Below are 54,546 nucleotides of genomic sequence, written 5' to 3'. Positions count from 1 at the left end.
CCGCCGATCAGTCCGGCGCGCGCGAGGAGGAGCCGGTCACCGACCGCCGACACGGACGCCAGCTCGCAGGCGACCTTGGCCTCGCCGTACTCTTCGCGGTCGACCTCGTCCCGCTCGGCCGCCGGAAGCAGCGGCGTCGACTCGTCCGCGTCGGGACGCGCGTGCGTGGCGTAGGCGCTGACCGAGGAGACGTACGACCAGTGCGCCGCCCGGTGACCGAGCGCCGCCAAGGCCTCGCGGACGAACCCGGGCTGCCACGACACCTCGACCACGGCGTCCCAGTCCCGGTCCGCGATCCCCTCGTACGCGGACGGGTCGCGCCGGTCGGCGACGGCGAGCGCCGCACCCTCCGCCACGTCGCCGCTCTCCCCGCGGGCCAGGCAGGTCACCCGGTGCCCGCGCGCCAGTGCCTGCCGTGCGATCTCGCGGCCCACCCACGCTGTTCCGCCCAGAACCAGAATCTCCATCGGGCGACCCAAGCACGGGGTCCGCGCCCGTGGACGATCGCTTCGCCGTGGGCGTAGCGGAGTTGACGCGCCGTGCTCGCCCGGTTCGGCCGGGCAGCGAAGGGCGATGGGACATTTGTCCGGTCGTGCGCACGACACCTGTCCCGCGTATGACGGGACTCGTCGCTCTGCCGCGCGGGCAGCCGCCCTTCGTAGACTCGCTCCATGGTCACATCGCACAAACCAGGACGAGGCGACGCCTGGGAGGGTGTCGTCGAGGACAAGTCGCGGGGCATGCTCGACGGTTCGAACATGTACCACTTCGTCGAGGTTCGCCGGACCGATGGCGAGTCTTCCAGAATTCGCGTCGACCGGCGGCTCTGGAAGTCGCTCGCCGTCGGCGACCGACTGGTGAAGGAGGCGGGCAGCGATCCGGTGAAGGGCTGAACGCGTATGGCACCGACGGCGCATCACGAGCCTGCGGGGACGTCGATGACGCCGGAGCGTGCAGGCGTCCCGGCGCCACCGACAGCGGTGGAGGCAGCGAGCAGGGGCAGGGCCCACCGCCTCGAATACCCCTTCTCCTCCCGCGGCGGGTTCGGATGCACCGTCCGCCCCACGAAGTCGCGCGCCGCCGACTCGGCCCGTCCCGAACGGAGTTCACCCGTCGCGCCGCGGCTGCCGTGGAGGAGCCGACCACGATCGGACCGTTTGCGCGTGCGCGGTGCACGTGTCGCGATCAAGCTCGGAGCATGCGTAACCGTATCCGTACCTCGTTCGCTCTGTGTCTGGCAGCCGGCGCGCTGGTGGTCACCACCGCTTGCGGTGGCGACGGTGACAAGACCGACCCCGATCCCATGCGGGACGACCAGTGGGCCCTCGACGCGGTCGGGTTGCCGCAGGCGTGGAAGACCGCGAAGGGCGACGACACGGTGATCGCGGTCGTCGACTCGGGGGCCGATCCGGACCACCCCGACCTGCAGGGGCGGCTCGTCGGCGGGCACGACTTCGTCGACGACGACGACGAACCCAAGGACATGAACGGCCACGGCACACATGTGTCCGGCATCGCCGCCGCGCACACCGACAACGGGGTCGGCGTCGCGGGCGGCGCGCCCAGCGCGAAGATCATGCCCGTGCGGGTGCTCGGCGCCGACGGCTCGGGCAGCAACGCGAACATCACCAAGGGCATCGTGTGGGCGGCCGATCACGGCGCCGACGTCATCAACCTCTCCCTCGGCGAGGGCCCGCTGATGTCGAACCTGCTCCAGGGCGGCATCCTCAACCAGGCCATCCAGCACGCCCACGACAAGGGCGCCGTGGTCGTCGCGGCGGCGGGCAACGACGGCGCGGACACCCAGCCGTACAAGGTGGGCACACCTGTCCTCGTCGTGGGCGCGAGCGACCAGGACGGCAAGGCGGCCTCCTTCTCCAACTTCGGCGCGCAGCAGGCGGTTTCGGCGCCCGGCGTCGACATCCTGTCCACGCTGCCCACGTACCGTACGAAGGAGTCCCTGACGAACACCTCGGGGTACGGGAAGCTGTCCGGTACGTCGATGGCGTCGCCGTACGTCTCCGCGCTCGCGGCGCTCCTGCACCAGGAGGGCCTGAAGCCGGACGCCGTCATGGCCACGATCCGCGCCACCGCCACGAACCCGGGACACGAGGACAAGCTGGGCCTTGGCGTCGTGGACGCCGACGCGGCGGTGAAGAAGGCGAGCGGCTGACCGGAGCCCCGCACGGGCATGGAACCCCGTACGCTCCGGGGCGCTCGCGGCGCGTAGGGTCCCGGCATGAGCAGACGGTGGTGGGGGCTGGGCGCCGGGGCGACGACGGTCGCGGCAGGTCTGGGGGTCAGGGCGTGGACCGGCGGGGCCTTCGCGAAGTACGCGGGGGACGCGCTGTACACGGTGGCGGTATGTGCGGTGGTGGTCGTGGTGGCGCCCCGGTTGCGGCCCGTCGTGGTCGCGGGTGTCGCGCTGGGGTTCAGCTGGGCCGTGGAGCTGCTGCAGATCGTCGGGGTCCCGGCGGTTCTGCGACCGCTGCTCGGGGCGACGTTCAACGCGCCGGACCTGTTCTGGTACGTCGTGGGGGCGGGGGTGGGGTGGTGTCTCGCGGTGCCGGGACGGCGCCGCGAAACCGCTCATCCGGCGGAGCCGTGCGAGGGCGTGGCACGGGCGTAGCGGGCGGCGAGTTGCGCGAACGCCGTCCGCAGCTCGGGCGGTCCGACCACCTCGAACTCGGCGTCGAAGTAGCTGATGGCGGCGGCGAGTCCGGTCCATGACCAGGAGCCGAGGGTGAGTCGGCAGCGGTGGGGGCCGAGCTCCTCGACGATGCCGTCCTGGACGAAGGGCGCGGCCTCGGCGGCGGGGAGGTGGAGGACGACCTCGCCCTGGCAGGGCCACTCGGTGGCAGTGCCGTCGTTGCCGCGGAACCGGCTGATGACGAAGGCGGAGACGCTGTCGGCGGGGAGTGCGCGTGGGGTGAAGCGTGGACCGGTGGGTGTACGCGGCTGGATGCGGTCGACGCGGAAGACGCGCCAGTCCTCCCGGTCGAGGTCCCAGGCCACCAGGTACCAGCGGTGGGACCAGGTGACCAGGTGGTGGGGGTGGACGCGGCGCGGCTCCGCGGCCGGTCCCGTGGCGGCGTAGTCGAAGCGCAGCTCCTCGCGGGCGTGAATGACGCGGCTCAGCTCCACCAGGGTCCGGCTGTCGGTCCGCCGGAGACCAGAGAGGCCGGGTGTGCCGGGTGTGCCGGGCGGCCGGACCGCCGTGACGTGCAGTGAGTCGATGCGGTGGCGCAGTCGGGGCGGCATCACCTGGCGGAGGGTGGCCAGGGCGCGGGCCGCGTCCTCGGCGACCGTGGCATCCGCGGCCGCGGTCCGCAACGCGACGGCCAGGGCCACCGCCTGACCGTCGTCGAACAACATGGGCGGCATATGTGTGCCGGCGTCCAGCCGGTAGCCGCCGGACGGGCCCTTCACGGTCGTGATCCGGTAGCCGAGTCCGCGCAGGCGGTCGATGTCACGGCGCACAGTGCGCGGGGTGACGCCGAGCCGCTCGGCGAGGTGTTCGCCGGACCAGTCCCGGTCTGTCTGCAACAGGGAGAGCAGGGCGAGCAGCCGGGAGGACGTCTTCTGCATACGCGCCTCTCTTCAGCACGGGCGTAGTCAAGGGAGCAGGCCTGGGAGTAGCGGACACAACCTGTCCTTTACCTCCGCCATAGTGGCACACGAGCCGCCCACACCGAAGGCAAGGAGCCCGCCATGTCCGTCACCACCACCACACACCTCAACTTCCGTGGCCACGCGCGCGAGGCGCTGGACTTCTACCGGTCCGTCTTCGGCGGCCGCACCGTCGCGGTCACCTACAAGGACGCGGGCGCCGTCGGCGACGAGAGCGAGGCCGACTGGATCATGTGGGGCGAGGTGGCCGGCGACAACGGCTTCCACGTCATGGCCTACGACGTGCCCTCGCACCTGCCCTGGGACCGGGGCGAGAACCCGTTCTTCGTCTCCGTCCGAGGCGACGGCAGCGACGAGATCACCGCCTTGTGGGGCAGGCTGGCCGAGGGCTCGGCCGTCGTGCGTCCGCTGGAGCCCGCGCAGTGGGCGCCGCTGTACGGCATGCTGACCGACCGCTTCGGCGTCACGTGGGTCCTCGACGTCACCGCTCCCTACAACGGCTGAACCCGGTCACCCGGTCACCCGGTCACCCGGTCACATCCGTACACACCGTCCGTAGGTACACACCTCGACACACACGTGTGAGGACCTGAGAACCCCATGACCGTGCTCGACAGCCGCGCGCTCAACCGCGCCGCCCTCGCCCGCCAACACCTGCTCACACGCGGCGACACCTCCGTGTCCGGGGCCGTGGCCCACCTGTGCGGTCTGCAGGCGCAGGAGCCCCAGGAGCCGTTCGTCGGGCTGTGGTCGAGGCTCGCCGGCTTCCAGCCCGGTCACCTGGACTCCGCGCTGACCGGCCGCACCGTGGTCCGCACCCACCTCATGCGCCGCACCGTCCACCTCGTGACGGCCGAGGACGCGCTCGCGTGGCGGGCCCGCCACGACGCCATGCTGCGCCAGCGCGTCCTCGGCACCTACCGCCGCGAACTGGACGGCGTCGACCTGGAGGAGGCCGCCGCGGCGGGCCGCGCGGTCATGGCCGACGGACAGCCCCGCACCATGAGCGAGCTGGTGCAGGCCGTCCGCGACCGCTGGCCCGGCCCGCCCCGCCGGGCCCTGGGCGAACTGCTCGTCGCCGCCCTCGTGCCCATGGCCCAGCTCCCGCCCCGCGGCCTGTGGCAGCGGACCGCCGGCGTACGCAACCTGCCGCTGGCCACCTGGCTGGGACGGGACACCGACCCCCTGCCCGCCGACGACGGCACCGACCCGGTCGGACAGCAGCTCGTGCGCCGCTACCTCGCCGCCTACGGCCCGGCCTCCAGTGCGGACCTGCGGGCCTGGTGCGGCCTGGCCGGTCTCCCCGCCGCCGTCAAGGCCGTACGGGAGGAGCTCGTGGTCTTCCGCGACGAACGCGGCCGCGAACTCCTCGACCTGCCCGACGCGCCGCGGCCCGACCCGGACACCCCGGCGCCGGTCAGGTTCCTGCCGGCGTTCGACAACGCCGTACTCGGCTACCGCGACCGGAGCCGGCTCATCGACGACGCCCATCTGGGCCTTTCCGTCGCCGGTGAGCGCATGGTCCTCGTCGACGGCCGTGTCGCGGCGACCTGGACAGTGCGCGACCGCCGCCCGGAGGTCAGCCCGCTGCGCCCCTTGACCGCCGCCGAGCGGAAGGCCGTCGACGCCGAGGCCCAGGACCTGGCCGGCTTCCTCGACGAGCAGGTCGTCATACCGCCCGTTTCACCCGTACGGTCCTGACCGGCCCGGACGTTGCCTTTTTACAGTGGCATATGCCGCACGTTCCCAGGGCACCGTCCCGTCAACGGACAGGGAATCGTATGACCATCCCCCCGCCGTCACAGCGCACGGCAACCGACCATCACGTGGCACCGCTCCGCCAGATCGCTTGTCACCTGCAACGCACCCGCCCCGCCCTCGCCACCCGCATCGTCGAGTGCGCGATCGCCGCGCCGCCCGGATCGCCGCCCCTGACCGACGCCATGGACGGCATGTGGCTGTGGCTCGACGTCCTGGCCGGCACACTTCCGCCGGCCGAGGCCGACCACCGCTTCCGCATGCTGGGCCAGGCGTACGCACATAGGGACACCCGTCCCGAGGACGCCATCGTGTTGCAGCACACGTGTGTCGCCGTGCTGCGCCAAGTCGTCGCCGAGCAGACACATGTCGTGCGGCCCGCCCAGGACGCGGCCGCCGTCATGCGGGCCTTCGACGCGGTGACCCACCACTACTCGGGACCGGCCTTCACCGCGATCGCCGAGGCCTACCGCGCCGTACGGGCCCGTACGGCGCACCCACCGGGGGAGGGCGGGGACGCGACCGCGCCCGTCGTCCGAGCGCTGATGAAAGCCGCGGGTGACACGGGACTGCAGCGGCTGCCCGACTGGGTCGAAACCCCCTTGCGCTGGTGCCTGGTCAGCCGGCTCGACTCCGCCGCACAGGCCGAGGAGGCGGGCCAGGAGCTGCGGACCGCCAACCCCGGCACCCTGGCCGCGGCGATCGACCGGACGCTCGTCGCCTACCAGCACGAGCGGCCCGCGCTCCCCGACGGATTCCCGCCCAGCGGTCTCGCCGCCGTGGAGACCTCGCCGGAGCAGGCCGCCCGTTACGCCGGCATCTGCGCCGGCCTCGCACGCGACTACGGGCACCCGCTCGTCGACACCCGGCAGATCCGGCCGCTCATCCCGGCGCTCGACCAAAGCCCGCCCGTGCGCGAGGAGTTCCTCACCACCTGCCTCGGGCCGCTCCACACCGACGACCAGAACGCCCACCTCGTCCAGACCCTGCGCGCCTATCTCACCCACGGACTGCGCTCCGCGCCGGCCGCCCGCAGCCTCTTCGTCCACCGCCACACCATGACCTACCGGCTGCGCTGCATCAGGGAGCTGACCGGCCTCGACCTCGACCGGCCGCTCCACCGGCTGCAGGCCGAGGTCGCCCTGTTCCTCCTGGCGGAGGACGAGCGCCGCGGGCACGCTCAGCGCGCCGAGATCTGAGGGCGGTCCGGCGGCGCTTCCGGGAGAGGGCCCGGGCGCGCGGTGCGCACGCCGCGGCCGGAGGAGTTCGCCGCCCCGGTCCTCTACGCGGTCACCCGGCCCACCTTACGGCCGGACAGCGGCGCGGACCACACGCTCTCCCACGACATCCTCGTGGTGACCGCCGGTGCCGTGACCCGCACGTTTCCCGTGCCCGGGCTCAGCGAGGAGGCGTACGGGCTGAAGCACGTGGAGGAGGCCGTCGCCGTCCGCGACGGGCCGCTGACGTCGTTCGACCGTGCGGCTTCGCTGCCGCCGGGCTCTGCTGGCCGTGCGGGCGACGGCCGTGCTGTCCGGGCGGGACATTGTCTCGCTGGCCTCGGTGCAGCGGCCGAGGGAGGCGTTCGCGTCGCACGGGGAACCGCGCCCCGGTGACTCCGCCCAGGTGGGCTGACCAGCGGCGCGGGGCGGTCGGCCGGTGTGTGACCGCCCCCGCCGGGCGCACCTACTTGCTGAGCCAGAGGTCGGGGCCGAACACCTCGTAGTGGATGGCCGCGGGGCCGGTCCCGTGGGCGAGCAGATCGCCGTGGACCGCCTGCATGAACGGCAGCGGACCGCACAGGAACGCGGTGGTGTCCCGCGGCAGCGACAGGCCGGTGACGTCGGCCCAGCCCTCGCGTACGTGCACGACGCTGGGCCGCGGCTCGCCCGGTTCACCGGCGACGGTCTCGTCCCACTCTCCGGCACCGTCCTCGTACCACAGGTGCAACGAAGCGTGTGACAGTCGGCTTACCAGCTCGGTCAGTTCGAGGCGGTGGGCGTGCCGGGTGGGGGAGCGGTCGGCGTGGACGACGACTACCGGGCGGTCCGGCGAGACGGTGGCCACATGGTCGAGCATGGACAGCATGGGTGTGATGCCGATGCCCGCGGAGGCGAGCAGCAGCGGGGTGTCACCGTCGGGGAGCACGAGGTCACCGAAGGGCAGTGAGACCTGAAGGACCTGGCCCGCCCGCGCGTGGGTGTGCAGCCAGGTCGACACCTCGCCCTCGGGGAGTCGGCCGTCGGCCGAGCGCTCCCGCTTCACGGTGATGCGCCAGGTCTTGCGGCCGGGGGCCGTGGAGAGGCTGTACTGGCGTATCTGCCGTGCACCGTCCGGGAGTTCGATCTGGACGCTGATGTACTGGCCGGGCCGGAACTGCTCGGTGGGGAGTCCGTCGGGTCGGCGAAGGACGAAGGACGCGGTGTCGGCCGTCTCCTCGGTGCGCTCGGCGATCTCCATGTCCCGCCACACGACCCCGTTCTCGACACCTGCCTCGGCGTACAGCCGGGCCTCCGTGGCGACGAGCGCGTTGGCCATCAGCCAGTACACCTCGTCCCAGGCGGCGGCCACGGCCGGGGTGACGGCGTCGCCGAGTACCTCCTTGACCGCGGCGAGCAGATGACGGCCCACGAGGGTGTACTGGTCGGACGTGATCCCTAACGAGGCGTGTCTGTTGGCGATGCGGCCGAGTACGGCGTCGGGGCGCTCGTCGGGATGGTCCACGAGCGCGGTGGCGAACGCCGCCACCGCGCCCGCGAGCGCCTCGCGCTGGGCCCCGTTGGCCTGGTTGGCGCGGTTGAAGAGGCCGCGCAGCAGCTCCGGGCGCTCCTGGAACATGCGCGTGTAGAAGAGTTCGGTGATGGCACCGAGGGAGGCTCCGACCGCCGGAAGTGTGGCCCGGACGACCGGTGCCGACTGTGAGGAGAGCAAGGTGACCCCTATCGCTTCATGCGACATGCGTACCTCTTACGCACCACAACACTTTAGGGAGCAGGGGTCAACCGTGTGCTCACTGAGCGTGCTAAGGATGTGTTTCCGGCCGCTGACACAACGTCACTCGAAGTCACACCCCGGATTGGGCGCGTCCCGCGCGAACGGGGCGTCGTGCGGCAGCACGTAGAGAACGTCGAGGACGACGTCGGTGGTGCCACGGTTCTGGCCGAGATGCACATGGTCCGCGCCGGACGGCTCCGTGAGTGAACTCCCCCTTCCGTAGACGCCGTCCGAGGCGCAGCCGGCGTCGAAGTGGCTGAGAGTGCCCTGTCTGACGAAGCCGTACAGGGTGCCGTCGTGGTAGTGCCAGCCGGTGCCCTGCCCGGGCGGCACTGTTATCTCGCGCAGAATGTAGTCCCGGTCGCCCACGGTGGTACGGGCGATGAGTCTCGCCGTGACACCGGGGCCGCCCGGGGTCGCCTCGGCGGTGGTGACGGTGGTGGCGGGAAGAGTGAGGGCGGCGCACGCGGCGCCGATCGCTCCCAGACGTGACAGATGGCGCATGACAGTCCTTTCCGTGACAGTTCTTGGAGGGGAAAACAGTGTGGGACAGTGTGTTGTGCGGGTGTGGTCGCTGTCTACGGAGCCGAACGGTTCCAGCGGCGCAGTTTGTCGGGGTTGACCACGACCCACACCTGGACGACGTGGCGGCCGGCGATGTCGAGGCTGATCACCGCCGCGACCCTTTGGCCGTACCGGACGACAAGGCCCGTACGGCCGTTCACGGCGTGTGCGTCCACGGTCGTGCGCGCGCCCGGGAGGAGCAGGGTCAGGTCGGGATCCGGCTCGGAACCGGGGTCGGGATCGGGGTCTGCGCGGCGCCGTCGCCGTCCCGGCCGGGTCAGCCGGGTCAGCCGGGTCAGGCAGATAGCGCCCACGGCCCAGGACAGCCACGCCCGCGGTGCGTCGATCGCCTCCCGCTCCGGCCGCGGCAACGCGTACCACCGCCGGTAGGTCTCGTCCACGGCACCGTCGGCCTCGCCGGCGCTGCCCAGCATCCAGTACGCCACGTCGAACAGGTGGCGGCGCTTGTCGACCAGCTCTCCGATCGGCACCGCCTCGTCGGCGAACTCCATGCGCCGGCCCCCCTCTTCCGCCCGTCGTTGCCGCACGGCGGTTCGACAGACGAGACCGGACAGGGGCGCCGCCTGTGACACCCACTGGACAACGGGCCCGGCGTTGTCACGAAACGGCGGGTCGATCGGTCTCCACAAGAGAGACCGTGACCGCACAGGAGGAAGCTCATGGACCGCCACGAGACGGATCGGTACAGCGACCGGTACGAGACGGATCGGTACGGGACGGACTGGCGTGGGTCGGCCGCGTGCCGGGGCATGGACCCCGACCTCTTCTTCCCGATCGGCAACAGCACCGGCTTCGCCGTCCTCGTACAGATCGACGAGGCCAAGGAGGTGTGCCGCACCTGTCCCGTGGCACGGCAGTGCCTGCGGTGGGCCATGGACGCCGGTGCCGTGGACGGCATCTGGGGCGGCACCACGGAGGAGGAACGGCGCGCTGTGCGACGGCGCGGGGCGCTCGGCCGGCCGGGGCCGGAGACAACGGCCGCGTGAGAACACGTGTGAGGTCCCGTCCGTCCGGACGGGACCTCACACGTGTTCTCACGCGGCCATGGGTCATTCCTCGTCGGCGCCACGCAGCTGCCGTTGCTGCTGCCCGGCCCAGTCGGCGAACCGCGTGGCGCCGACGTGGGCGTCGGGACCGGGCAGGAGCGTGCTCTCCTGCAGCTCGACGCCGAAGTACGTGGCGTCCGGGTCGGTCACCACGGTGCGCGGGTCGTTCTTCGCGGCCAGGGTGTCGCGGATCAGCTTGTCGAGCCGGAAGGTGTCGGGGCCTGTGACCTCGACCACGCCCTTGACCGGGGTGCCGACGGCGGTGCGGCCGACGGCGGCGGCCACGTCGTCCGAGTACACGGGCCGGATCCCGACCGGCGCCAGACGGACGGTGTCCCCGTCGGTGGCCTCGGCGGCGATGCCGTTCATGAACTCGAAGAACTGCGTGGCGTGCACGAGGGACCAGGGGATCCCGGACGTCTTGATCAGCTCCTCCTGCGCCTGCTTGGCACGGAAGTAGCCGCTGCCCTGGAGGCGGTCGGTGCCGACCACTGACAGGGCCACGTGGTGGGTGACACCGGCTACGGCCTCGGCCCGCAGGAGGTTGGTCGTCGAGGTGCGGAAGAACTCCATCACCGCGTCGTCCGCGAACGAGGGCGAGTTGGAGACGTCGACGACGACCTGGGCACCTTCGAGGACCTCGGCGAGGCCCTCACCGGTCAGCGTGTCGACGCCGGTGTTGGGCGCGGCCGGGACCGCCTCGTGGCCGTGCTCCGTGAGCTTGGCGACCAGCTTCGACCCGATGAGTCCGGTTCCGCCGATGACGACGATCTTCATGATTGTTTCCTTTCGAGGAGGAACGTTCGAGGAGGAACGAGGGAGCGGGAGGAGAACTACTCGGCCAGCTTTCCGTCGGTGGAGACGTCCTCCATGAGGGAGGCGATTGCGTCCGGGACCGGCGGCAGCGGCTCGTGAGTGATGCCGACTGCCAGGACGTCGACGCCGGCCTCGGCCGGCTCGATCGCCGCCCGCAGCCCTGCGCCGCCGGTCCGGATCACCAACACCATGGTGGACAAACGCTGTTCGATGACAACCACGACTGTTCCGATCGTTTGCTTCTTCATCGACATTGACCGGGGCCCCGGGCGGTTTGTGACACCTGACTGACCGGGCGGAGCGCCGATGCGTGACAGCACGTGTGCGCGGAGGCGGGCGCGAGGACGAGTCGGTGTCACACCTTTGACGTCGGCGCGGTCATACATCCGGCCGACGAATAAGGAGGAGAGGATGACCTACGTCATCGCGCAGCCCTGTGTGGCCGTCAAGGACCGGGCCTGTGTGACGGAGTGCCCGGTGGACTGCATCTACGAGGGGGAGCGCACCCTCTGCATCAACCCCTGAGGGCCCGTCCGAGGACCGAGCCCGGCCGGAGGCCCGTCCGTGCGAGGCGGCTCCGCCGGTGACGGTCACGGTGGTCGCGTATAGGGGTGCCCGTGCGGTCCTTGCGCGTGGACAGGTCGGGCAGCGGGATCCGCTCGGTCACAGGATGGATCCGGCGTGGTCGTGGCGTGGCGTGGTCGTGCGGTACGTGCCGTACGTGCCCTGCGTGGGGTCGGTGGACATCCGGGCTCCGGACGGGCCGGGTGCGTTGCGACCGGTTGACCGGCGAGTACCCGCTCGTGTGACATCCGCCCCCGCGCGGCCCGGCGGGGTTCAGGCCGCCAGGGACGCCACGTACGGTGCCAGCTTGGCCGGGTTCATCATCCACATGAGGCGTTCGATGCCGTCCGCGGAGACGTCCACGGACAGCAGGGCCACGGCGGCGCCCGAGGCGGAGACGAGGACGGCCGGCCGACCGTTGGCCTCGGTCCACCGCACCTGCGCCTGCGGCCAGAAACGCGGCGCGAACGCCACGAGGTACCGGGACACGTGGATGCGGCCGACGACCGGGATCTTCGAGGCGCCGCGCGTCCCGCCGCCGTCGGAGTAGCTGACGACATCGGTGGCGAGGACCTCTTCGAGCCCCGCCAGGTTCCCGGTGCGCGCGGCGTCCAGGAACACTTCGAGGAGGCGCCGGTGGTGGGCGGCGCTCACACGTTCCTTGCGCTGCGCGGTGAGGTGTCTGCGGGCGCGGCTCACGAGCTGACGTGTGTTGGCCTCGGTGGTCTCCAGGATCTCCGCGATCCTGCGGTAGGGGTACTCGAACGCCTCGCGCAGCACATAGGCGGCCCGCTCGACCGGGTTGAGCTTCTCCAGCAGCAGGAGGACCGCCAGGTCCAGAGCCTCGGCCCGCTCCGCCCCGACCTGCGGATCCACCGCGGTGTTGACCGGTTCGGGCAGCCACGGGCCGACGTAGGTCTCACGCCGTACGCGGGCGGACTGGGCGAAGTTGATCGCGAGGCGGGTGGTGATCGTGGTCAGGTACGCGGAGGGTTCGATGACATCCGCACGGTCGACCTTCCGCCAGCGCAGCCACACGTCCTGGACGATGTCCTCGGCCTCGGCGGCGCTGCCGAGCACGCGGTAGACGATTCCGAACAACTGGGGGCGGACGGCGAGGAAATCCGCCGTCGCCTGGTCGACAAGGTCTCCATCGCCACCACCACGCATGGTCGCCCCTTCCGGCGTGATCGCCCCCATGCTACAAACCGGCGCCGGGGGCGGCGGCCCCGGCCGTTCCTGCCTCGTGTCACACATCGGCGCAGTGCCCGGTCAACCCGGTGAAGGCAGCGACACGAACCGTCGAACGGGCGGCGAGACGCGAAGGAGCACGACAGTGCCGGACAACCACGCAGGACACACGCACACGGCGCCCGCGGCGGGTGTGCGACAGGCCGAGGAGCTCGAACTCGCCCGGCTCCTCGTCCTGGAGAGACTCACCCCCACCGAGCGCGCCGTCTACATCCTGCGCGAAGCCTTTGAGTACACGTATGCCGACATCGCCGACATGCTGCAACTCAGCGTCGTCAACACTCGCAAGATCGCCAGCCGGGCACGCAAACATCTCCTGGCGCAACAGCGGGGGAACGTGGACGCCCTGGGACACCGACACCTCCTGGAGGTGTTCGTGGCTGCGGCCCAGACGGGGGACGTGGCTTCGGTGGAGTCGCTGCTGGTGCCGGAGGGTGCGGCGAACTGAGTCGAGCGGACCCGGGCCGCTTCGAGGGCGGCCCCGTGGTCGCCCACCACGGGCTGCGCGCCGCGATGTTCCCCGTGCTGCTGCTGCTCCTCTTGCTGCTCGCCGCCGCGCTGTCCCCGGCCACGGCCGTGGCGGCGGTCAAGGCACCGGCAGCCGCACCGCGAACACCGTCGACCCGGGCCGGCTCGTGAGGGTCAGCGTGCCGCCGTGGGCGTGGGTGAGGGAGCGGGCGACCGAGAGGCCGAGCCCGCTGCCGCCGCGCTCACGGGTGCGGGCCTTGTCGACGCGGTAGAAGCGGTCGAAGACCTTCGCCCGGTCGGCGGGCGGGATGCCGGGCCCCGCGTCCTCGATCCGCACCACCGCCGTGGACCGCTCCCGTACGACCTCCACGGACACACGTGTGCCGGCGGGTGTGTGCACGGCCGCGTTGGCGAGCAGGTTGTCGAGCACTTGGCGGACGCGGTCCGCGTCGACACGCAGCCGCAGCGGGGCCGTGCGCGGCGGAACCGTCACCGTGAGCGGCCGGCCGGGATGCCCGGCCCGGAACGCGGCTGCCGCCTCCTCGACGAGCTCCACGAGGTCCGCGTCCCGCAGCCGGAGCGGCGCGTCCATGTCGGCCTCGTCGAGACGCGCGAGCAGCAGCAGATCGTCGAGGAGCACCCCCATGCGGGCGGCCTCGGCGCGCAGCCGCGCCAGGTGTCTGTCGCGCTCCTCGGGCGCGTTGGCCGCGGCGTACTGGAAGAGGTCCGCGTAACCCCGTACGGACATCAGCGGGGTCCGCAGTTCGTGCGAGGCGTCGGCGACGAAGCGGCGCAGACGCTGTTCGGCCTCCGCACGGACCGCGAGGGAGTCGTCGATGTGCTCCAGCATCGTGTTGAACGCGGCGCGCAACTCCTCGACCTCGGGGCCGCCGCCCCGCTTGTCGGCGCGGATCGACAGCCGGGCCGCGGACTCGGTCAGGTCGTGCGAGGCGATACCGTGCGCGGTGTGCGCCATGTCGCTGAGCGGGTTCAGCCCCCGGCGCAGCATGCGGCGGCCGAACTCCACGAGCGCGGCGAGCGCCAGCGCGAAGGCGACGACCTGGACCCCGATCAGCCGCCGCAACGTGTCGTCGATGTCATGCGTCGGCGCCGCGCTGACCAGGACCACGCCGGGCTCCACGGCGCAGGCCCGCAGCCGGTACTCGCCGTTGCCGTCGAGGTGCGCGGTGCGCAGCACCTCCGTGCGGTCGGAGATCTGCCGCTCGGCGAGGGAGGTGAGCGGCGCGATGTCGTGGGGCAGGTCGCCGCGCTCCTCGGGGGAGCGCAGCTCGGCGGTGCGGCCCGACACGTCGTAGACGGCGTAGTACCAGCGGTAGTACTTCTTGCCCTGGAGCGTGCCGTTCGCCGCGATGCTCTTGGACTGAGCGACCTGGGCGAGCCCGAGCTGGTCGTCGAGCTGATGCGTCAGATAGTCCCGCATGTACGTGGTCAGGGCGGTGCCGACGACGGCGAACACGAGCAGGGCGAGGGCGCCGAGGCCGAGCGCGAGCCGGGTGCCGAGCCGCAGCCGGCGATACGCGTGGCGCACCCTGTCGAGCAGGCCTCGCACGTGCCGTTCGCGTCTCACTCGCTCGCCTGCCGTATGACATAGCCGAAGCCGCGCACCGTCTGGATCAGCGGCGCCCCGCTGTCGTCGTCGTCCAGCTTGCGGCGCAGGCGGCTGACGACCAGCTCCACGACGTTCGAGCGCCCGCCGAAGCCGTACTCCCACACATGGTCGAGGATCTGCGCCTTCGTCATGACGGTCGGCGACTTGCGCATCAGGAAACGCAGTACTTCGTACTCGGTGGGGGTGAGGGTGAGGGACCGCTCGCCGTGGCGCACCTCGTGGGTGTCCTCGTCCATCGACAGCTGGCCGATCCGCAGCACGGACCGCTGGAAGTTCGGCCCGGCGCTGCGCCGCAGGACGGTGCGCAGGCGCGCCATCAGCTCCTCCACCGCGAACGGTTTGACCAGGTAGTCGTCGCCGCCCCTGGTCAGCCCCGCGACCCGGTCGGCGACGCCGTCCCGCGCGGTGAGGAAGACGACCGGCACCATCGTGCCCGCGGCGCGCAACCGGTCCAGGACGCCGAAACCGTCCACCCCCGGCAGCATCAGGTCGAGCACCACGATGTCCGGGCGGAACTCGCCGGCCAGCGTCAGCGCCTCCTCGCCGGAGTTCGCGGTGACGGCGTCCCAGCCCTCGTAGCGGGCGACGGTCGCGACGAGATCGGCGATCGGGGGGTCGTCGTCGACGACCAGGAGGCGCACTTTTTCCACCCGTTCATAGTGCGTCATACCGCAGGTCGGACCGTATGCCCCGGCTCACACAGCGGACTCATTGATATGGAGTTGTCAGCAGTCCGACAGGTTCCCGACAGCTTCCCCGGGCCAAGCTCGAAAACGCCCCGGCCGACAAAGCCCGCCGTCCCCCACCAACGACCCCGCCGTCCCCCACCAACGACCCCGCCGTCCCCCACCGAGGAGCTGCCGTCCCGTGACGACCGTCCAGTCACTCTCCGCGCCGCCCACGGCGATACGCCCCAGAGTGGTGGCCCGCACGGGCCTTTACGCGGTGCTCGCCGCCAACGCCGCCGTCGTCGCCTGGTTCTTCGCCCAGGCGGGCTTCGCCTCCAACGCGCTCATCGTCATCGGCCGCCTCACCGGCCTCTACAGCGCGCTGATCATGGCGTTCCAGCTGGTCCTCGTGGCCCGGCTGCCCTGGCTCGACCGCCGCATCGGCATGGACCGCCTCACCGGCTGGCACCGCTGGACCGGCTTCGCCCTGCTGTGGTCGCTGCTCGCCCACGTCGTCTTCATCAGCTTCGGTTACGCCGACGGCGCCGGCGTCGGCCCCGTCACCGAACTCGTGGACCTCGCCGAGACGACGGAAGGCGTCCTGCGCGCGGTCGTCGCCCTCGGCCTCATCCTCGTCATCGGCGCGGTCTCCGCCCGCTGGGCCCGCCGCCGTCTCGCCTACGAGACCTGGCACTTCATCCACCTGTACACCTATGTCGCCGTGGTGCTCGCCTTCACCCACCAGGTCGCGGTCGGTACGACCTTCACCTCGTCGTCCGCCGCGACCGCGTACTGGTACGCGCTGTGGGGTGTGGCCCTCGGCGCGGTCCTCGTCGGCCGCGTCGTCCTGCCGCTGTGGCGCAACCAGCGCCACCAGTTCCGGGTCTCGGCCGTCGTCCCCGAGTCGGACAACGTCGTCTCCGTCCACGTCACCGGCCGCGACCTCGACCAACTGCCCGCCCAGGCCGGGCAGTTCTTCCTGTGGCGGTTCCTGACCAGGGGCCGCTGGTGGCAGGCCAACCCGTTCTCGCTCTCCGCCGCCCCCGACGGCCGCGGCCTGCGCCTGACCGCCAAGGCGGTGGGCGAGGGCAGCGCGAACCTGCGACACCTGAAGCCCGGCACACGTGTCTTCGCCGAAGGGCCCTACGGTGCCTTCACCGCCCTGCACCGGACGCGGAGCGAGTCGCTGCTCATCGCGGGCGGCGTCGGCGTCACCCCGATCCGCGCGCTCCTGGAGGACCTCGACGGCCACACCGTCGTCATCTACCGGGTCGCCGCCGAGCGCGACGCCGTCCTCCACGACGAGCTGCGCGACCTCGCCCTCGCCAAGGGCGCCGAGCTGCACCTGGTAACGGGCCCGCCCGTGCCCGACCGCCTCGCGCCGCGCGAACTGGCCCGCCTCGTACCGGACCTCGCCGACCGGGACGTCTTCCTGTGCGGGCCGCCGCCGATGATGCACGCCGTGCTGCGCACACTCGGCGATCTCGGCGTGCCCAAGCAGCAGATCCACTTCGAGCGCTTCAGCCTGGCCGGCTGACGAGGACGAGGAAGAGGACGAGGAAGAGGACGAGGAAGAGGACGAGGAAGCAGACGTGAAACGAAATATCCCCCGCGCCATACCCGTCGTCGCCTTCAGCATCGTCGGTCTGGTAGCCGTCTGGCGCTACGAGCCCTCCGTCGGCGGCGGGGCGGCGACGGTCGCGGAGCCCGCCGCCCCGGCACCCTCGGCGTCGTCCTCACAAGGGACTTCGCAAGGGACTTCGCAAGGGACTTCGCAAGGGACCTCACAGGGGACGTCGGAGGGGACGTCGCAGGGATCCTCACAGACCGTCGTCACCGGGTCGGCCATCACCACCGAAAAGGGCTCGGTCCAGGTTCAGGTCACCTTCGACGGCGACAAGATCGCCGCCGTGAAGCTGCTCCAGCAGCCCAACCATCCCCAGACGACCGCCGCCGTGCCGAAGCTGGTCGCCCAGACCCTCGAGGTGCAGAGCGCCGACGTCGACACGGTCACCGGCGCGACGATCACCAGCGACGCCTACGCGGAGTCCCTGCAGGCGGCGCTCGACGCGAAGGGCGCCTGACGTGCGACGCGTCGAGCACGTCATGGGCTTCCCGGTCTCGCTGCGGATCGACGACGCGGACGTACCGGAGGAGACCGCGGACGCCGTGGAGGCCGGTGGTGCCAGGGAGGCCACGGAGGCCGCGGACGCCGTCTTCGCGTGGCTGCGGGAGGTCGACGAACGGTTCAGCCCCTTCAAGCCCGGCAGCGAGGTGTCGCGCCACGGCCGCGGCGAACTGGCACCCCACGAGCTGAGCGAGGACCTCACGGAGGTGCTCGACCTGTGCGAGCGCTACCGGACCGCCACGGGCGGCGCGTTCGACGCCCGTCTGCCGGGGCGCGGCTTCGACCCGTGCGCGGTGGTCAAGGGCTGGTCGGTGCAGCGCGCCGCACAGTCGTTGCGCGCGGCGGGTGTGCGGCGGTTCTGCCTCAACGCCGGGGGCGACGTCGTCGTCTCCGGCGGGCCCTGGCGTGCGGGCGTACGCCACCCGGAACAGGCCGGCGAACTGTGCGCCGTACTCGACCTGTCCGACAACGCGGTCGCGACCTCCGCCCGCTACGAGCGCGGTGACCACATCATCGACGGCCGCACCGGCCGCCCGGCCGTGGGCCTGCTGAGCATGACGGTCGTGGCCCCCACCCTGACCGAGGCGGACGCGGTCGCCACCGCGGCGTTCGCGCTGGGCGCCGAGGGTGTCGAATGGGCGGCGGCCCTGCCGGGGTGCGAGGTGTTCGCCGTGGACGCCGCGGGAGGGGTGCTGCGGACGGCCGGCTTCCCGCTTCACGCAAGAAGCTGACAGGGCGACGCAATTCCAAGTTCTCTCCGCTGGAAATCTCTTACGGACACCTTGTGGCGGTGCGCCAAGGCGCCCTACTGTCACGGCACTTGCGCAGCGCGTCCGTACGAGAGCCCCGCGAGCTCTGGGAGCCCCGAGAGCTCTGAGAGCACCGAGAGCTCTCAAGAGCGTCGAGAGAAACGAGAACCGGATGTCGTGGTACTTCCCCCGCGCGGCCGTGGCCCTGACGGCCACCACGGCCGCGCTCGCCCTCGCCATGGCCCAGCCGGCTCTCGCCACCGGCCGCACCACCCCGGCGCCCACCCCCGTGACCCGCGCCGCGCTCGCCCCCGCCCTGGTGGAAGGGCGCGGCGCCGACGTCCCCTTCGTCGAGCAGGAGGCGGAGAGCGCCCGTACGAACGGCACCGTCATCGGCCCGGACCGCACCGCGTACACGCTGCCCTCGGAGGCCTCGGGCCGCACCGCGGTGAAGCTGAGACCGGGCCAGTACGTCGAGTTCACCCTGGCGCGCGCCGCCAACGCGCTCACCGTGCGCTACAGCATCCCCGACAGCCCCGGCGGCGGAGGCATCACGGCCCCGCTGGGCCTGACGGTCGACGGCAGACGTCAGGCGCCGGTGACGCTGACCTCGCAGTACGCGTGGCTCTACAACCAGTACCCCTTCAGCAACGACCCGCAGGGCGACCTCCTGCACCCCGACTGGTGGATCACCGAGTGCGGCTGCGTACCGTCGGCGACGACGCCCGCCCCGGTCGTCGACAAGCCGTTCCGCCCGAGCCACTTCTACGACGAGAAACGTGTGAAGCTGAGCCGGACCTACCGGGCCGGTGACACCGTGCGCCTGAGCGCACCCGTCGGTACCAAGGCCGCGTGGACGGTCATCGACCTGCTCGACTCGGAGCTGGTCGGGGCCCCGCACCTCGAGACGCGCGCCGCCAACGTCCTTGTGTACGGCGCCGACCCGACCGGCCGTCGCGACTCCGCCGTCGCGATCGAGCGGGCCATCGCCGAGGCGAAGCGCCGGCACCTGAAGGTGTATCTGCCACCGGGCACGTATCAGGTCAACCGGCGCATCGTCGTCGACGACGTGACGATCGTCGGCGCGGGCAACTGGTACACGACCGTCAAGGGCCACCAGGTCACCCTCGACGCACCCGCGCCGGACGGATCGGTGCACACAGGTGTCGGTTTCTACGGCAAGAGCGCCGCCGACGGAGGCAGTCGCAACGTCCGCCTGTCCGGCTTCGCCATCGAGGGCGACGTGCGCGAACGCATCGACACCGACCAGGTCAACGCCGTCGGCGGCGCGATGAGCGACTCCACGATCGACGGTCTCTACCTGCATCACACCAAGGTCGGCCTCTGGTTCGACGGCCCCATGAGCAACGTGCGGGTGACACGGAACATCATCGCCGACCAGATCGCCGACGGCCTCAACTTCCACACCGGTGTGACCGACTCCCTGGTCGCGCACAACTTCCTGCGCAACACCGGCGACGACGCGCTCGCCATGTGGTCCGAGAAACAGCAGAACACGCGCAACACGTTCGTCCGCAACACGATCCAGACCCCGGTCCTCGCCAACGGCATCGCGCTGTACGGCGGCGCCGACAACACGGTCTCCGGCAACCTGATCGCCGACCCGGTCCGCGAGGGCAGCGCCCTGCACATCGGGGCGCGGTTCGGCGCGGAGCCGTTCACCGGGCAGCTCCGGATCACCGACAACACCACCGTGCGCGCGGGGACGTACGAGCTGAACTGGAAGATCGGGCTCGGCGCGATCTGGTTCTACGCTCTGGACAAGGACATCGGCGCCGACGTCCGGGTCACCGGTGACCGCTACCTCGACAACACTTACAACGCCATCATGCTGGTATCCGACTACGCGGTGAAGGACCAGTACTCGATCGACAACGTCCACTTCGAGGACGTCAGGGTCGACGGCACCGGTACCTCCGTGCTCAGCGCCCGCGCGGCGGGTTCGGCCTCGTTCGAGAACGTCGATGCGCGTAATGTCGGGGCCGTGGGCGTCAACAACTGCGGGGCGTTCAACTTCCCGGCGACCGGCTCCGAGTTCACCGTCGAGGACCGCGGCGGCAACGACGGCGGCGGTACGGCCGGCCCCTGGCTCGCCGCCTGGGAGCTGCCGAACACGATCACCTGCGACGACCGCCCGCCGGTGGTCCCGCCGCCCGCGCCCGGCACATGGTGAGCCCATAGGTGTGTGTCCGCATCGCCCGGTAGGGTGAGCCGACTTGGTCACATGTCGGACACATGAATAAGCGGCGAAAAATTGAGATCAACGGTTACGCGTGAGCTTTCGCGAAGACGCGGCAGCGGCGGGGCCGACGCACGGCGTCGGCTCCGTACCCTGCTGTGGAGCACGGCGGGGGTCGTGACGCTCGGTTTCCTCATCATCCTGGAGATCGTCGCGCGCCGCTACGGCGAGTCCGGCCCCTTCACCCTCGGGGCACGGGAGTTGATCTTCGCCCCCGCCTCGGGGCCCCTCCTCTACGTCAGCATGGCGCTGATGATGGTCGTCCTGACCTGGCGGCAGCGCTTCGTCGCCTTCGGTGCCGCGGTCGGCATCGACATCGTCTTCTGGCTCGTACGGTGGGGCGTCGACGCCAAAATGATGTTCGGCAACGGGGCGCTCATCGTCACCCTCGCCTTCGGCGTCATCGCCCTGACCCGCCGCAAGGGCGACGAACGCACCCTGCTGCTCAAGGGCGTCGGCCTCGCCCTGCTCCTCCTCGCGGGCCGCAAGACCGGCGACACCTGGCTGATGATCACGTGGAAGACCCGGCCCACGGTGCTCGACCCGTACGTGGCCGTCGCCGACCACGCGCTCGGCGAACCCTCCTGGCTGGTCGGCCGCCTCGTCGAGGCCACGGGCTCCGTCGGCGCGCACGTCCTCGACTGGGTCTACGTCCAGCTCGCGGCCTGCGCGGTCGTCGTCGCCCTGTACCAACTGCGTCATGTGGCGGCAGCGCGCCGCTTCCCGCGCCACCACCTGCTGCGCACCTTCCTCGTCATAGGCCTGCTCGGCCCCGGCATCTACATGATCTTCCCGGTCGTCGGGCCGGTCTACGCCTACGGCACCGAGGGCGGCATCTGGGCGGCGGCCAATCTGTGGCCGCACACGCTCCCGGCGGTCACCGCGCCGCACCCCATACCGTTCGACGACATCACCCCGCGCAACTGCATGCCCAGCCTGCACACCGCCTGGTCCACCGCGATCTTCCTCCACTCCCGCAGGGGCCCGTTGCTGCTGCGGTGCGTCGGAGCGTTCTGGCTGGTCGCCACGCTCGCCGCGACGCTCGGGTTCGGCTACCACTACGGCGCGGACATCCTGGCCGGAGTCGTCTTCACGCTCACCATCGAGACGGCCCTGCGCACCTTCGACCGCGCCCGCAGACGCGACGGGACCGTGCTGGTGGCCTATGGCGCCACGGTCTTCACGGCGCTGCTCCTCGCCTATCGCTACCTGCCGATGACGATGGCCGGACACCCTTGTCTCTTCGGGCCGCTGATGATCCTGTCGATGCTCTCGGTCATCCTCGGCTACATGTGGCTCACCCGCCGCTGGAGACAGGAGGACGCGCAGACCGCGAAGGACGCGAAGGACGCGGAGAACGCGGAGAACGCGGAGAACGCGGAGAACGCGGAGAACGCGGAGAACGCGGAGAACGCGGAGAACGCTGAGGACATGAAGGCCGCTCCGCTGACGGCCCGCCTGCCCCCACCGCGCAACGCGCCGAGTCCGAGCCCCGCCCCCGACCCGCTCCAGGACACGGCCCCGGACGACCCGACGGGCCCGAGGCAACCAGCCGGGCTGGTCTAGGCGCGTCGTACGGCCCCGGCGACGAGGTCATGGATCAGGAACTCGCCGGGGCGCCGGTTCTCCTTGAGCCGGTCCAGGTCGCCGGGGCCGAACCAGCCGTACGCCGTGTGCTTGCCCCGCTCCAGGACGGGGCGGGCCGGATCCCCGTAGATCTCGACAAGGAAGTCGGCCTCGTGCCGCAGCCCGGCACCGTCGTCCCCGAGCCAGGTACTCGTGCCGAGGAGACGGCACACACGGCGCAACCGCCAGCCGGTCTCCTCCGCGATCTCGCGGGCGAGCGCCTGCAGCAGCGTCTCGCCGGCCTCGACGTGGCCGCCCACGATGTCCCAGGTGTCGGGGAAGAGGCGGCGGTGCGGGCCGCGCTTCTGGGCGAACGCTCTGCCCTCTTCGTCCAGGATGACGGCGCCGACCGTCCACACCTCTCCCGGGGCGGGGACAGGTGTCTCGACGGCGGCATCCACGGTGAAGGACCGGTCGTGTGCGGGCATGGTCGACACCTTAGGCCGGGGCCGGGGGCTTTCTGAACTCGGGTCGAACAGCGGAAGATGACCAGGTCACGTCGGGTCGGAGAACCGCGGAACACCTGATCCGAGGCGCAACGGTCCGGGCGTCACGGCTGTCCCACGAGGTGCCCCGCATCACCGTGCACCGTGAGAAAGCCGAAAAGCCCGTGACCCAAGCACTCCTGCTGCCCGGACAGCGCCCGCCGAGACCGGGACCGGCGAGCCACCCGCCGGGCGCGGGCGCGGGCCGGCGCGCGGACATCCAAGGGCTGCGGGCCGTCGCCGTCACGCTGGTCGTGCTGTCGCACGCCGGGGTGCGCCGGTTCAGCGGCGGCTACGTGGGCGTCGACGTCTTCTTCGTCATCTCCGGCTTCCTCATCACCTCCCTGCTCGCCCGCGAACTGCACCGCACAGGCCGCATCTCCGTACCCCGCTTCTACGCCCGCCGTGCCCTGCGCCTGCTCCCCGCCGCGACACTCGTCGCGGTGGTGACGCTGGCCGGGGCGTACCTCTTCCTCTCGAAGGCGCGCTTCGCGGCGTACGTGGGCGACGCGACGGCCGGCGCCCTGTACGCGGTCAACATCCGGCTCGCCGTGTCCGGGACCGACTACCTCCGGGCGACCGACCCGCCCTCGCCCTTCCAGCATTTCTGGTCCCTCGCCGTCGAGGAGCAGTTCTACGTGGTGTGGCCACTGGTCCTCGTGGCGGCGTACCTGCTCGCGAGGCGGCGCCGCCGAGCCGGTCGGACGGCCCTGTCGTCGACGACGGTGGTGACGGCCGGCCTCGCCGCGCTCCTCCTCGCGCTCTCGTTCGCCCTGAGCGTCCGCACGACACCCGGCTCCCCGTCCTGGGCCTACTTCGGCTCGCACACGCGCGCGTGGGAGCCGGCCGCCGGAGCGCTGCTCGCCCTCTGCGCCCACCGCCTGCGCTCCATGCCGCCGCTCCTCGCGGGGGCGCTGTCCTGGACCGGACTCGCGGCCATCGTCGGCGCGGCGCTCACCTTCGACGACGCCACACCGTTCCCGGGGTACGCGGCCCTCGCCCCCGTCGCGGGCACGGCGCTCCTCCTCGCGGGCGGCTGCGCCCCGAGCCCGTACGGCGCCGAACTCCTGCTGCGACGGGGGCCATTGACCTGGGTCGGTGGCCTCTCCTACGGCTGGTACCTGTGGCACTGGCCGCTGCTCGTGATCCTGCCCTTCGCCCTGGACCGGCCGACGGCGGGCGTGCGCGCCCGGCTCGCCATGGCGGCCTGCGCCCTGCTCCTCGCCTGGCTGACACTGCGGTGGGTCGAGAACCCCGTACGGTTCGGCGCCGTGTTCCGTGACCGTGCGAGCCGGGCGCTCGGCCTCGGCGCCGCACTCACGACCGGGACCGTCGCCTTCGCACTGCTCGCCGCGCTCTTCCCGCCGGCGATCGACTCGGGCCGCCCCGCGCCCCGACTGGCCGAGGCCCTCGACCGGGCGCCGGACGCGCGGGCACGCCTGTCCCAGTTGCTCGCCGCCGACAACGACGTCATACCGAGCAACCTCTCGCCCGGCCTCACCGGGATCAAGGCGGTGCGTTCCGCGGTGTACCGGGACGGCTGCCACGTCGGCCCGGGCTCGGTCAGCGTGCCGTCCTGCGTCTACGGCGACGCCGCCTCCGCCACCACGGTGGTGCTCTTCGGGGACTCGCACGCGGCCCAGTGGTTCCCGGCGCTCGAACGCCTCGCGCGCGAACGCCACTGGCGCCTGATCTCCCTGACGAAGGCCTCGTGCAAGGTCGCCGACGTCACCACGGTCAGCGACGGCAAGCCGTACACCGCGTGCGACACCTGGCGCGCGAAGGCGCTCGCCCGCATCGCGCGGCTGCGGCCCGCCCTTGTCATCGCCTCCTCCTCCGCGGCGGGTGACCTCGCGCATCCGGAGGCCGGGGGAGCGGCTCGGCAGTGGACGGCCGGTTTCACCCGCACGTACCGGGCGCTCCGCGCGAGCGGGGCCGAGGTGGCGGCGCTCCTCGACACCCCCTGGCCCGGCGCGGACGCGGTCGACTGCGCGGGGACGCACCCGCTGGACCTGCGACGGTGCGCGGTGAGCCCGGGGCGCGCGGCGAAGGACCCGCACCGGGCCGCGGCCGTCCGCGCCGCGGCGACCGTGACCGGCGCCGATGCTGTCGATCCCGGCCGCTGGCTGTGCGCGCCCCGGGTGTGCCCGGTCCTGGTGGCCGACACGCTCGTCTACCGCGACGACGGCCACATGGCGGAGGCCTACGCGCGAGCCCTGGCCCCGGTCCTCGGCGCCGAACTCACCCGCACCATGCGGTAGCGGCCCGTCTCAGCCGAGCCGTTCGACCGCGTCGAGCACCTGCCGCGCACCGTCCTCCTCCGCGAGGCGCCCGGCGACGTCCCGGGCGCGGCCGCGCAGGGCGGGTTCCCGCACTGCTTTGGCGATCGCGTCGCCCAGCCGGCTCGCGCTGAGCCGCTGGTGGCGCACCGGCCGCGGGGCCACCCCGAGGGCGTGCAGCCGGGCGGCCCAGAAGTGCTGGTCGAGCTGGACGGGGACGGGCACGGCGGGGACACCGGCGCGCAGAGCGGCGGCGGTGGTCCCCGCACCGGCGTGGTGGACGGCGGCGGCGGTCCGGGGGAGCAGCCAGGCGTGCGGTACTTCCCGCACCGTGATCACGTCGTCGCTCTCGACGTGCAGGCCGCTCCAGCCCGCCTGGACGACGCCGCGCACCTTCGCCCGCCGCATGGCCGCGCCGATCAGGCCGCTCAACCGATCCGCGTCGGCGGTGACGAAGCTGCCGAACCCGGCGAAGACGGGCGGCGGGCCCGAGGTGAGGAAGTCGACGAGCCGCGGTTCGGGCCGCCAGTCCGGCGGGACCGCGGGCCACCAGTACCCGCAGACGCTGTGCCCTTCGGGCCAGTCGTGCGGGCGCGGCACGACGTGCGCGCTGAAGCCGTGCAGCACCTGGCGCCCCGGCGGCTGCCGCACCGGTCGCCCGAACTGCCGTACGGGCAGGCCGAGTTCGCGGCGCAGATCGCGTACGGCCGGGGCGAAGATCCGGTCGGTCCCGGTCCGCAGGGCGTGGCCGCCGAGCAGGTTGCCGTACGGGCCGAGGGAGCGGGTGCCGGTGAGGACGGGGGCGAAGGCCGTGGTGGGCCGGATCGGCTGCAGGTAGACACCCAGGGCAGGGATGCGCAGGGCCTCGCCGAGCGCCGCGCACAGGGGGTCGGTGACGGTGGAGCTGAGCAGCACGTCGGCGCCCTCCCGCACGGCGTCGCGGACCCCGGCGGCCAGGCTCGGCATGAACGCCCGCGCCATCCGGATCAGCCGCGTCAGCTGCACGGCGGGGGTGACCGCCCGGGCCACCCCCTGACCGCCCGCGGACGCCAGTTCGCTGCGCGGGTCCACGGGCAGGGCTCGGAAGCCGAGCCCGTGCGCGGCCACCGCGGACCGGAACCGTTCATGCGTCGCGAGCGCCACCTCGTGGCCCGCGGCGCGCAGCCGCACCCCCATACCGGTATAGGGGGCGACGTCGCCCCAGCTCCCCGCCGTCACGATCAGTACGCGCATGGGAGCAGCATGTCAGCCCCGCGGGCCCGTTCCGGTGTGCGCGGCCGGACGCCGCCGTCGTCGGGCGGGCGGCGGCGTCGAAGTCGGGTGCGGCGCCGGGCGCGTCGCCGGTGCGGGCCGGCCGGCGGGAACACCCGAGAATGCCGTTGCGTCATGTCGCGGTAGCCGTGCGCCGTACGCCGCGTGAACGGGGAGCGGCCCTATTGACGCGCGTAGCGCGGGCGCGGCAGTCTCAGGGGTTCCGCACCTCGCCCCACGCCCCGGGAGGCACTGTGTTTGGACGGCATCTTCGCGCCCTGCTCACGCTTGTCATGCTCGCCTCATTGACGGTCCTCGGTACCGCCGCCACGACGGGCACCGCCCACGCCGACGGCTGTTACACCTGGAACCGCGCCCTCAGCCAGGGCGCAAGCGGCGAAGACGTGCGCCAGTTGCAGATCAGAGTCGCCGGATACCCCGGATACGGCGAAGTCGTCGCCGTCGACGGCCAGTTCGGCCCCGCCACCAAGGCCGCGGTCACCCGCTTCCAGCAGGCGTACGGCCTGTCGGCGGACGGGGTCGCGGGCACGAACACCTTCAACAAGCTCTACGCGCTCCAGGACAACGACTGCACCCCGGTCCACTTCGCCTACGCCGAGATGAACCGCTGCAACTCCGACTGGTCCGGCGGCGCCGTCTCCGCCGCCTCCGCGAAGGCCAACGCGCTGCAGCAGATGTGGAAACTGGAGGCCCTGCGCCACGCCCTCGGCGACCGCCCGCTGACCACCAGCAGCGGCTTCCGCTCCACCGCTTGCAACAACGCGGTCGGCGGAGCCGCCAACAGCAACCACCTCTACGGCCGCGGCATCGACCTCGTCGGCTCCCCGTCGTTCTGCGAGATCGTCAAGCAGGCCCGCAGCCACGGCTTCAACGAGATCCTCGGCCCGGGCTACCCCGGCCACAGCGACCACGCCCACCTCGGCACCCAGAGCTCGCGCTATTGGTCGGCGTCCAACTGCGGTATCTGAGAACGCACTTCGGGACGGCGCCTCGCTCACGTCCGGCCACGGTGAGCCGCGCCGTGCGGACCCACCGGTCGCGGGGGTCGGGCTCGACGGTGACTAGGCCGTCGCTCTCCAGCGCGCGCGGCAGTCGGCTCACGTAGCCGGAGCCGAGGCCCAGGCGGTCCCGCAGGCTGCGTACGTCGACGACGGGAGCGACGTTCTCGCCGCCGAGTTCCCGGAGCAGGCGGGCCTGTCCGTAGGGGCGTACGCCGCCGAGGTACTGGTCGTGCGGTACTCCGACGCGTTCGGCGACGGTCCGGTCGAAGCGTCGTACCTGACCCATCTGCTCGCTGTCCGTTCCCTGACTGGAGTCAGGGAACGGACATCCTCGCACCGCTCGACGCCCGCCGGCGCTCCCGGCTGACCTCTGCCATGGCGGAGGTGGAGCGCCTGCTGACCGCCTTCAACAACAAGCCGTACGCCCACCCCTGGTTCGAGAAGGACCTCGGGGCGGCGGACGCTACAGCGCGTCCCCGAACGCCTCGGCCAGAGCGCGCCACTGCGCTCGGGGCAGCCCGGGACCGTCCTCGTCGGACGTGAGCACCTGCAGCGCGACATGGCCGGCACCGGCGTCGAAGTACTCCTGCGCCCGCGCCCGCACCCGGTCGGCGTCGCCCAGCGCGAAGAGAGCGTCGAGCAGCCGGACGCTGCCGCCGTCCTCGAAGTCGCTCTCGGAGAACCCGAGGCGCAGCAGATTGTCCGTGTAGTTGGGCAGCCGCAGATACATGCTCAGCATGGTGCGCGCGGTGGTCCGGGCCCGGTCGAGATCGGTGTCCACCACCACGGACAGCTCGGGGGCGAGCAGCGCGTCCGGCCCGAGCTCCTCGCGCGCCTGCGCCGTGTGCTCGGCCGTGACCAGATACGGGTGGGCGCCCACGGCGCGGTCGGCGGCGAGCCGCAGCATCTTGGGGCCCAGCGCCGCAAGGACGCGGCGGGAGCCCGGCACGGGCGGCACGGCGGCGTCGAGCGCGTCGAGGTACTCCACCATCGTGCTGTAGGGCTTGGTGTACCCCTTCACCACCGGGCCGTGGCTGACGCCGAGGCCGAGGACGAAACGCTCGCGGTCCTCCGCGGGCACCGCCGCGATCCGTGCCGCGACCTCCTGCGCCGTGTGGTCCCAGATGCTCAGGATGCCGGTGGCCACGGTGACCGTGCGGGTGGCGGCGAGCGCGGCCGCGGCGTCGTCGGGGGAGGGGCTCCCGCCGAGCCAGACCGTGCCGTAGCCCAGCGCCTCGAGTTCGGCGAGCGCTTCCGCGATGCCTGTGCGTTCTTCCGGGGTGCCCGCCCGCTGCGCGCTGAGAGCGCTGCTCCAGATGCCGATCCGCCCGAATGCCGTGTGCGCGTGTGAGGTCATGGTGTGATCAACCTTGCCCCGCCCCGGCTATTCCCGCCACCCGGAGGACTTCCGGCATGTGAGGGCCTGTGTGGCGGGGGCGGGCGGCGACCCCTGGACACCACCCGACAGGTGCCGCCCGCCCGAACCACTGGCAGACCCGCGAACGGGGGGCGTGACGCAGGCCTGCTCACCACCCGGGTGCCCCTTGCGCAGCGGTACACACGTCCCGCTTCTGACGAGGTGTCGTGTGACCGTCGTACCGTCCGGTCGTTTGAAGGGTGACCGCACCACCCACCCTTTGACGCGGGAGCTCCGACGATGCCGACCCTTCGCCCCGGCCGACCGATCCTTCGTACGCGGATAGCCGCCGAGCGGGCGGAATCCGCTCTCGTCGGGCAGTACACCGGCCTCGTACGCCTGGCCTATCTGACGTTCCCGGCCGCCCTGTCGCGTCACCGCCGGGTGCTCGTGGCCCACGCGGCGGCCCAACGGGCCCTGCCCGGCGCACGGAAGGCTCGGGTGCCGGGTCCTCGCACGTCGGGCGACGGACCCGAGGCCGCCGCGGACGCGCTACGGGTACGGGTGCTGCGGGCCGCTCTCACCGCCGCGCACCGGCCGACGGGGTGGCCCGGCGTACTGCCACCGCCGCGCGCCCTGCTGCCGCGCCTGCCCGTGGTGTGGGGGCTGCGGCTGTTCCCGCGGGCCGGGGGCGGAGAGGAGATCGCGCTCGGCCGGGCCCTCGCCGACGCCTCCGCACCCGCCAGGGCGGCGTTCGTGCTGCGCGCGATGGACGGCTTCTCCGACGAGCACACCGAGGCGCTTCTCGGCGCCGCCGGGGTCCCGGAACCGGGCGCGGCGGTGCGGGAGGCCGCAAGCCTGGACGCGCAGGCGGGCCCGGCCGCGGGCGCGCTGCTGCGCTCGCACGAGTTCGACGCCTGCCTGGTGCAGACCCGGCCGACGGACCTGGTGCGCCGCGCCCGCCGCAGAAAGGCGGCCTGGGGGATCGGCGTCGTGGCCGCCGCCCTCGCGGCCGCGGCGCTCACCGTCCCCGGCGACGCCCCCGTACCGCACGCACCGGGCCGGTCCTCGGCGGCGGCGCGCGGTGCACTGGATCCGGACCGGCTGGCGCGGATTGGGGCGGACACGTGGGCGGACACCTCGCGGGTCGACTTCACGGCGTGGCCCGTACGAGGCGACAGGGCGGACGACCGGCCCCTGCTGGAACGGGCGCTGAGCGCATGGGACACGCCCGCCGTCTCCGACGCGGACGCCGTACGGGTCACGGCGACGCCGTACACCCCGGTCGACGCCCCGCCGCGCGCACCGCAGTTGCTGTTCGCGGGCGACGTCGACGGGGACACCGTGGTCCTCCTCGGCGACGGCGACCGGCTCGCCCGCTACACCGACGCGCGGGGCGACGCGCGGGCGTCCCTCGCCCTGGCCCGCGTCGACGACGCCGACGTGACGACGGCCGCCGCGGTGGTCCTGACCCGCGCCGACGGATCCGCCCGCTACCTCACGGCGCCCTGGATCACCCGGGCGGCGACGCGCGACCTGCTGCGCCCCGACACCCCGGCCGAGAAGCTGCCCGTGTCGAAGGACGGCGTGACCGACGCCGTGCCCGTCGCCGCCGCGGGGGAGTGCGACCGCCGCCCGGTGCTCCAACTCCGTTCCTCCGCACGAATCGTTGAGCATCACACCTTCCTCGTCACCGACCTCGGCGGGCTCTCACCCACCCACCTCACCTACACGCCGCTGCCGGGCCACGGCACCCCGCCGCCGCGCCAGCCCCGCGAGGCCACCAGCGGCAAGGCCCTCCTCGCGTGGGCACGCACCGCCTGCCGGCTCGCGCCGTGGGACGGCGGCACCGTGCGCGCCGTGAACGCCTGGGACTTCGCCGAGCAGCAACTCCCCGACGGCGGCGGACGCGCGGTGTGGAGCTGCGCCCGCGCCTCCACCTGGCGCGGTCCGGGGGACGTCGCCCTGCTGCTGCGCCGACCCTCCTCGTCGGTCACCGAGCCCGCCGAACTCACCGGCCGGGCCCGGAACACGGCCGCGTGCAGCCGGTTTGGACAGCATGTGGTGGCGTCGACCCGCTGGAAGTCGCCGAAGGACCACTGGTACGTACTGGCCGCGGGCAGCCGCGCGGTGACCCGGATCGAGACGAGCGGAGCCGTCGACACCGCGCGCTCCGCCCGCACGCTGGCCGTACGGGCGCCCGAGCGGGGTGCGGTGCGGGTGACGGCGCGGCTGGACGACGGTGAACGGCTGACCGAGGTCGGCAAGGGCTGAGACGACGACAGGGGCCGCCCCTGTGGATGTCGATGAGCCGGGACGCGGGTGAGCGGGGTGTGACCTGACCGGAACGGGGCACTTCACGGGCCGGGCGCATGCCCTGCCGCTCGTGAAAGAAACGTAACCTTTGTGTGTTTGTAGGGGGGAGTTAAGAGCACATGGTGGCCAGGAGGTAATAACAATGGTTCCCCTGCTTCTGGTTCTTCTTCTGGCTCTGATCCTCTTCGGCGCGGGTTTCGCCCTGAAGGCGCTGTGGTGGATCGCGATCATCGTGCTCGTGGTGTGGCTGCTCGGCTTCGTGGTCCGGCCTGCGGCGAGTGGCGGCCGCAAGGGTCGCTGGTACCGATGGTGACCTACGTGTGAACACCTGAAAGAGGGTGAGCCCCAGCCGGCCCGGCTGGGGCTCACCCTTTCCGCTGTCCTCCAGAGTCTTCCAGCTGTCGAATTCCGCGGTCAGGAACGAGGTGGCGGCGCCAGTTCGGCGGTGATCGTCTTTCCGCCGGCACCGTGCCGCTCGACGGTGACCGAACGGGCCAGGCTCCGCACCATGAGCCAGCCGAAACCGCCGGGCACGGTGGGATCGTGGGGGAGCAGCAGCGGCTCTCGGTCGCTGCGGTCGCTGACCTGCACCACCAGCACATGTGCGTGGACGCAGGCGCTGAAGCGGGTGAGGCCGCCGCCGTGGCGCAGCGCGTTGGCCGCGAGCTCGCTGGCGATCAGCAGCGCGTCCTCGTGCAGCCGGCGCGTCTGGTGACGGGGGAGGCCCTCGCACAGGGGGAGCACGGCCGTACTGGTCTCGGCCCGCGCTTGTGAACAGGTCATGCGCTCCGTGAACGGCATGGCGGGAGCGCTCATGGCGGCAACCTCCTTCGTGCGTACATGCTTGCTCGACTTACTGCGTACTCGCTTGCCCGCCGACCGCGGGGGCACACGCCGACCGTCGGTGCGGGCGGGTCGTGTGCGCTTGCCGTACCTGTTCTGTGACGCCATCGGCACGCGTCGGCGACGTGCGCGGCGCTAGCGTCGGCCCATGATCGTATGGCTCAACGGGACGCACGGAGCGGGCAAGACGACCACGAGCGCGCTCGTGCAGCGGTTGCTGCCGGACTCGCGGGTGTTCGACGCCGAGAAGGTCGGCGAGACGCTCATGGACATCCGGCCGGGGCTGCCCGAGACGGACAACTTCCAGCACTGGCCGCCGTGGCGGACGCTGGTCGTCGAGACCGCGCGCCACGTCCTCGACTACACCGGCGGCACACTGGTGATGCCCATGACCGTCCTCGTCGAGGAGTACTGGCGCGAGATCGGCGCGGGCCTCGCCCGCCACGGCATCCCCGTACGGCACTTCGTCCTCCACGCGGACCAGGACACCCTGCGCGGGCGCATCGAGGGGGACACGGTCATGGGCCCCTCACCGTTCCGCCTGAAATACCTCGAGCCTTACGCCGAGGCGTCCCGCACATGGCTGCACGCCGAGGCGGAGGTCATCGACACGACGCACATCACTCCGGCGCAGGCGGCGGCGCGGATCGCGGAGTCGGTCAGGCGCTGAGGCGACGACGGACCGGGTTCGCCAGCAGTGACAGCTTGGCCCACTGCCGCCGCACCGCATGCGGTTGCCCGACGTCGTGGTAGGCGCGCGACTGCGTACGGATGCGCACCTCTTCGAGCTGTCCCCAGTCGTGCGTACCCGTGGCGGACTCCATGGGTGGCGATCACTCCGCCGCTCTGAGGTTCTTTCGCTGACTGGCGTTGAAGCGGGCCTTCTTCTGACGGTTGCCGCAGGTGTTCATGTCGCACCATCTGCGGGTGCGGCTCTGGCTGGTGTCGAAGAAGGCGGCCTGGCAGGTCGGTGAGGCGCACAGGGCCAGCTTTCCGTCCCGTTCGCCCGAGAGGATGTCGATCGCGTCGGCGGCGATCACGCTGAGGGCGTCCTCCACGCGGGATTCCGAGCCGAGCCGCCAGCGCCGCTCGCGCCCGGGCGTCAGAGTGGCCGCGGCCCGGCCTTGCGCGCTGCAGTCGTTGATGACCTGGACCGCGGATGCGGGGAGAGCGTCCTGGAGCGCGGCCGCGGTCGCGGCGGCGTGGATCGACTCCCTCAGCTCCCGGGCGCGATCCAGCTGCGCCGCGGTGCAGGAGTCCACGGCGAGGCCGTACACCGCCAGCCAGTCGACAAGCCGTCGCGGGACGGGGATGCGCTCCACGGACACGCCGTGACGCTCCGTCAGCGTCGCCGTGAAGCTGGTCGCCAGCACCTTGCCGAGACGGAACTCGGGGAACTCAGCACGCATGGAACCACCTTAGACGGTTGCGGTACGGCCGCGCCGCTTGCTAGAACCGTCTTAGCCGGTTCCACGATGGCCAGGAGGTCCCATGCCCCGCCCGACGACCAGCGACGTTCAAGCTTTCGAAGCCCACGCGACCGACGCCGACCTCGACGACCTGCGCGCCCGCCTGGCCGCGGCGCGCCTGCCGGAGCCCGCGACGGTCCATGGCGCCGCGCCCGGTCCTGGCCGGTGGGGCCAGGGTGTTCCGCTCACCGACCTCGTCGATGTCCTCACCTACTGGCGTACCGAGTACGACTGGCGGTCGTTCGAGACACGGCTCGACCGGATCGGCCAGTTCCGTACGACCATCGACGGCCTGGGGATCCACTTCCTGCACCGCCGGTCCGCCCGCGCGGACGCCACTCCGCTGCTTCTGACGCACGGCTGGCCGGGCAGCATCGCCGAGTTCGTCGACGTAGTGGACGACGTGGCGGATCCGGAGCGTGCGGACGCGCCGGCGTTCCACGTCGTGGTCCCGTCGCTGCCCGGCTTCGGGTTCAGCGACAAGCCGGCCGCCACCGGATGGGGGACCGAGAAGATCGCCGCCGCATGGGTGGAGCTGATGGGAAGGCTCGGCTACGACAAGTTCCTCGCGCACGGCGGTGACTGGGGAGGGAACATCACCACGGTCCTGGGCGGCAGGCACCCGGCGCACGTGCTCGGCATCCACTCGACGTTCGCGGAGGCGCCGCCCGGACTCTCGACGGACGGGCTGACGGCGGCCGAACGCACCTGGACCGAGGAGACCCGCCACTTCTGGCGCCACAGCGCGGCATACGCGAAGCAGCAGGCGACAAAGCCACAGACCATCGGCTACTCGCTCGTCGACTCACCGGTCGGGCTGCTCGCCTGGATCCTCGACAAGTTCGCCGAGTGGTCGGACACCGAGGACAGCCCGTTCGAGACGATCTCCCTGGACCGCGTCCTCGACGACGTCACCCTGTACTGGCTGACGCGTACCGGCGCGTCCGCCGCCCGCATCTACTACGAGAGCCACAACTCCCTGGACCCCGACCTCCGCGTCGACGTCCCGTCGGCCATCACCATGTACCCCCGCGACATCGAGAAGTGCCCGCGCCCGTGGGCGCGGGAGCGTTACCGGCGGCTCGTCCGATGGACGGAACCCGAGAGCGGGGGACACTTTCCGTCCCTGGAGGTCCCCGAGTTCTTCGTCAACGATCTGCGGGAGGGGTTGGCGGCGGTACTCGCGGCCCAGCGGTGACGGTGGCGGCGGCAAGGGCGACCCCCGCACCCGCGACGACATCACCTGCGGCATCCACGGCCCATGCGGCGTGCACGGCGTACCCGTGGGCCGCGGCGACGAGGAACAGGGCTCCGGCGCCGCTGACACCCCACGCGATCCGGGCCATGTCCGTCCCACCTCCCCCGTCGCGACCGACCGGCGGAGTCCAGCCATGGGCGCCCGTGCCGAGAGTCCGCGGGAGCAGCGGTTCGTCCCGGATCTGTCACACCCTTCAGAGTCGCCCGCGGCCTGCGCATAGGGTGGTGCCGGTAAGTCCGTCACCATGGAAGGTCTGTGATGCCCGAGCTGCCCTCGGACCCCGCCGTCGCACAGTTCGGCCCCCAGGGGCTGCGCCGTATCAGCGTGCCCGCCTCGTACGGGACCGTGCCCGCCTCGGCCCGTACCCACCTCGCGCAGGTCGGTGTGCCGCTGCACGTCGGCCCGTACTTCATCGCGGCGGACGACACCGACGGGATCACCCTCGGGATGTTCACCGGCCACCGCGGGGTCACGCTGCAGGGCGACTGGGCGGAGTGGGTGCGCATCGGCACCGACCGCCTGGCGCATCTGTGCGTCCGCACCGACGGTTCCGTGCAGGCCCTGTTCCTCGGCCGCGGTGAGCCCGCCTTGTTCGTGAACTCCGACATCGCCGCCTTCACGCACTGCGCCGCGGTCCTGGACCGCGCCCTCCCGGTGATCGCCGCGTCCGACGGGCTGCAGTCCGCCGCGGAGGCGTTCGCCGCGATGGTCCAGGAGATCCGGCAGATCGACCCGGAGGCCGTGGCCGACCGGGAGAACTGGTGGCCGCGGGTGCTCGACGACGTGCGGCACGCCCTCAACTTCCCCTTCTCGTCGGCGTTCGAGTTCGTGAACAAGGAGGGCGCGAAGCAGATCGTCACCGCCCAGGCCGGTCCCGGCCGACTGCACCCCGAGGAGCAGCTGTGGCAGCAGCTCTCCTCCGCCGGTGTGGAGCCCGAGCAGGTCCTCCGCGTCTACTGCGAGCTCGAACCGTGCATGATGCCCGGCCACTACTGCGCGGCCTGGCTGGAGGCGGTGCTCCCGGACGCCGAGTTCACGCACAGCTTCGACTACGGGGACACCGCGGACTCCCGCGAGGAGGGGCTCAAGGAGCTCATCACGCACGCCGCCCAGCAGGACCAGCGGTGACGCGTCCCGGGACAGCCGAAGGAACCATGGAGGTGGACGCATGAGCGCCGAACCCGCCCTGCCGTGGTCCCGGCCCGCCTCCGGGCGCGAGCCCGCCGCGGCCGCCCTGCTCGCCTGGCTCGGCGACCCGGACGCCCCGGGCCTCGCCGTGGTCACCGGCTCCGAGAACTGCGGGAAGTCGCAGCTGCTCGCCTGGCTGATCGGGCACGGCACCCGGCCCGGCACCGTCAGCGAGCGCCGCGTCCACGGCTTCGTACCGCTGCCCGGCCAGACGGTGACCACCACCGCCTGGATGCTCGGCGAACAGTTGTCGATCGCCGCCGGTTCCCCGGGCGCGCTCCTCGCCGGGCTCGCCGCCGATCCGCGCCGTACCGTCATCGCACTGCCCGAGCTGCACGCGGCCGAGCAGCCCGGCGCACTCGCCGAACTGGCCTTGGAACTGGCGGCGTTGGACCACGTCCGCGTGCTCGTCGAGGTCCGCTCCGATACGTCCTGGGAGCGGGAGCTCACCGCCGGGCCGTGCGCGCGGATGGACCTGGACGAGCCCCAGTGGACCGACGAGGGGCGCCGCGCGTCCTGGGAGGCCGACCACCCGGACCGGCCCGCGCAGCAGGACCCCGAGCCGGCGGAGCCGCTCGACCTGGACGACCCGGCGTCGGTCTGCGCCGCCGACCCCTGGGCCGTGACCACCGCTTATGAGCGCTCCGAGGAGAGCCACGGCGGGCTGCGCGCCGCCTGGCTGCGGGCCGGAGCCTCCCTGACCCGCGAGCAGCCGCCCGCCGAGCGGGCCCTGGTCCTGCTCGCCGCGCTCGGCGACGCGGGGGACCCGCGCCTGCCCGCCGCGCTCAGCTCCCTGGCGCAGGACGCGCCCTGGTCGGTCGTCTGGCAGCGGGTGCGCGGCGACGTGACCCCGCCGTGGCCCGGCCCCGTCCGCTCCGTGGCGGTCGGCGGCGGTCCCCTGGCCGGACAGCTGGTCGTCGCCGACCACCAGGGCACCGTCCGCGTCCTCGACGCGGAGAGCGCCGCCGCCGTCGGCCGTCTCCCGCACTCCGCGCCCGGCGCCCGCGCCGTCGCGGAGCACGGCGACGGTCAGGTCACCGTCCTCGACGAGCACGGCCGACTGCACACCCAGCGCGCCGCCGAGGCCGCGAAACAGGGCGGGATCGCCGCCCTCCTGGAGGACGGCCCCTCCCCGCAGGACCAACTCCTCGACGCCGTACGGGACTACACGGAGCGTCAGCGGGAGTCGGTCACCGCCCTGACCGGTGGCGCCGGGGGCCGCGTGGTGCTCGGTGACGCCGCCGGGACCGTGCATGTGGTGGCCGTCGGCGCCGAGCCGCGCACCGCCGCTCTGCACCGGGGGCGCGTCACCGCGGTCGCCGGGACAGACCTGCCCGTCTCCGCCGAGGGCGACACCGTCCTCCTGCTGTACACGGGCGGCGCCGACGGCACCGTACGCGCGTGGGCTCCGCACACGGACCCCATGCCGGAGCCGCTGGCCTCCCGCGACTGCGCCGTCGTGGCGGTGGCGGTGACGACGGTGGACGGCGGGCCGGTCCTCGCGATCGCCTGGGCCGACGGCCTCGTGGAGCACCGGGTCCTGGAGGACGACCGGCTGCGCACCTTCCGCCCCGGCAGCCAGGCCAACGCCCTCGCCTTCGCGGCGGAGGGGGACCTGATGGTGGGGACGGACGAGGCGCTCGTGCGGTTGCGGCAGCGCTGACAACTCCGCTGACTTTGCCGTCAGATGGGACTCTCGTCACAGAACTGTTGTGCGGCGGGGCTCCCTTGTGCACCTGACAACCTGCACCGATAGCCTGGTGGTGCAGGTGTTGCAGCAGGTGATGGGGAGCGCGCGTATGGGTCTGGTACTGCCGAGCATCATCGACGAGGCGCTCGACCTCATCGGGGTCAGCTGGCCCAATGTCGACGAGGACGACTACTTCGAGATGGCGACGTCCATGCGGGACTTCGCCGACCAGTTCGAGGGCCACGGCGGTGATGCGGACAAGGCGGTGAACCGCATCCTGTCCTCGTCCGAGGGCTGGGCCGTCGAGTCCATGCAGAAGCACTGGTCGCATGTGAAGACCGGGCACCTGGACAAGATCCCCGAGGTGGCGCGGCTGTTCGCGACGGCCTGTGACGGTGTCGGGGAGATCATCCGTGGTCTGAAGGTGAAGGCGGGCGTGGAGCTCGGCATCCTCGCCGGCACCATCGTCGCCGAACTCGCCGCCGCCCCCTTCACCCTGGGCCTCTCCGCCGCGGTGGCCGCCGGTGAGATCGCGCTGATGCGCACCATCGTGAAGCGGCTCATCGACGAGGCGGTCGAGCAGATCGTCGACGCGCTGATCACGAAGGTCACCGAGCCCGTCACCGGCAAACTCGCCGAACTCGTCTCGGACATGACGCTCGATCTGGCCGAGGGCGCCTTCAACCCCGGTGACAAGCCGGGCGGCATGCACCTGGCGTCCGCGGGCGACGAGGCCGGTGGCTCCGGGTCCGGTGGCGCGGGCAAGAGGACGGTCATCGACCACCTCGAGTTCGAGGACGGCGCGGGCAAGGTCTCCCGGCACGGCAGCGACATGGGCAGCCAGTCGAACGTCCACCTCGCCAGCGGGCGCAGCTCCTTCGGGAAGACCAAGGGCAAGGACTCGATGACCGAGCCCTTCGACGCCATTCTCGAGGGCGCGATCGACGGCCTGGAGAAGGCGTCGCTGAAGGTGACCAAACACGTCACCGACACCGTCCCGGACCGGGTGAAGGCCGCCTCCAAGCACCAGAAGCGCAAGGACCGCGACATCGGCGACGAGGCCGACAGGGTCGACGTCAAGCGGGTCAAGCGCGACGGTGACACGCCCATGTACCTGCTCAGCGACGACGGCTCGATCCGCCAGCTCCACCACGACGGCACGACCAGCCCGGTCCGCTCCAACGACACCTCCGGCGTCAACGACGTACTCGGCGACAAGGCCTGGTACCCGTGGAACAACAAGGGCAAGGGCAACAAGCAGCGCACGAACAGGAACAAGGACAACAAGGACAAGAAGGTCACCTCGACGAAGGTGGCGCCCGGCTCCACCGAGCTGGCCCGCGCCTCCCAGCTCGGCCGGTACGCCAACCGCAAGGACCCCAACGTCGAGTACGTCGCCGGCGGCAACTACGCCTCGGCCATGTACGACGACGGGAAGGGGAAGAAGTTCATCCTCGTCGGCGCCAGCGGCAGGTCGCACTCGGAACGCTCCATCGGGCACCCGCTCGTGAAGAAGGAGCACGAGAAACATGTGGGAGAGCTCTACACGGAGCGCGAGCCGTGCCAGAAGAACCCCAAGTGCGACAAGTATCTGGCGCAGGAGTTCCCCGAGGACCTCAAGGTCACCCACAGTCAGAAGTACGACCAGAACGAGAAGGACGACACCGGCAAGGACCTGAGCGGTCACAAGAGGGACCGCGAGCACAAGGCCTATGTCAAGTGGCTGCACCAGCAGTGGGACACGCACGGTGTCGGCGGCGGACGCACTGATACGGTGATGGACCTTTCGCCCAAGGACAACAAGTTCGTCCCCTGATCCCCCGCCGAGTCCGGAGTTCCCGCAGTGCTTTTCGACGTCACCCGCAGCGAACTCGCCGAGATCTTCGGCGAGGACCGCCTCGCGACCCTGCCCGCCACCGCCTTCCCGCCCGCGGCCGCGGACACCGAGGGGGCCCGTCTCCTGCAGACCGTCGGCGCCCCCACCGGGACGCTCCTGCTGCGCGAGCCCGAGGACGCATCCGGCACGCTGCCCCTCGTCCAGGACGTCGTCGAGCTCGACGACTTCGAGGACGTGCCGGAGGGCGCGGGGGAGTGGCCCGTCATCGGCTGGCTGCTCAACGCCCACCTCGCCCTCGACCCCGTCTCGGGCACGGTGTACGCCGTCGACGCCGACGAGGAGACCGTGCAGGAACTGCACACGGACGTCTCCTCGCTCGTCCAGGTCACCGCCCGGTTCCAGCGGCTCCTCGCGGAGTTCGCCTTCAGCGGCGACGAGGACGAGGAGGACGCCGACTTCGAGCGCCTCGAGGGCGAGGTGGAGCGGATCACCGAGGAGACCACCGACGTCGACCCGCTCCCGTTCCAGGACGACGAGACGGTCTGGTCGGTGGTGGGCGAGGAGATCGCCGCGGGCCAGCGGTTCGTGCAGGGCAGCCCGGGGGCGCGCTCGCTGTACGGGTGATCGCCCTTTCTCAGAGGGCGGTGGCGAACCAGAGGGTCGCCGCCGTGAGGACGATCAGTCCGATGTTGAGCGCGATCCGCCGGTCCTCACCGGTCAGGTGTACGGCGATCGCGCCCGCCTGGAGGACGACGAGTCCGGCGGCCGCGGCCACCGCGAGCGCGGGCAGGATGCCCGTCAGCGGCGGCAGGACCAGGCCGACGGCGCCGAGTATCTCGACGGCGCCGAGGGCTCTCAGCGCGGGCAGCGGTGTGCGGTCGACCCAGGCCATCATCGGCCGGAGCCGACCGCGGCTGCGGATCACTTTCAGGGCGCCCGCGTAGAGGTAGAAGAGGGCCAGCAGCCCCGCGAGGATCCAGTAGGCGATGTTCATGGTTTCCGTTCAGGTTCCCGTGCAGGTCTTCTTTCAGGTGTGATCGGTGGCGGGCTCGGTCGCGTAGCGGCTCATGGCGTCGACGTTGTCCCGCGGAGTCAGCGGCCGGCCGTCGGCCAGCACCTGCTGAAGGTCCCGGAAGTACTGCACGTACAGGTCCGGGGTGAAGGTGCTCAGCATGACCGCGGGCCGGTCCGTCGGGTTGGCGAACGTGTGCGGGGCGCCGGGCGGCACCATCACGAGCGTGCCCGCGGTGGCGTCGTGGTCCTCGTCGCCGACGGTGAACCGTACGGTGCCGGAGAGGATGTAGAAGCCCTCGTCGTGCCGGGCGTGGCGGTGCTGCGGAGGCCCCTCGGTGTGCGGGGCGAGGACGGACTCGGCGATGGCGAGCCGGTGCCCGGTGCGGCTGCCGTCCTCCAGGATCCGCATGCGGGTGGCGCCCAGGACGAGGGTCTCGCCCTCGCCGGGCCGGACCACGGACACGCCGTCCGGCCTCCCGTGACCCGCTTGCCGCGCGCCGCTCTTCGCTTCTTCTTCTGTCATGCCCACGAGTTCAGCTCGGGGTCACCGCAACTGTCCAAGACCGGTCTGGCCACCCCGATACCGCGTGGGTATCGTTGCAGCGTGGAGCTACGGACCCTGCGCTACTTCCTGGCCGTCGCCGAAGAACTCCACTTCGGGCGGGCCGCCAACCGGCTGCACATGAGCCAGCCGCCGCTGAGCCGGGCGATCAAACAGCTGGAGGCGGAGGTCGGGGCCCCGCTCTTCGTCCGTTCCCCTACGGGCGCCACGCTCACCTCGGTGGGCACCGTCCTCCTGCACGAGGCGCGGGCTTTGCTCGACCACGCCGAACGCGTCCGGACCCGGGTGAGTGCGGCGGCCGGCGCCTCGACCCTCACCGTCGGCATCCTCGGCGACACCACGGACCCGGGGGTGGCCAGGCTGGCCGCCGCCTTCCGGCGGATCCACCCCGGCGTCGACATCCGTATCCGCGACGCCGAACTGACGGACCCGACCTGCGGACTGCGCGCCCACCTGGTCGACGTCGCCCTGACACGGGCCCCCTTCGACGAGACCGCCCTGACGGTACGGGCCCTGCGGGACGACCCTGTCGGCGTGGTCCTGCGCGCCGACGACCCACTGGCCCGCCGCGCCACACTGCACCTGGCCGAACTGCGCGAACGCCGCTGGTTCCAGTTCCCGAAGGACACCGACCCCGTCTGGCAGTCGTACTGGAACGCCGGCCGCCCGCGCGAGGGCCCCGTCGTGCGCGCCGTGCAGGAATGCCTCCAGGCGGTGCTCTGGAACGGCACGATCGGCCTGGCCCCGCTCGGCCACGAGCTGCCCGCGGAGTTCGCCCTCGTACCACTGGTGGACATGGAGCCGAGCCGGGTGGTGGCGGCGTGGAACGAGAACGACCACAACCCCCTCATTCGCTCGTTCGTGGAGACGGCCGTCGCGGCGTATTAGGGCGGGGGCGGCGAACCGGCAGGCGCGGACGGCCGGTTGTCAGTGGCGCCTTCTACATTGACGTCATGGAGACCGACGAGCAGAGCCTGGCAGCGGCCTGGCAGCGGACGACCGCACGGCACGCCCTTCTCACCGATGTCGCGCTGCCGCCCCTGGCGGAGTCGGACGACGAGCTGGACGAATGGGCCGAGAGCGCCGAGGAGACGGGGGACGACCGCCTGTTCCTGATGCTGGACGAGGAAGGGACGGTGCACGGCCGCCTCGGCGCCTACCACGAGCGTTTCGCCACCCGCGACCTCGACGAGGTGGTGTACCTGATCGCCGAGGCCGCGATGCGGCAGCGTGCGGACGGCCTCGCGGAAGCGGCGGACCTGCTGGACCGGATCGATCCGGCGTGGGGCAGACGGTTCCGCGGTCGCGGCCCGGAGGAGACCGGGACGGCCGGGGTGTGCGGGCGCGATCCGCTGGAAGGACTGGCCTGGGCGGCCACGCCCTGGCGCGAGCAGGACCCGTACACGCACCTCGCCTTCTTCCGCGCGGCGCCCGGACAGCGTGTGGACGCCGAGAAGCTGGCCCTGGTGTACGGGGCGGACCCCGCGCAGGTCGCGGGCGGCACCCGGCTGCGGGACCTCAAGGCCGCCGACGACGGCCGGACCTACTGGGACCGCCAGTGGAAGAGCTGCTGCTTCGGCGAGGCGGGCGGATGGACCTACCTGCTCCACCACGACACGCCCCCGGGCGGCTTCGCCGACCAGGAGGCGTACGCGGCGCTCGGGATCAGGGAACAGGTGTGGCTGTCCGCCACCATGGCGAAGGCCATCTACACCTTCGACTACATACGGGACGGTCACCGCGTCGGCGACGGTGACGGGGGGACGCTCGAGCTGAGTCCGTACGAGCGCGGGTACGCGCTCCACCCACGCGGCGGTGAACTGGAGTTCCTGAACCGCGCCGTGCGCCGCGCCGAGCTGGACCACCCCGAACTCACCGACGACTTCCAGCTGTACTTCCACGCCCTGGAGGACGCCCTCGGCCTGCGGCTGCCGCGCCAGGAGTTCGCGGAGGGGGAGGTGCGGGCCGCGTACTGGGCCGGGGGCGTCGCGGAGCAGTGAGGCGTGGATCAGTGAGGTGCGACGCCCGACAGCTCGTTGCTGCTCTTCGGCAGGGTGACCGACGCGAGCTTCTCGCCGGAGTCCAGGTCGATCGCGTGCACCTTCTTCGTGCTCGGCTCCGAGACGTACGCGGTGTGGTCGCGGACGAAGAGGTTGGGCCGGGTCTGCTGCCAGTCCAGCGGCTCCTGCCAGGCACCCACCGCCGGGATCTTCTTCACCTTCTTGCCGCTCGCCGGGTCGATGACGTGGATGGCGCCGTCCGTGCCGAGGACGAGCGCCTCGCCCTGCGGGCCGCGCGCCAGTGACCGGAACGAGTAGCTGGCGCCCAGATCGACAAGGCGCAGCGTGCCCTTCTCGGTGTCGATCAGGGAGACCCGGGTCGGCCGTTCCAGCTCCGCATCCGGGTCGGTCTTGTAGTCGCCGAGCAGGACGGGGGAGATGTCGCTGCCGGCCTGGTTGCCTATGCGGCCGTAAGCGTCGGGGGCGTCGACCTTGGTGAACTCGCCGTCCTTGTAGACGAGGACGCCGTCCTCGCAGCCGACGGCGACGGCCTCGCCCTCGGCCGCGGCCTCGCCGTGGACGCCGGGGCACGTCTCGTTTCGGGCGATCTCCTTGTCGTTCTTGTCCAGGACGAGGGCGCCGGTGCGCTTCTCCTCCGTACCGAGGGTGGTGAGGAGTTCGCCGTTCTTCAGCTCGATGGCGACGCCGTGATGCGCCTCGGCGGAGGTGTACGTACGCCCTTCGGGCTTCTTGCCCGAAGGGAGATCCGCGGGGTCGAAGACGTTCACCTGGCCGGTGCCGTCCGTGAAGAGCACCGTCTTGCCCGCGTGACGCACGACGTGGCCGGGCTTGGCGCCCTTGTACTCGATGTCCGTGAGCTTCTGGCCCGCGGCGTCCAGGACGCGGAAGCCGCTGTCGGTGGAGACGATCACATGGTCCGCGTCGCCGGCGGGGTTGACGCGGTTGTACCCGGCGAGCTCGATCGTGCTGGTCCGCTTCAGGGTCTTGCCGTCCAGGATGTACAGGCCGCCGTCGAACGTGGCGACCACCGGGTCCGACACCTCGGCCGCGGGTGCGGCACGACCCGCACTCCTCTTCGCGGAGCCGGGGGAGCCGGGGGAGTCGGGCGAGTCGGCGGAGCCCTGCGCTCCGCAAGCGGTGAGCGCGGTGGCGACGGCCAGGGTGAGCGCCGTGGCGGTGACCGCCGTGCCGGTGCGGTTCCGTCGGCGTATGGAGGTGTTCATAGGTGTGTTCGTTCCTTTCCGGGCCGCGTGGTCGCGGCACGTCACGTGTGAAGGGGGGCGAGCAGGTTCAGGTGAGGCCGTCGGTCATCGCCTTGGTGTTGGCGCGCATCATCCGCAGATAGGTGTCCGCACCCTCGCCCTTCGCGGTCAGCGATTCGGAGTACAGCTCGACGACCCGCACCCGGCCGCCGAGTTCGGCGCGGAGCACCTCGGCGAGCCGTTTGGGCTGGGAGGAGTCCGCGAACACGGTCCGCACACCCGCCTTCTCCATCGCCCGGGTGAGGGAGAGCAGGTCGGACGAGCTGGGCGAGGCGAGGGTGGTGCCGTTGGGCACGACGGCGCCGATCACGCGGAGGCCGAAGCGGTCGGCGAGGTAACCGAAGACGTGGTGGTTGGTGACCAGGGCGCGGTGCTCCTGCGGTACGGCGTCGAAGGAACGCTCCATCCAGTCGGTGAGCTTCGCGAGGCTGTCGTCGTAGCGCTCGGCGTTGGCACGGATCGCGGCGCGGTCGACGCCGTCGACATGCTCGATGATCCGGTCGGCGATCAGTGCGGTCGCCTCGCGTACGCGGCCGGGGTCCGTCCAGAAGTGCGGGTCGGGCTGTCCCGCGTCGTCCTGCGGTCCCCCGTCCGCGCTCGTGCGGAACATGAGCGGGTCGACCGCCTCGCCCACCGCCAAGGTGGCCACACCCGACTGGCGGGCGGTGTCCACGTGCCGCTGTACGTTCTCCTCCAGGCCGAGCCCGTTGTGCACGACGAGGTCGGCGTGTTCCAACTCGGCGGCCTGGACGGCCGAGAGACCGAAGGAGTGCGGGTCCGCGTTGGGTTTCATCAGAACGGTGACGTCGGCCTCGGCCCCGGCTATCCGCCGGGTGATGTCCCCGAGGATGTTGGTCGTGACGACGATCCGCGGGTGATGCCCGCCGCCGGTGCCGCACGCCGTGGCGGACACGGCGACGACGGCCAGGGTGAGCAGGCCGAGCGCCAGGGCGCGCAGCCGTGCCGCCCCCCACCCGGACGCGCTTCCTCGCCTCCGCGCGGCTCATCGGCCGGTCTCCGCCATGAGGACCGGATCGATGTCCAGGTCGAAGGAGCGCGCGACGCGCAGCGCGTCGTTGTAGTCCACTTCGTGCACGCGCCGCCCGTCGGGGTCGTTGACGTACGCGCGACTGCGGTCGACCTCGATCACCGGTCGTTCGGTGCCGGTACGGGCCTGACGGCCGGGTGTGACCAGTTGTTTCGTGCGGGCGGTCCGCTCGCCGGTGGTGATGTCGTAGCCGTGCAGGGCTCCGTCACCCTCCAGGACGAGCAACGGGGCCCCTTCACCCGCGGTGTTGGCGGCGACGACCGTGCCGGTCCGCACCCGGGTCCAGCTCCGCTCGCCGACATCGAGGACCCAGACCGCGCGGGGCCCGGCCGTCGCCGTGAGGGTGTCGCTGCCGGAACGGTGCCGGAAGGCGGTGGCCCGCTCCGCGGCCGGGACCTTCCCGGGGTACGGGATCATCTCGGCGGTGAAGGCCCCGCCCTTCTCCCGGACGAGCAGGGCTCCTTCCGCGCAGCCGAACACGACCCCGCGCCGGGTGAGGGCGTCGCCCTGCGGCTGGGAACACGTATGAGCGCCGTCAGGTGTGGCGAGACGTTCGCCGTCGCGGTCGAGGAGGACGAGTCCGGCCGTGTCTTTGTCTTTGTCCTTGCCTTTGTCCTTGTCGTCGTCCTTGTCTTCGTCGGTACGTGTGAGGGCGACGAGGTGTTCGGAGTACGGCACGACGGCGCCCTGATAGCGGCCCGGCAGCGTCCGGGTGGAGGTGATCGAGCCCTGGTCCAGCGCGGTGCGGTCGTAGAGAACGGCGCGTCCGTCCTTGCCGGTGGCCGCCGTCACGGCGGCGTCGCTGCGCACCTCCGCGGCGTCCCTGCCGGGGAGTTCGCCGATGTCACGTATCGCGGCACGGTAGTAGTGCACGTGGTCCCCGTGGTCGACCAGCCAGGAGCCGCTGTCGAGCACGTGTGTCGTCCGGGACGTGTACAGGTAGCCGAAGCGTCCGTCCGTGCCGAGCCGCAGCGCCCCTTCGGTCCGCCCGGTACGGGTCACCTTGCCGGTGATGAGATCGAGGACCCGGGTCTCGCCGCTGCCGGGTTCGTTCAGTACGAGTCGGGCTTGCTGCTCAGCGGCTTCCTTCGCGCCTTCCACGTATCCGTGCGGGCGGGGTGTCGCGGTACCGGCGGCCGGCCGGGAGTCGTCGCCGTCCCCGGTACCGCAACCGGTGACGAGCAGAGCGGTGAGGGCGAGGGCGAGAGCGGTCGAGGTCTGTAGGGCGCGCGTACGCGCGGTGTGCTTGCTTCGGACGGTCAAGAAGATCGCCTCGGATTTCGTTCGGTCACAGTCGGGTGCGGGGCGGCGTCGGCGGTCGGGCGTGGACGGCGGTGCCGTAGGCCCGATGCGACGTGGGAGAGGAAGAAGAGGCTCACGGCGAGCGCCGAGACCGTTGCCCCGGCGGCGGTGCCCAGGTGCCAGGACAGGAGCAGGCCGCCGAACGTGGCGGCGACCCCGGTCAGCGCCGCGAGCCCCATGACGCCCTGCACGCTGCGCGCCCAGGGCAGGGCGGCGGCGGGCGGGGCGATGAGCAGGCCGAGGACCAGCAGCGTTCCGACGATGTGGAACGAGGCGACGATCGCCAGGCCCAGCAGACCGAGCAGCACGGCGTGGGCGAGGCGCGGTCGCAGCCCGAGCGTGCGGGCCTTGCGCGGGTCGAACGCCAGGGCCAGGAAGGCCCGGTGGCCGAGGACCGACACCACCAGGGCCACGAGGAGCGCCCCCGCGAGCAGCAACAGATCCTGCTCGCGGACGGCGAGCACGTCACCGAAGAGGAATCCGGTCAGGTCGACGGCGAACGACTGCGACCGCGACACGATGATCACGCCGAGCGAGAGCATGCCGACGAACAGCAGCCCGATCCCGGTGTCCTGGGACAGTCTCGGCGCCCGCCCGAGCGCCGAGACCCCGGCCGTCATGACGGCAGCGCTCGCCACCGCTCCGATCAGCAGGTTCCCGCCGAACAGCGCGGCCAGCGCCACACCTGGCAGCAGCCCGTGGGACATGGCGTCCCCGAGGAAGGCCATGCCTCTGAGCACCACCCAGGTGCCGGCCAGTGCGCAGATCGCGGACACGAGGATCCCGCCCCACAGGGCGCGCTGCACAAATGTCACTTCGAATGGGGTCGTCAACCAGTCCACGGCGAGGACACTACAATGAAAATCATGTTCAAAAAACCCACTGCCCCGCCCGCGCCACCCTCCTCCCGCCCGGACCCCGCCCTCCGTGTCCACGTGACCGGCCTGTGTACGGGCTACCCGGGCCGTCCGGTGCTCCAGCAACTCAGCGCGGACATACCGAAGTTCGCGATGACCGCTCTCGTCGGCCCGAACGGCAGCGGCAAATCGACGCTGCTCGGAGTTCTGGCCGGTGTGATCCGTCCGACATCCGGAACGGTCCGCCACGAAGGCGGACGGCCGCCCGGCTTCGTACCGCAACGCGCGGCCGTCGCCGACGCCTTGCCCCTGACCGTGCGGCAGACGGTCGAGATGGGGCGCTGGGCCGAGCGCGGCCCCTGGCGCCGGCTGACCCGTCGGGACCGCGCCATGGTGGACGCCGCCCTCGACCGACTGGGCATCGGCGACCTGGCCGCACGCCAGCTGGGCGAAGTCTCCGGCGGCCAGCGCCAACGCGCCCTCATCGCCCAGGGCTTGGCACAGGAATCGGACCTGCTGCTCCTGGACGAACCGACGACGGGCCTGGACCCTCAGGCCAGAGAGCTGATCGGGACACTCCTCGCGCATCTCGTGACCGACGGCGTGACCATCGTCCAAGCCACCCACGACCTGACAGCCGCCCGCCTCGCGGACACCTGTCTCCTCCTCCACGACGGCCACCTCGCGGGCGCGGGCCGCCCCGAGGACGTCCTCACGGACACGGCGCTGGCCCTCGTCCGGCAGCCGGTCCGAACGGGGTCATGAGCCCGACACGTTTGCCGAACCGGCAACGTCGCTCCTGAAATCCGCCGTCGTCACCCCATGATCGGCACACAGCCGGGCCCCGCCCCCACGTGAGCCGAGGAGTGACCATGTCGCCGCGCATGCCGTCCGCCGATCTCCACCACCGCACCGTCGAGGGCCCCGCAGGGCGTCTGCACCTGGTGGAGCAGGGCAGCGGACCGCTGGTCCTGCTCGTGCACGGATTCCCCGAGTCCTGGTACTCCTGGCGTCACCAGCTCCCGGCCCTCGCCGCGGCGGGGTACCGGGCCGTGGCGATCGACGTGCGGGGTTACGGCCGTTCCTCCAGGCCGGAGGCGACGCACGCGTACCGCATGCTCGACCTGGCGCAGGACAACGTCGCCGTGGTGCGCGCACTCGGTGCGGAGTCCGCGGTGATCGTCGGGCACGACTGGGGAGCGAACATCGCGGCGACCTCCGCGCTGCTCCATCCCGAGGTCTTCAGCGCCGTGGGCCTGCTGAGCGTCCCCTACGCGCCTCCCGGCGGCCCGCGTCCCACGGAGGTCTTCGCGCAGATGGGAGGGGGCCAGGAGTTCTACGTCTCGTACTTCCAGGAGCCGGGCCGGGCGGAGGCGGAGATGGAGCCCGACGTGCGGGGCTGGCTCGCCGGTTTCTACGCGGCGCTGTCGGCCGACACCATGCCGGGCCCGGGCGAGCCCGATCCGCACTTCGTGGACCGCGACGGCGGGCGGCTGCGCGACCGCTTCCCGAGCGGTCGGCTGCCCGCGTGGCTGAGCGAGGAGGATCTCGACACCTACGCGGGGGAGTTCGAGCGCACCGGCATGACCGGGGCGCTCAACCGCTACCGCGCCATGGACCGCGACTGGGAGGACCTCGCCCAGTACGCCGGCGCCCCGGTCGAGCAGCCGTCCCTCTTCGTCGGCGGCGCCCTCGACGCCTCCACGACCTGGATGGCCGACGCGATCGACGCCTACCCCGCCACCCTCCCCGGCCTCGTCTCCTCCCGCATCCTGGACGGGTGCGGCCACTGGATCCAGCAGGAACGCCCCGACGAGGTCAACCGGCTGCTCACCGACTGGCTCGGCTCGCTGTAAGGCTCCGGTCCAGCAAGGGCAGCAGGCGTTCCCAGTGCCGTTGCAGCCCGGAGGCGCTGAACGCGTCCGTGTCGGACATCGTGAAGCCATGGACGGTGCCGGGGTAGATCTCGGAGGTGTGCTCCACACCTGCCGCGTCCAACGCCCGGTCGAGCTCGGTGAGCGCCTCAGGTGTCAGGTCGCTCTCGGCGTGACCGAAGTGGACCCGGGCCGTGAGCAGGGAGAGAAGCCCGGGCCCGTCGGCGGCCACGGGCGCGTGGAACGCGGCGACGGCGGCCACCCGGTCGGCATGGGCCGCGGCGGTCCGCACCGCCAGGAGTCCGCCGAAGCAGTAACCGGTCACCGCGACCGGGCCCGCGCCCACCTCCGGCTGGGCGGTCAGGAAGTCGAGGTAGGCGCCGGCGTCGCTCAGGGTGCGTTCGCGGGTGTGTGCCTCGATCAAGGGCATCAGCCGGGCCATGACGTGCGGGCGGGCGTCCTCCCCGATGTACGCGGGGAGTTCGGCGACCGGGGCCGGACCGTGCCGGTGGAAGACGTTGGGCACGAGTACGTAGTACCCGTGTCCGGCCAGTTCACCGGCCATGTCGCGCAGGACGGGCCGGATGCCGAAGCCGTCCGGGTACATCAGCACGCCGGGGTGGCGCCCGCCCCCGTCGGGGAACGCGGCGAACGCGTGGGCCCGGCCGTCGGCGGTGGGGATGTGCAGCGTCTTGAAGGGCATCGGTTCTCCTGTTGCGGTCGATGTGTGCATACGTGTCGTACGGCCTGTACGAGTCATACGTGTCATCGACGCGGAGGCGGATCCCGTGCGGCGGCGCTCAGCGGAGCACCGGGTCGCCGATCCGTGAGTGGCGCGAGGCCGTCCCGGTTTTCATGCCGCACAACATAGTCCACGGAAACGGATAGGGCACAGGTGAGAGTGCGGGCACGTGTGCGTCCTCAAGTAACGTGCACCCGCAGGTACTTGACCGATCGTTCTCGATAGCTCTAGGGTCCTCGTCATGGCCAGGACCAAGGAATTCGATCCGGACGCCGCGCTGCAGTCGGCCCTCGAGCTGTTCTGGCGCCGCGGCTACGAAGCGACGTCGGTGGCCGACCTCGTCGAGCACCTCGGTATCGGCCGCGCCAGCCTGTACGCGACCTTCGGGACCAAGCGCGAGCTGTACCTGAAGGCGCTGGACCGGTACGCCGAGTCGCGCGACCCGCTCCTGCTCGCCGAACTGTCCCAGCCGGGCCCGGCGCTGCCCGCGGTGCGAGCGGTGGTGCGGCGTTTCGCGGCGGAGGCGGCCTCCCCTGACAAGCGGCTGAACGGCTGCTTCATCACCAACACCGCGGCCGAACTCGCCCCGCACGACCCCGCGGCCGCGCGCAAGGTCGAGCTCAGCTGGGAGCACATCGAGACGCCGCTGCACTCCGCACTCGTACGGGCGCAGGCGCAAGGGGAGTTGGCGGAGAAGCGCGATCCGCGTGCGCTGGCGCGCATGCTGCTCGTCCTGTTGCAGGGCGTACGCGTCGTCGGCAAGGCGTCCGACGACCCCGCCCGGGTGCGGGACGCGGCCGAGCAGGCGCTGTCGCTCCTCGACTGAGGCACCCGTGTGGAACGAGCCGCCCGGCCCCTTTTCGCGTGCCCGAATAATGGATCGAACGGTCAAAAAAGCAGGGGGAGACATGACCACCGGAGACGTGACCGGTGCCGAGAACACGGAGGCCACCGCCGCGCATCGGCGATCCGCCTTCGTTCTCCTCGGCAGCGTCCAGGCCACACTCATCTTCACGCTCGCCGCGATCGTCGTACCCCTCCCGCACATCGGACGCGAACTCGGCGCGCAGCGAGGGGACTTGCTGCTCCTCAGCGCCGCCTACGGGCTGCCCTTCGCGGGACTGCTGCTCCTCGGCGGCCGCCTCGCCGACCGGTACGGCGGGCGGCGCACCCTCACCGCCGGACTCGCCCTCTTCGCCGCCGCCTCGGCCGCCGCCCCGCTCGCCTCCGGCCTCGGCGCCCTGCTCACCGCACGCTTCGCACAGGGCGCGGGCGCCGCCCTGGTCGCCCCGGCCGCCATGGCCGTACTGCGCGCCGTCCACGTTTCTCCCGCCGCGTACGGCAGGGCGATGGCCACGTGGGGCGGGCTCTCGGTGCTCGGGGCGACCGCGGGCAACCTGCTGTCCGGGGTGATCACGGCCGCGCTGTCCTGGCGCTGGACCTTCGCCGTACCGCTCGTGGTGGCGCTCGCGGCCCTCGCGCTCGCACCCCGGCTGTTGCCGGACACCGCGCCGGACCGCGGCCGGACGCTCGACCTGCCGGGCGCGCTGCTCGCCACCGCCGGCATCACCCTCGCCAGCTACGGGCTCGTCGTCACCGACGACCGGCCGTGGACGTCGGCGAATGTGCTCGCGCCGCTGCTCGGCGGGGCCGCGCTGCTCGTCGCGTTCTGGTCGGTCGAGCAACGCGCCCGCGACCCGCTCCTTCCGCCCCGCTTCCTGCTCGTACGGCGGCGGGTCCTCGCGCTCGCGGCCATCGCGCTCAGCGCCTGCGCGACCGCGCTCACCTTCGTGGTGCTCTCCCTGCACCTGCAAGAGGCGCGCAACTGGTCGGAGTTGCGCGTCTCCGCCGCCTTCGTCCCCTTCGCCGTCGCGCTGCTCGCCTCAGGCCGGGCGGCAGCGCCGCTCATCGGCCGGTACGGGGCGACAGCCGTCACGGCCGCCGGGCTGGGCGCGGGCGCGGCGGGGCTCGTCCTCCTCGCGTGCACCGGGCTCGACGCGCAGGCGCCGTACGCGTACGCGCTGCTGCCCGGCCTGGTGCTGCTGCCGGCCGGGGCCGCCGCCTCCTTCGCGGGGGCCGCGGTGCTGGCGAGCGAGGGTGTGCCGCGGCGGGAGTCGGGGCTCGCGGGCGGTGTGCTGAACACGGCGATGGAATGCGGGCCGACCGTCCTCTTCGCCGTACTGCTCTCGCTCGGCGGCGACGCGTCGTCCCTCGCCGCGACGGGAGCGGCCCTCGCCGCCGCGGCCGTCGTGATCCACCGTGCCGGCCGGTAAGCCCTCGACCCTCATATGCGCACGCGAACAACGAACAAGTCACCTTTTCAAGTAGGCACAACTTACGTACAGGAGTCATGGTCATGAATCGCTTTGTCGGCAAGAGCGTCCTCGTCACCGGTGCCGGGTCCGGACTCGGCCGGGCGATCGCGCTCGCCTTCGCCGCCGAGGGCGCGAACGTGGTCGCCGCGGGACGCACCGCGTCCTCCCTCGACGAGACGGTCGGACTCATCGAGGCGGACGGCGGTACTGCCGTCGCCGTCACCGCCGATGTCACCGACTCCGGTCGGCTGCGTCACCTTGTCGGCCGGAGCGTCGAGCGCTTCGGCGGTCTCGACATCGCGGTGAACAACGCGGGCATCCTGCGCGGCTCGGGGCTCGTCGGCGACGTGAGCGAGGAGGACTGGGAGGCGGTGCTGCGGACCAACGTCACCGGCGTGTGGCTGGCCATGAAGCACGAGATCGCGCACATGAAGGACAACGGCGGTGGCGTCGTCGTCAACATCGCCTCCAACCTGGGCGCACACCGGCGCATCCCGAACGCCGCCGCGTACATCACCTCGAAGGCTGCGGTCTCCGCGCTGACCCGGGCCGCCGCGCTCGACCACATCCACCAGGGCATCCGGATCAACGCGGTCAGCCCGGGGGCCTCCGCCGCGCCCATGTCGCTGCGGCCCGGCGAGAGCGAGGCCGACCGCGCGGAGCGGATGAAGACCGAGACTCCGCTCGGCCGCGTCGCGGAGGCCGAGGAAGTGGCGGCCGCGGTGCTCTACCTCGCCTCGCCCGCGGCCGGCGCGGTGGTCGGCACGGATCTGGTCGTCGACAGCGGGGCCTCGGCCTGAACGAGAAGCGCGGCGGCCGGTCGTGCCGCCGAGCGCGTCCGGGGAGGACGGACGCGCGCGGCGGCACAACACCTAGGGTGACGGCATGGACCTCGCTGACGACCTGATCACCGACCCGTACGGCGCCTACGCGACGTTGCGGACCTCGTCGCCGGTGCACCGGATCAAGGGCACCGACGGGCAGCCGGCCTGGATCGTCACCCGCTACGAGGACGTGCGGGCCGGCCTCGCGGACCCGAGGCTGTCACTGGACAAGAAGAACGCGCTCCCGGGCAACTACCACGGCCTGCGCCTGCCGCCCGCCCTCGACGCGAACCTGCTGAACATGGACCCGCCCGACCACACACGTATCCGGCGGCTGGTCGGCAAGGCGTTCACCCCGGGCCGGGTCCAGCGGCTGCGCGCGCCCGTCCGCGCGATGGCGGACGGGCTCCTCGACACTCTCGGGCAGCAAGGCAGCGCCGACCTGATGGCCGCCTACGCGGCACCGCTGCCGGTCTCCGTGATCTGCGAGCTGCTCGGCGTTCCGCAGGACAGGCGGGGTGATTTCCGCGGGTGGGCGCAGGTGCTGCTCGCCCCGGACCCGGACCGGCCGGAGGCCGGCAGGCAGGCGATCGGCGCCATGCTGGCGTTCTTCGTGGAGCTCATCGAGCACAAACGGCACAGCCCGCAGGACGACCTGCTGTCCGGTCTGATCGCGGCCCACGACGCGGAGGACGGCCGGCTGTCCGAGGACGAGCTGCTGAGCCTGGCCTTCCTCGTCCTGGTCGCGGGGTTCGAGAACACGGTGCAGCTCATCGGCAACGCGGTCGGGGCGCTTCTCCGACACCCCGAACAGCTGGCCGCGCTGCGCAAGGACCCGACGAGAATCCCGGCGGCCGTGGAAGAGGCGGCCCGCTACGAAGGGCCCGCCCTCCTCGCGCTTCGCCGCTTCCCCACGCAGGACATGGTGATCGGGGACGTGATGGTGAAGGCGGGCGAGACCGTGCTGCTGTCGCTGTCGGCCGCCAACCGCGACCCGGACCGGTTCCCCGACCCCGACCGCCTGGACGTCGGACGCGACACGGCCGGGCACCTCGCCCTCGGGCACGGCATCCACTACTGCCTCGGCGCGCCGCTGGCCCGCGCCGAGACGGAGATCGCGCTCCGCGCCCTGCTCGACCGTTTCCCGCGCCTCGAACTCGACGCGGACACCGAGGACGCCGCCCCCTGGCGGCGCTCGCTCCGCGCCCGCGGTCTGGACCGGCTGACGGTGCGGTACCAGGCCGGCCCTTCGCCCTTCATTCGTTCGGGTGAGAACGTACGGGGCTGAGAACGTACGGGGCTGAGAACGTACGCCGCTGAGACCGTACGCGTACGCGTCGGAAGCCGTACGCGACTGAGGCCGCGGCCCGCCCGAATTCCCCCGGGGCGGGCCGCGGCGGTCCAGTGGTTACCTCTGTTCGGTGTTGATGCAGCTGGCCCAGCCGTTGCCGATCGCGAGGCTGCTGTTCTCCCAGGTGCTGCGGTAGAAGTTCTTCGTCCCACCGTCGGTGTGGTCGTAGGTGAAGCGGGCCATGCCGCCCTCGCCGTCCCAGGTCACGT

Annotated in this window: 55 protein-coding genes and 3 pseudogenes (2 of these 58 running past the window's edge); 33 read left to right on the top strand and 25 right to left on the bottom strand. The window is 71.9% G+C overall.

The annotated features are described in order from the left end of the window. A protein-coding gene (locus ACH4RC_RS27585) for an NAD-dependent epimerase/dehydratase family protein (RefSeq protein ID WP_398205710.1) crosses the window boundary here: on the bottom strand, positions 1-467 show its start. It extends 568 nt beyond the left edge of the window; 467 of the gene's 1,035 nt are visible here — the first part of the coding sequence; it begins with the start codon at positions 465-467; its stop codon lies beyond the left edge, outside the window. A gap of 204 nt (positions 468-671) precedes the next feature. Between ACH4RC_RS27585 and ACH4RC_RS27580 the strand changes: the two genes are divergently transcribed. The 3 genes from ACH4RC_RS27580 to ACH4RC_RS27570 all read left to right on the top strand — a co-directional run bounded on the left by ACH4RC_RS27580 (position 672) and on the right by ACH4RC_RS27570 (position 2,629). Beyond that, on the top strand, positions 672-893 hold the full coding sequence (locus ACH4RC_RS27580) for a hypothetical protein (protein WP_398205708.1): 222 nt from the start codon (positions 672-674) through the stop codon (positions 891-893). Positions 894-1,198: 305 nt separating this feature from the next. After that, the gene (locus ACH4RC_RS27575; RefSeq protein ID WP_398205707.1) at positions 1,199-2,173 is read left to right on the top strand and encodes a S8 family peptidase; all 975 of its coding nucleotides are present in this window, start codon (positions 1,199-1,201) and stop codon (positions 2,171-2,173) included. 66 nt (positions 2,174-2,239) lie between these two features. Next, positions 2,240-2,629 carry a DUF2809 domain-containing protein gene (locus ACH4RC_RS27570; protein ID WP_398205705.1) on the top strand — a complete coding sequence of 130 codons (390 nt, stop codon included), beginning with the start codon at positions 2,240-2,242 and terminating at the stop codon, positions 2,627-2,629. Here ACH4RC_RS27570 and ACH4RC_RS27565 read toward each other — a convergent pair. Continuing rightward, positions 2,590-3,588, bottom strand: a complete 999-nt coding sequence (locus ACH4RC_RS27565) for a helix-turn-helix transcriptional regulator (protein ID WP_398205704.1) — start codon at positions 3,586-3,588, stop codon at positions 2,590-2,592. The genes ACH4RC_RS27570 and ACH4RC_RS27565 overlap by 40 nt on opposite strands. Before the next feature lie 123 nt (positions 3,589-3,711). Here ACH4RC_RS27565 and ACH4RC_RS27560 point away from each other — a divergent pair, with 123 nt between their 5' ends. From ACH4RC_RS27560 to ACH4RC_RS27545, 4 genes and pseudogenes are all read left to right on the top strand, one after another. Beyond that, positions 3,712-4,134, top strand: coding sequence for a VOC family protein (locus ACH4RC_RS27560; protein WP_398205702.1), 423 nt, complete (start codon positions 3,712-3,714; stop codon positions 4,132-4,134). A gap of 96 nt (positions 4,135-4,230) precedes the next feature. Next, positions 4,231-5,331: a winged helix DNA-binding domain-containing protein gene (locus ACH4RC_RS27555; protein ID WP_398205701.1), complete on the top strand. Its 1,101-nt coding sequence runs from the start codon at positions 4,231-4,233 to the stop codon at positions 5,329-5,331. Positions 5,332-5,411: 80 nt separating this feature from the next. Continuing rightward, entirely contained in the window at positions 5,412-6,587 is a 1,176-nt protein-coding gene (locus tag ACH4RC_RS27550) for a PucR family transcriptional regulator (RefSeq protein ID WP_398205699.1), read from the top strand. 102 nt (positions 6,588-6,689) lie between these two features. Then, positions 6,690-6,899 (top strand): annotated as a pseudogene (locus ACH4RC_RS27545) (NAD(P)/FAD-dependent oxidoreductase); the annotation flags it as partial. A gap of 172 nt (positions 6,900-7,071) precedes the next feature. Here the strand turns inward: ACH4RC_RS27545 and ACH4RC_RS27540 are convergent. From ACH4RC_RS27540 to ACH4RC_RS27530, 3 genes are all read right to left on the bottom strand, one after another. Beyond that, a complete protein-coding gene (locus tag ACH4RC_RS27540) occupies positions 7,072-8,316 on the bottom strand; it encodes a globin domain-containing protein (protein WP_398205786.1) in 1,245 nt (414 codons plus the stop codon). Between the two features lie 123 nt (positions 8,317-8,439). Next, entirely contained in the window at positions 8,440-8,883 is a 444-nt protein-coding gene (locus ACH4RC_RS27535) for a cupin domain-containing protein (RefSeq protein WP_398205697.1), read from the bottom strand. A gap of 74 nt (positions 8,884-8,957) precedes the next feature. Next, a complete protein-coding gene (locus ACH4RC_RS27530) occupies positions 8,958-9,455 on the bottom strand; it encodes a hypothetical protein (RefSeq protein ID WP_398205696.1) in 498 nt (165 codons plus the stop codon). 168 nt (positions 9,456-9,623) lie between these two features. Between ACH4RC_RS27530 and ACH4RC_RS27525 the strand changes: the two genes are divergently transcribed. After that, entirely contained in the window at positions 9,624-9,950 is a 327-nt protein-coding gene (locus ACH4RC_RS27525) for a WhiB family transcriptional regulator (protein WP_398205695.1), read from the top strand. A 63-nt stretch (positions 9,951-10,013) separates the two neighbouring features. On the opposite strand, the gene ACH4RC_RS27520 is transcribed toward ACH4RC_RS27525, so the two are convergent. Continuing rightward, positions 10,014-10,787, bottom strand: coding sequence for an SDR family oxidoreductase (locus tag ACH4RC_RS27520; protein ID WP_398205694.1), 774 nt, complete (start codon positions 10,785-10,787; stop codon positions 10,014-10,016). Positions 10,788-10,843: 56 nt separating this feature from the next. Beyond that, positions 10,844-11,080, bottom strand: coding sequence for a hypothetical protein (locus ACH4RC_RS27515; protein ID WP_398205792.1), 237 nt, complete (start codon positions 11,078-11,080; stop codon positions 10,844-10,846). Positions 11,081-11,237: 157 nt separating this feature from the next. Here ACH4RC_RS27515 and ACH4RC_RS27510 point away from each other — a divergent pair. Continuing rightward, positions 11,238-11,348, top strand: a pseudogene (locus ACH4RC_RS27510) (ferredoxin family protein); the annotation flags it as partial. 315 nt (positions 11,349-11,663) lie between these two features. On the opposite strand, the gene ACH4RC_RS27505 reads toward ACH4RC_RS27510, so the two are convergent. Then, positions 11,664-12,560 (bottom strand): RNA polymerase sigma-70 factor, encoded by an 897-nt coding sequence (locus ACH4RC_RS27505; protein WP_398205693.1) that lies wholly within the window; start codon positions 12,558-12,560, stop codon positions 11,664-11,666. 166 nt (positions 12,561-12,726) lie between these two features. Here ACH4RC_RS27505 and ACH4RC_RS27500 point away from each other — a divergent pair, with 166 nt between their 5' ends. Further along, the gene (locus ACH4RC_RS27500) at positions 12,727-13,089 is read left to right on the top strand and encodes a sigma factor-like helix-turn-helix DNA-binding protein (RefSeq protein ID WP_398205692.1); all 363 of its coding nucleotides are present in this window, start codon (positions 12,727-12,729) and stop codon (positions 13,087-13,089) included. A 138-nt stretch (positions 13,090-13,227) separates the two neighbouring features. On the opposite strand, the gene ACH4RC_RS27495 is transcribed toward ACH4RC_RS27500, so the two are convergent. Then, positions 13,228-14,658, bottom strand: coding sequence for a sensor histidine kinase (locus ACH4RC_RS27495; protein WP_398205690.1), 1,431 nt, complete (start codon positions 14,656-14,658; stop codon positions 13,228-13,230). A gap of 35 nt (positions 14,659-14,693) precedes the next feature. Further along, on the bottom strand, positions 14,694-15,407 hold the full coding sequence (locus tag ACH4RC_RS27490; protein ID WP_398205689.1) for a response regulator transcription factor: 714 nt from the start codon (positions 15,405-15,407) through the stop codon (positions 14,694-14,696). A 199-nt stretch (positions 15,408-15,606) separates the two neighbouring features. Here ACH4RC_RS27490 and ACH4RC_RS27485 point away from each other — a divergent pair, with 199 nt between their 5' ends. The 5 genes from ACH4RC_RS27485 (at position 15,607) to ACH4RC_RS27465 (ending at position 22,110) form a co-directional block, all read left to right on the top strand. After that, the gene (locus ACH4RC_RS27485; RefSeq protein ID WP_398205687.1) at positions 15,607-16,944 is read left to right on the top strand and encodes a ferric reductase-like transmembrane domain-containing protein; all 1,338 of its coding nucleotides are present in this window, start codon (positions 15,607-15,609) and stop codon (positions 16,942-16,944) included. Between the two features lie 67 nt (positions 16,945-17,011). Then, positions 17,012-17,491: an FMN-binding protein gene (locus ACH4RC_RS27480; protein WP_398205785.1), complete on the top strand. Its 480-nt coding sequence runs from the start codon at positions 17,012-17,014 to the stop codon at positions 17,489-17,491. A 1-nt stretch (position 17,492) separates the two neighbouring features. Further along, positions 17,493-18,266, top strand: coding sequence for an FAD:protein FMN transferase (locus tag ACH4RC_RS27475; protein ID WP_398205686.1), 774 nt, complete (start codon positions 17,493-17,495; stop codon positions 18,264-18,266). A 256-nt stretch (positions 18,267-18,522) separates the two neighbouring features. Beyond that, positions 18,523-20,478: a glycosyl hydrolase family 28-related protein gene (locus ACH4RC_RS27470; RefSeq protein ID WP_398205784.1), complete on the top strand. Its 1,956-nt coding sequence runs from the start codon at positions 18,523-18,525 to the stop codon at positions 20,476-20,478. A gap of 159 nt (positions 20,479-20,637) precedes the next feature. Then, positions 20,638-22,110, top strand: coding sequence for a phosphatase PAP2 family protein (locus ACH4RC_RS27465; protein ID WP_398205783.1), 1,473 nt, complete (start codon positions 20,638-20,640; stop codon positions 22,108-22,110). Here ACH4RC_RS27465 and ACH4RC_RS27460 read toward each other — a convergent pair. Next, positions 22,107-22,598, bottom strand: a complete 492-nt coding sequence (locus tag ACH4RC_RS27460) for an NUDIX hydrolase (protein ID WP_398205685.1) — start codon at positions 22,596-22,598, stop codon at positions 22,107-22,109. The genes ACH4RC_RS27465 and ACH4RC_RS27460 overlap by 4 nt on opposite strands. Positions 22,599-22,780: 182 nt before the next feature. On the opposite strand from ACH4RC_RS27460, the gene ACH4RC_RS27455 reads away from it, so the two are divergent. Beyond that, positions 22,781-24,916 (top strand): acyltransferase family protein, encoded by a 2,136-nt coding sequence (locus tag ACH4RC_RS27455; protein WP_398205683.1) that lies wholly within the window; start codon positions 22,781-22,783, stop codon positions 24,914-24,916. Positions 24,917-24,925: 9 nt separating this feature from the next. On the opposite strand, the gene ACH4RC_RS27450 is transcribed toward ACH4RC_RS27455, so the two are convergent. Beyond that, positions 24,926-26,167, bottom strand: coding sequence for a glycosyltransferase (locus tag ACH4RC_RS27450; RefSeq protein ID WP_398205681.1), 1,242 nt, complete (start codon positions 26,165-26,167; stop codon positions 24,926-24,928). 311 nt (positions 26,168-26,478) lie between these two features. Between ACH4RC_RS27450 and ACH4RC_RS27445 the strand changes: the two genes are divergently transcribed. Continuing rightward, positions 26,479-27,174: a D-Ala-D-Ala carboxypeptidase family metallohydrolase gene (locus ACH4RC_RS27445; RefSeq protein ID WP_398205679.1), complete on the top strand. Its 696-nt coding sequence runs from the start codon at positions 26,479-26,481 to the stop codon at positions 27,172-27,174. Positions 27,175-27,190: 16 nt separating this feature from the next. Here ACH4RC_RS27445 and ACH4RC_RS27440 read toward each other — a convergent pair. Both ACH4RC_RS27440 and ACH4RC_RS27435 read right to left on the bottom strand, forming a co-directional pair. Then, a pseudogene (locus ACH4RC_RS27440) lies at positions 27,191-27,493 on the bottom strand (MarR family transcriptional regulator); the annotation flags it as partial. Between the two features lie 177 nt (positions 27,494-27,670). After that, positions 27,671-28,564, bottom strand: a complete 894-nt coding sequence (locus ACH4RC_RS27435; RefSeq protein ID WP_398205677.1) for a TIGR03620 family F420-dependent LLM class oxidoreductase — start codon at positions 28,562-28,564, stop codon at positions 27,671-27,673. A 300-nt stretch (positions 28,565-28,864) separates the two neighbouring features. Here ACH4RC_RS27435 and ACH4RC_RS27430 point away from each other — a divergent pair, with 300 nt between their 5' ends. Next, positions 28,865-30,838 (top strand): hypothetical protein, encoded by a 1,974-nt coding sequence (locus ACH4RC_RS27430; RefSeq protein ID WP_398205676.1) that lies wholly within the window; start codon positions 28,865-28,867, stop codon positions 30,836-30,838. Positions 30,839-31,022: 184 nt separating this feature from the next. After that, entirely contained in the window at positions 31,023-31,193 is a 171-nt protein-coding gene (locus ACH4RC_RS27425) for a hydrophobic protein (protein ID WP_398205674.1), read from the top strand. Positions 31,194-31,294: 101 nt separating this feature from the next. Here the strand turns inward: ACH4RC_RS27425 and ACH4RC_RS27420 are convergent, their stop codons facing one another. Continuing rightward, the gene (locus ACH4RC_RS27420; protein ID WP_398205672.1) at positions 31,295-31,696 is read right to left on the bottom strand and encodes an ATP-binding protein; all 402 of its coding nucleotides are present in this window, start codon (positions 31,694-31,696) and stop codon (positions 31,295-31,297) included. Positions 31,697-31,871: 175 nt separating this feature from the next. Between ACH4RC_RS27420 and ACH4RC_RS27415 the strand changes: the two genes are divergently transcribed. Next, on the top strand, positions 31,872-32,393 hold the full coding sequence (locus ACH4RC_RS27415; protein WP_398205670.1) for an AAA family ATPase: 522 nt from the start codon (positions 31,872-31,874) through the stop codon (positions 32,391-32,393). On the opposite strand, the gene ACH4RC_RS27410 is transcribed toward ACH4RC_RS27415, so the two are convergent. Beyond that, complete coding sequence (locus ACH4RC_RS27410) at positions 32,383-32,547, bottom strand: hypothetical protein (protein WP_398205669.1); 165 nt, start codon at positions 32,545-32,547, stop codon at positions 32,383-32,385. The two genes, ACH4RC_RS27415 and ACH4RC_RS27410, sit on opposite strands and share 11 nt — an antisense overlap. Positions 32,548-32,556: 9 nt before the next feature. Then, complete coding sequence (locus ACH4RC_RS27405) at positions 32,557-33,132, bottom strand: CGNR zinc finger domain-containing protein (protein ID WP_398205668.1); 576 nt, start codon at positions 33,130-33,132, stop codon at positions 32,557-32,559. 82 nt (positions 33,133-33,214) lie between these two features. On the opposite strand from ACH4RC_RS27405, the gene ACH4RC_RS27400 reads away from it, so the two are divergent. The 5 genes from ACH4RC_RS27400 (at position 33,215) to ACH4RC_RS27380 (ending at position 39,789) form a co-directional block, all read left to right on the top strand. Beyond that, a complete protein-coding gene (locus ACH4RC_RS27400; protein WP_398205667.1) occupies positions 33,215-34,390 on the top strand; it encodes an epoxide hydrolase family protein in 1,176 nt (391 codons plus the stop codon). Positions 34,391-34,708: 318 nt separating this feature from the next. Next, a complete protein-coding gene (locus ACH4RC_RS27395; protein ID WP_398205666.1) occupies positions 34,709-35,578 on the top strand; it encodes a nucleic acid/nucleotide deaminase domain-containing protein in 870 nt (289 codons plus the stop codon). Positions 35,579-35,618: 40 nt separating this feature from the next. After that, complete coding sequence (locus ACH4RC_RS27390; protein ID WP_398205664.1) at positions 35,619-37,301, top strand: hypothetical protein; 1,683 nt, start codon at positions 35,619-35,621, stop codon at positions 37,299-37,301. Between the two features lie 136 nt (positions 37,302-37,437). After that, positions 37,438-39,144, top strand: a complete 1,707-nt coding sequence (locus ACH4RC_RS27385) for a nucleic acid/nucleotide deaminase domain-containing protein (protein ID WP_398205663.1) — start codon at positions 37,438-37,440, stop codon at positions 39,142-39,144. 27 nt (positions 39,145-39,171) lie between these two features. Continuing rightward, entirely contained in the window at positions 39,172-39,789 is a 618-nt protein-coding gene (locus tag ACH4RC_RS27380; protein ID WP_398205661.1) for an SUKH-4 family immunity protein, read from the top strand. A 10-nt stretch (positions 39,790-39,799) separates the two neighbouring features. Here ACH4RC_RS27380 and ACH4RC_RS27375 read toward each other — a convergent pair whose 3' ends face one another. Next, entirely contained in the window at positions 39,800-40,159 is a 360-nt protein-coding gene (locus ACH4RC_RS27375; RefSeq protein WP_398205659.1) for a DoxX family protein, read from the bottom strand. A 33-nt stretch (positions 40,160-40,192) separates the two neighbouring features. Beyond that, the gene (locus ACH4RC_RS27370) at positions 40,193-40,702 is read right to left on the bottom strand and encodes a cupin domain-containing protein (RefSeq protein ID WP_398205657.1); all 510 of its coding nucleotides are present in this window, start codon (positions 40,700-40,702) and stop codon (positions 40,193-40,195) included. A gap of 81 nt (positions 40,703-40,783) precedes the next feature. Between ACH4RC_RS27370 and ACH4RC_RS27365 the strand changes: the two genes are divergently transcribed. Both ACH4RC_RS27365 and ACH4RC_RS27360 read left to right on the top strand, forming a co-directional pair. Beyond that, positions 40,784-41,629, top strand: coding sequence for a LysR substrate-binding domain-containing protein (locus tag ACH4RC_RS27365; RefSeq protein WP_398205656.1), 846 nt, complete (start codon positions 40,784-40,786; stop codon positions 41,627-41,629). Between the two features lie 65 nt (positions 41,630-41,694). Beyond that, positions 41,695-42,741: a hypothetical protein gene (locus tag ACH4RC_RS27360; RefSeq protein ID WP_398205655.1), complete on the top strand. Its 1,047-nt coding sequence runs from the start codon at positions 41,695-41,697 to the stop codon at positions 42,739-42,741. Positions 42,742-42,749: 8 nt separating this feature from the next. Here ACH4RC_RS27360 and aztD read toward each other — a convergent pair whose 3' ends face one another. The 4 genes from aztD to aztB all read right to left on the bottom strand — a co-directional run bounded on the left by aztD (position 42,750) and on the right by aztB (position 47,216). Continuing rightward, a complete protein-coding gene (gene aztD / locus ACH4RC_RS27355) occupies positions 42,750-43,985 on the bottom strand; it encodes a zinc metallochaperone AztD (RefSeq protein WP_398205653.1) in 1,236 nt (411 codons plus the stop codon). Positions 43,986-44,052: 67 nt separating this feature from the next. Further along, complete coding sequence (gene aztC, locus ACH4RC_RS27350) at positions 44,053-44,937, bottom strand: zinc ABC transporter substrate-binding protein AztC (RefSeq protein WP_398205652.1); 885 nt, start codon at positions 44,935-44,937, stop codon at positions 44,053-44,055. A gap of 90 nt (positions 44,938-45,027) precedes the next feature. Further along, complete coding sequence (locus ACH4RC_RS27345) at positions 45,028-46,335, bottom strand: hypothetical protein (RefSeq protein WP_398205650.1); 1,308 nt, start codon at positions 46,333-46,335, stop codon at positions 45,028-45,030. After that, complete coding sequence (gene aztB, locus ACH4RC_RS27340) at positions 46,332-47,216, bottom strand: zinc ABC transporter permease AztB (protein ID WP_398205649.1); 885 nt, start codon at positions 47,214-47,216, stop codon at positions 46,332-46,334. The genes ACH4RC_RS27345 and aztB overlap by 4 nt, the downstream gene beginning before the upstream one ends. A 15-nt stretch (positions 47,217-47,231) precedes the next feature. Here aztB and aztA point away from each other — a divergent pair, with 15 nt between their 5' ends. Both aztA and ACH4RC_RS27330 read left to right on the top strand, forming a co-directional pair. Beyond that, positions 47,232-47,996 (top strand): zinc ABC transporter ATP-binding protein AztA, encoded by a 765-nt coding sequence (gene aztA, locus ACH4RC_RS27335; RefSeq protein ID WP_398205648.1) that lies wholly within the window; start codon positions 47,232-47,234, stop codon positions 47,994-47,996. Between the two features lie 107 nt (positions 47,997-48,103). Continuing rightward, positions 48,104-49,087: an alpha/beta fold hydrolase gene (locus tag ACH4RC_RS27330; protein ID WP_398205647.1), complete on the top strand. Its 984-nt coding sequence runs from the start codon at positions 48,104-48,106 to the stop codon at positions 49,085-49,087. On the opposite strand, the gene ACH4RC_RS27325 is transcribed toward ACH4RC_RS27330, so the two are convergent. Further along, positions 49,062-49,808 carry a dienelactone hydrolase family protein gene (locus ACH4RC_RS27325; protein WP_398205645.1) on the bottom strand — a complete coding sequence of 249 codons (747 nt, stop codon included), beginning with the start codon at positions 49,806-49,808 and terminating at the stop codon, positions 49,062-49,064. The genes ACH4RC_RS27330 and ACH4RC_RS27325 overlap by 26 nt on opposite strands. A gap of 280 nt (positions 49,809-50,088) precedes the next feature. On the opposite strand from ACH4RC_RS27325, the gene ACH4RC_RS27320 reads away from it, so the two are divergent. The 4 genes from ACH4RC_RS27320 to ACH4RC_RS27305 all read left to right on the top strand — a co-directional run bounded on the left by ACH4RC_RS27320 (position 50,089) and on the right by ACH4RC_RS27305 (position 54,274). After that, positions 50,089-50,673, top strand: a complete 585-nt coding sequence (locus tag ACH4RC_RS27320; protein ID WP_398205643.1) for a TetR/AcrR family transcriptional regulator — start codon at positions 50,089-50,091, stop codon at positions 50,671-50,673. Positions 50,674-50,755: 82 nt separating this feature from the next. Continuing rightward, the gene (locus ACH4RC_RS27315) at positions 50,756-52,120 is read left to right on the top strand and encodes an MFS transporter (protein ID WP_398205641.1); all 1,365 of its coding nucleotides are present in this window, start codon (positions 50,756-50,758) and stop codon (positions 52,118-52,120) included. A gap of 83 nt (positions 52,121-52,203) precedes the next feature. After that, positions 52,204-52,962, top strand: a complete 759-nt coding sequence (locus tag ACH4RC_RS27310) for an SDR family NAD(P)-dependent oxidoreductase (RefSeq protein ID WP_398205639.1) — start codon at positions 52,204-52,206, stop codon at positions 52,960-52,962. An 85-nt stretch (positions 52,963-53,047) separates the two neighbouring features. Next, positions 53,048-54,274, top strand: coding sequence for a cytochrome P450 (locus ACH4RC_RS27305; RefSeq protein WP_398205637.1), 1,227 nt, complete (start codon positions 53,048-53,050; stop codon positions 54,272-54,274). 120 nt (positions 54,275-54,394) lie between these two features. Here ACH4RC_RS27305 and ACH4RC_RS27300 read toward each other — a convergent pair whose 3' ends face one another. Beyond that, positions 54,395-54,546, bottom strand: partial view of a hypothetical protein gene (locus ACH4RC_RS27300; RefSeq protein ID WP_398205635.1) — the 3' portion only. It continues 136 nt past the right edge of the window; only the last 152 of its 288 coding nucleotides appear in the window; its start codon lies off the right edge, out of view — the gene reads right to left on this strand; its stop codon occupies positions 54,395-54,397.

It is taken from the genome of Streptomyces sp. NPDC016845 (genome assembly GCF_044332585.1).
Taxonomy (GTDB): Bacteria; Actinomycetota; Actinomycetes; order Streptomycetales; family Streptomycetaceae; genus Streptomyces.
The sequence above is the reverse complement of the archived record's forward strand: the minus strand, read 5'-3'. Positions and strand labels throughout refer to the sequence as shown.

Coding starts and splice junctions, on each gene's coding strand:
- ACH4RC_RS27330 (WP_398205647.1), top strand. CDS start 48,104: ATGTCGCCGCGCATGCCGTCCGCCGATCTCCACCACCGCACCGTCGAG.
- ACH4RC_RS27410 (WP_398205669.1), bottom strand. CDS start 32,547: ATGGAGTCCGCCACGGGTACGCACGACTGGGGACAGCTCGAAGAGGTG.
- ACH4RC_RS27305 (WP_398205637.1), top strand. CDS start 53,048: ATGGACCTCGCTGACGACCTGATCACCGACCCGTACGGCGCCTACGCG.
- ACH4RC_RS27460 (WP_398205685.1), bottom strand. CDS start 22,598: ATGCCCGCACACGACCGGTCCTTCACCGTGGATGCCGCCGTCGAGACA.
- ACH4RC_RS27520 (WP_398205694.1), bottom strand. CDS start 10,787: ATGAAGATCGTCGTCATCGGCGGAACCGGACTCATCGGGTCGAAGCTG.
- ACH4RC_RS27310 (WP_398205639.1), top strand. CDS start 52,204: ATGAATCGCTTTGTCGGCAAGAGCGTCCTCGTCACCGGTGCCGGGTCC.
- ACH4RC_RS27315 (WP_398205641.1), top strand. CDS start 50,756: ATGACCACCGGAGACGTGACCGGTGCCGAGAACACGGAGGCCACCGCC.
- ACH4RC_RS27490 (WP_398205689.1), bottom strand. CDS start 15,407: ATGACGCACTATGAACGGGTGGAAAAAGTGCGCCTCCTGGTCGTCGAC.
- ACH4RC_RS27470 (WP_398205784.1), top strand. CDS start 18,523: ATGGCCCAGCCGGCTCTCGCCACCGGCCGCACCACCCCGGCGCCCACC.
- ACH4RC_RS27535 (WP_398205697.1), bottom strand. CDS start 8,883: ATGCGCCATCTGTCACGTCTGGGAGCGATCGGCGCCGCGTGCGCCGCC.
- ACH4RC_RS27430 (WP_398205676.1), top strand. CDS start 28,865: ATGCCGACCCTTCGCCCCGGCCGACCGATCCTTCGTACGCGGATAGCC.
- aztA (WP_398205648.1), top strand. CDS start 47,232: ATGAAAATCATGTTCAAAAAACCCACTGCCCCGCCCGCGCCACCCTCC.
- ACH4RC_RS27525 (WP_398205695.1), top strand. CDS start 9,624: ATGGACCGCCACGAGACGGATCGGTACAGCGACCGGTACGAGACGGAT.
- ACH4RC_RS27375 (WP_398205659.1), bottom strand. CDS start 40,159: ATGAACATCGCCTACTGGATCCTCGCGGGGCTGCTGGCCCTCTTCTAC.
- ACH4RC_RS27320 (WP_398205643.1), top strand. CDS start 50,089: ATGGCCAGGACCAAGGAATTCGATCCGGACGCCGCGCTGCAGTCGGCC.
- ACH4RC_RS27395 (WP_398205666.1), top strand. CDS start 34,709: ATGCCCGAGCTGCCCTCGGACCCCGCCGTCGCACAGTTCGGCCCCCAG.
- aztD (WP_398205653.1), bottom strand. CDS start 43,985: ATGAACACCTCCATACGCCGACGGAACCGCACCGGCACGGCGGTCACC.
- ACH4RC_RS27425 (WP_398205674.1), top strand. CDS start 31,023: ATGGTTCCCCTGCTTCTGGTTCTTCTTCTGGCTCTGATCCTCTTCGGC.
- ACH4RC_RS27530 (WP_398205696.1), bottom strand. CDS start 9,455: ATGGAGTTCGCCGACGAGGCGGTGCCGATCGGAGAGCTGGTCGACAAG.
- ACH4RC_RS27420 (WP_398205672.1), bottom strand. CDS start 31,696: ATGAGCGCTCCCGCCATGCCGTTCACGGAGCGCATGACCTGTTCACAA.
- ACH4RC_RS27450 (WP_398205681.1), bottom strand. CDS start 26,167: ATGCGCGTACTGATCGTGACGGCGGGGAGCTGGGGCGACGTCGCCCCC.
- ACH4RC_RS27580 (WP_398205708.1), top strand. CDS start 672: ATGGTCACATCGCACAAACCAGGACGAGGCGACGCCTGGGAGGGTGTC.
- ACH4RC_RS27565 (WP_398205704.1), bottom strand. CDS start 3,588: ATGCAGAAGACGTCCTCCCGGCTGCTCGCCCTGCTCTCCCTGTTGCAG.
- ACH4RC_RS27385 (WP_398205663.1), top strand. CDS start 37,438: ATGGGTCTGGTACTGCCGAGCATCATCGACGAGGCGCTCGACCTCATC.
- ACH4RC_RS27550 (WP_398205699.1), top strand. CDS start 5,412: ATGACCATCCCCCCGCCGTCACAGCGCACGGCAACCGACCATCACGTG.
- ACH4RC_RS27570 (WP_398205705.1), top strand. CDS start 2,240: ATGAGCAGACGGTGGTGGGGGCTGGGCGCCGGGGCGACGACGGTCGCG.
- ACH4RC_RS27360 (WP_398205655.1), top strand. CDS start 41,695: ATGGAGACCGACGAGCAGAGCCTGGCAGCGGCCTGGCAGCGGACGACC.
- ACH4RC_RS27390 (WP_398205664.1), top strand. CDS start 35,619: ATGAGCGCCGAACCCGCCCTGCCGTGGTCCCGGCCCGCCTCCGGGCGC.
- ACH4RC_RS27325 (WP_398205645.1), bottom strand. CDS start 49,808: ATGCCCTTCAAGACGCTGCACATCCCCACCGCCGACGGCCGGGCCCAC.
- ACH4RC_RS27400 (WP_398205667.1), top strand. CDS start 33,215: ATGCCCCGCCCGACGACCAGCGACGTTCAAGCTTTCGAAGCCCACGCG.
- ACH4RC_RS27435 (WP_398205677.1), bottom strand. CDS start 28,564: ATGACCTCACACGCGCACACGGCATTCGGGCGGATCGGCATCTGGAGC.
- ACH4RC_RS27560 (WP_398205702.1), top strand. CDS start 3,712: ATGTCCGTCACCACCACCACACACCTCAACTTCCGTGGCCACGCGCGC.
- ACH4RC_RS27370 (WP_398205657.1), bottom strand. CDS start 40,702: ATGACAGAAGAAGAAGCGAAGAGCGGCGCGCGGCAAGCGGGTCACGGG.
- ACH4RC_RS27445 (WP_398205679.1), top strand. CDS start 26,479: ATGCTCGCCTCATTGACGGTCCTCGGTACCGCCGCCACGACGGGCACC.
- ACH4RC_RS27405 (WP_398205668.1), bottom strand. CDS start 33,132: ATGCGTGCTGAGTTCCCCGAGTTCCGTCTCGGCAAGGTGCTGGCGACC.
- ACH4RC_RS27515 (WP_398205792.1), bottom strand. CDS start 11,080: ATGTCGATGAAGAAGCAAACGATCGGAACAGTCGTGGTTGTCATCGAA.
- ACH4RC_RS27415 (WP_398205670.1), top strand. CDS start 31,872: ATGATCGTATGGCTCAACGGGACGCACGGAGCGGGCAAGACGACCACG.
- ACH4RC_RS27505 (WP_398205693.1), bottom strand. CDS start 12,560: ATGCGTGGTGGTGGCGATGGAGACCTTGTCGACCAGGCGACGGCGGAT.
- ACH4RC_RS27555 (WP_398205701.1), top strand. CDS start 4,231: ATGACCGTGCTCGACAGCCGCGCGCTCAACCGCGCCGCCCTCGCCCGC.
- ACH4RC_RS27575 (WP_398205707.1), top strand. CDS start 1,199: ATGCGTAACCGTATCCGTACCTCGTTCGCTCTGTGTCTGGCAGCCGGC.